General features: G+C 64.6%; 51 protein-coding genes (1 of these 51 running past the window's edge). 37 read left to right on the top strand and 14 right to left on the bottom strand.

Annotation, left to right across the window (positions count from 1 at the left end):
* The first annotated feature begins 70 nt into the window (after window positions 1-70).
* The 6 genes from dnaX (at window position 71) to KVP10_RS18210 (ending at window position 6,470) form a co-directional block, all read left to right on the top strand.
* Window positions 71-2,428, top strand: coding sequence for a DNA polymerase III subunit gamma/tau (gene dnaX / locus KVP10_RS18235; protein ID WP_217966160.1), 2,358 nt, complete (start codon window positions 71-73; stop codon window positions 2,426-2,428).
* Between the two features lie 130 nt (window positions 2,429-2,558).
* Window positions 2,559-2,885, top strand: coding sequence for a YbaB/EbfC family nucleoid-associated protein (locus KVP10_RS18230; RefSeq protein ID WP_217966159.1), 327 nt, complete (start codon window positions 2,559-2,561; stop codon window positions 2,883-2,885).
* Window positions 2,885-3,493, top strand: coding sequence for a recombination mediator RecR (gene recR, locus KVP10_RS18225; RefSeq protein WP_217966158.1), 609 nt, complete (start codon window positions 2,885-2,887; stop codon window positions 3,491-3,493). Before KVP10_RS18230 ends, recR begins: the two co-directional genes overlap by 1 nt.
* Window positions 3,494-3,830: 337 nt before the next feature.
* On the top strand, window positions 3,831-4,871 hold the full coding sequence (locus KVP10_RS18220) for an ABC transporter substrate-binding protein (RefSeq protein ID WP_217966157.1): 1,041 nt from the start codon (window positions 3,831-3,833) through the stop codon (window positions 4,869-4,871).
* On the top strand, window positions 4,864-5,670 hold the full coding sequence (locus KVP10_RS18215) for an ABC transporter ATP-binding protein (protein WP_217966156.1): 807 nt from the start codon (window positions 4,864-4,866) through the stop codon (window positions 5,668-5,670). The genes KVP10_RS18220 and KVP10_RS18215 overlap by 8 nt, the downstream gene beginning before the upstream one ends.
* Window positions 5,671-5,675: 5 nt before the next feature.
* Window positions 5,676-6,470: an ABC transporter permease gene (locus tag KVP10_RS18210; RefSeq protein ID WP_217966155.1), complete on the top strand. Its 795-nt coding sequence runs from the start codon at window positions 5,676-5,678 to the stop codon at window positions 6,468-6,470.
* 230 nt (window positions 6,471-6,700) lie between these two features.
* On the opposite strand, the gene tal is transcribed toward KVP10_RS18210, so the two are convergent.
* Window positions 6,701-7,660 (bottom strand): transaldolase, encoded by a 960-nt coding sequence (tal, locus tag KVP10_RS18205; protein ID WP_217966154.1) that lies wholly within the window; start codon window positions 7,658-7,660, stop codon window positions 6,701-6,703.
* A gap of 160 nt (window positions 7,661-7,820) precedes the next feature.
* Here tal and carA point away from each other — a divergent pair, with 160 nt between their 5' ends.
* From carA to KVP10_RS18190, 3 genes are all read left to right on the top strand, one after another.
* Window positions 7,821-8,978, top strand: a complete 1,158-nt coding sequence (gene carA / locus KVP10_RS18200; RefSeq protein WP_376810974.1) for a glutamine-hydrolyzing carbamoyl-phosphate synthase small subunit — start codon at window positions 7,821-7,823, stop codon at window positions 8,976-8,978.
* 11 nt (window positions 8,979-8,989) lie between these two features.
* The gene (gene carB, locus KVP10_RS18195; protein ID WP_217966152.1) at window positions 8,990-12,235 is read left to right on the top strand and encodes a carbamoyl-phosphate synthase large subunit; all 3,246 of its coding nucleotides are present in this window, start codon (window positions 8,990-8,992) and stop codon (window positions 12,233-12,235) included.
* A gap of 84 nt (window positions 12,236-12,319) precedes the next feature.
* Window positions 12,320-13,126, top strand: a complete 807-nt coding sequence (locus KVP10_RS18190) for an SDR family oxidoreductase (protein WP_217966151.1) — start codon at window positions 12,320-12,322, stop codon at window positions 13,124-13,126.
* 62 nt (window positions 13,127-13,188) lie between these two features.
* Here KVP10_RS18190 and KVP10_RS18185 read toward each other — a convergent pair whose 3' ends face one another.
* The gene (locus KVP10_RS18185; protein ID WP_217966150.1) at window positions 13,189-14,034 is read right to left on the bottom strand and encodes a GntR family transcriptional regulator; all 846 of its coding nucleotides are present in this window, start codon (window positions 14,032-14,034) and stop codon (window positions 13,189-13,191) included.
* Window positions 14,035-14,159: 125 nt separating this feature from the next.
* Here KVP10_RS18185 and KVP10_RS18180 point away from each other — a divergent pair, with 125 nt between their 5' ends.
* From KVP10_RS18180 to greA, 12 genes are all read left to right on the top strand, one after another.
* Window positions 14,160-15,029 carry a DODA-type extradiol aromatic ring-opening family dioxygenase gene (locus tag KVP10_RS18180; protein ID WP_217966149.1) on the top strand — a complete coding sequence of 290 codons (870 nt, stop codon included), beginning with the start codon at window positions 14,160-14,162 and terminating at the stop codon, window positions 15,027-15,029.
* The gene (locus KVP10_RS18175; RefSeq protein ID WP_217966148.1) at window positions 15,026-15,346 is read left to right on the top strand and encodes a hypothetical protein; all 321 of its coding nucleotides are present in this window, start codon (window positions 15,026-15,028) and stop codon (window positions 15,344-15,346) included. The genes KVP10_RS18180 and KVP10_RS18175 overlap by 4 nt, the downstream gene beginning before the upstream one ends.
* Entirely contained in the window at window positions 15,346-16,170 is an 825-nt protein-coding gene (locus KVP10_RS18170) for a cyclase family protein (protein ID WP_246600824.1), read from the top strand. Before KVP10_RS18175 ends, KVP10_RS18170 begins: the two co-directional genes overlap by 1 nt.
* A 54-nt stretch (window positions 16,171-16,224) precedes the next feature.
* A complete protein-coding gene (locus KVP10_RS18165; RefSeq protein ID WP_217966146.1) occupies window positions 16,225-17,487 on the top strand; it encodes an ABC transporter substrate-binding protein in 1,263 nt (420 codons plus the stop codon).
* Between the two features lie 20 nt (window positions 17,488-17,507).
* A complete protein-coding gene (locus KVP10_RS18160; protein ID WP_217966145.1) occupies window positions 17,508-18,458 on the top strand; it encodes an acetamidase/formamidase family protein in 951 nt (316 codons plus the stop codon).
* On the top strand, window positions 18,458-19,279 hold the full coding sequence (locus KVP10_RS18155; RefSeq protein WP_246600819.1) for an ABC transporter ATP-binding protein: 822 nt from the start codon (window positions 18,458-18,460) through the stop codon (window positions 19,277-19,279). Before KVP10_RS18160 ends, KVP10_RS18155 begins: the two co-directional genes overlap by 1 nt.
* Window positions 19,276-19,989: an ABC transporter ATP-binding protein gene (locus KVP10_RS18150; RefSeq protein WP_217966144.1), complete on the top strand. Its 714-nt coding sequence runs from the start codon at window positions 19,276-19,278 to the stop codon at window positions 19,987-19,989. The genes KVP10_RS18155 and KVP10_RS18150 overlap by 4 nt, the downstream gene beginning before the upstream one ends.
* A gap of 31 nt (window positions 19,990-20,020) precedes the next feature.
* Window positions 20,021-20,902 carry a branched-chain amino acid ABC transporter permease gene (locus tag KVP10_RS18145; RefSeq protein WP_217966143.1) on the top strand — a complete coding sequence of 294 codons (882 nt, stop codon included), beginning with the start codon at window positions 20,021-20,023 and terminating at the stop codon, window positions 20,900-20,902.
* Window positions 20,903-20,916: 14 nt separating this feature from the next.
* A complete protein-coding gene (locus KVP10_RS18140; protein ID WP_217966142.1) occupies window positions 20,917-21,957 on the top strand; it encodes a branched-chain amino acid ABC transporter permease in 1,041 nt (346 codons plus the stop codon).
* Entirely contained in the window at window positions 21,954-22,898 is a 945-nt protein-coding gene (locus tag KVP10_RS18135) for an alpha/beta hydrolase (protein WP_217966141.1), read from the top strand. The genes KVP10_RS18140 and KVP10_RS18135 overlap by 4 nt, the downstream gene beginning before the upstream one ends.
* A gap of 254 nt (window positions 22,899-23,152) precedes the next feature.
* A complete protein-coding gene (locus tag KVP10_RS18130; RefSeq protein WP_217966140.1) occupies window positions 23,153-24,484 on the top strand; it encodes a solute carrier family 23 protein in 1,332 nt (443 codons plus the stop codon).
* 568 nt (window positions 24,485-25,052) lie between these two features.
* Complete coding sequence (gene greA / locus KVP10_RS18125) at window positions 25,053-25,529, top strand: transcription elongation factor GreA (protein WP_217966139.1); 477 nt, start codon at window positions 25,053-25,055, stop codon at window positions 25,527-25,529.
* A gap of 155 nt (window positions 25,530-25,684) precedes the next feature.
* Here the strand turns inward: greA and KVP10_RS18120 are convergent, their stop codons facing one another.
* Complete coding sequence (locus KVP10_RS18120; RefSeq protein WP_217966138.1) at window positions 25,685-26,266, bottom strand: YhbY family RNA-binding protein; 582 nt, start codon at window positions 26,264-26,266, stop codon at window positions 25,685-25,687.
* Between the two features lie 19 nt (window positions 26,267-26,285).
* Here KVP10_RS18120 and KVP10_RS18115 point away from each other — a divergent pair, with 19 nt between their 5' ends.
* The 5 genes from KVP10_RS18115 (at window position 26,286) to KVP10_RS18095 (ending at window position 32,133) form a co-directional block, all read left to right on the top strand.
* Complete coding sequence (locus tag KVP10_RS18115) at window positions 26,286-26,939, top strand: RlmE family RNA methyltransferase (protein WP_217966137.1); 654 nt, start codon at window positions 26,286-26,288, stop codon at window positions 26,937-26,939.
* Between the two features lie 221 nt (window positions 26,940-27,160).
* Window positions 27,161-29,065, top strand: a complete 1,905-nt coding sequence (gene ftsH, locus KVP10_RS18110; protein ID WP_217966136.1) for an ATP-dependent zinc metalloprotease FtsH — start codon at window positions 27,161-27,163, stop codon at window positions 29,063-29,065.
* A 10-nt stretch (window positions 29,066-29,075) separates the two neighbouring features.
* Window positions 29,076-29,915, top strand: coding sequence for a dihydropteroate synthase (folP, locus tag KVP10_RS18105; RefSeq protein ID WP_376810973.1), 840 nt, complete (start codon window positions 29,076-29,078; stop codon window positions 29,913-29,915).
* The gene (glmM, locus tag KVP10_RS18100; RefSeq protein ID WP_217966135.1) at window positions 29,912-31,264 is read left to right on the top strand and encodes a phosphoglucosamine mutase; all 1,353 of its coding nucleotides are present in this window, start codon (window positions 29,912-29,914) and stop codon (window positions 31,262-31,264) included. The genes folP and glmM overlap by 4 nt, the downstream gene beginning before the upstream one ends.
* Before the next feature lie 65 nt (window positions 31,265-31,329).
* Window positions 31,330-32,133, top strand: coding sequence for a GNAT family N-acetyltransferase (locus KVP10_RS18095; protein ID WP_217966134.1), 804 nt, complete (start codon window positions 31,330-31,332; stop codon window positions 32,131-32,133).
* 121 nt (window positions 32,134-32,254) lie between these two features.
* Here KVP10_RS18095 and ppx read toward each other — a convergent pair whose 3' ends face one another.
* Window positions 32,255-33,742, bottom strand: coding sequence for an exopolyphosphatase (ppx, locus tag KVP10_RS18090; RefSeq protein WP_217966133.1), 1,488 nt, complete (start codon window positions 33,740-33,742; stop codon window positions 32,255-32,257).
* Window positions 33,743-33,964: 222 nt separating this feature from the next.
* On the opposite strand from ppx, the gene ppk1 reads away from it, so the two are divergent.
* The 5 genes from ppk1 (at window position 33,965) to pstB (ending at window position 39,940) form a co-directional block, all read left to right on the top strand.
* Window positions 33,965-36,043, top strand: a complete 2,079-nt coding sequence (gene ppk1 / locus KVP10_RS18085) for a polyphosphate kinase 1 (protein ID WP_217966132.1) — start codon at window positions 33,965-33,967, stop codon at window positions 36,041-36,043.
* 121 nt (window positions 36,044-36,164) lie between these two features.
* Entirely contained in the window at window positions 36,165-37,181 is a 1,017-nt protein-coding gene (gene pstS / locus KVP10_RS18080; RefSeq protein WP_217966131.1) for a phosphate ABC transporter substrate-binding protein PstS, read from the top strand.
* A gap of 71 nt (window positions 37,182-37,252) precedes the next feature.
* Window positions 37,253-38,260 carry a phosphate ABC transporter permease subunit PstC gene (pstC, locus tag KVP10_RS18075; protein ID WP_246600818.1) on the top strand — a complete coding sequence of 336 codons (1,008 nt, stop codon included), beginning with the start codon at window positions 37,253-37,255 and terminating at the stop codon, window positions 38,258-38,260.
* Window positions 38,260-39,129, top strand: a complete 870-nt coding sequence (gene pstA, locus KVP10_RS18070) for a phosphate ABC transporter permease PstA (protein ID WP_217966130.1) — start codon at window positions 38,260-38,262, stop codon at window positions 39,127-39,129. The genes pstC and pstA overlap by 1 nt, the downstream gene beginning before the upstream one ends.
* Complete coding sequence (gene pstB / locus KVP10_RS18065) at window positions 39,122-39,940, top strand: phosphate ABC transporter ATP-binding protein PstB (protein WP_217966129.1); 819 nt, start codon at window positions 39,122-39,124, stop codon at window positions 39,938-39,940. The genes pstA and pstB overlap by 8 nt, the downstream gene beginning before the upstream one ends.
* 221 nt (window positions 39,941-40,161) lie before the next feature.
* Here pstB and KVP10_RS18060 read toward each other — a convergent pair whose 3' ends face one another.
* Entirely contained in the window at window positions 40,162-40,572 is a 411-nt protein-coding gene (locus tag KVP10_RS18060; RefSeq protein WP_217966128.1) for a DoxX family protein, read from the bottom strand.
* A gap of 276 nt (window positions 40,573-40,848) precedes the next feature.
* On the opposite strand from KVP10_RS18060, the gene KVP10_RS18055 reads away from it, so the two are divergent.
* Entirely contained in the window at window positions 40,849-42,189 is a 1,341-nt protein-coding gene (locus KVP10_RS18055) for an MmgE/PrpD family protein (protein WP_217966172.1), read from the top strand.
* An 80-nt stretch (window positions 42,190-42,269) separates the two neighbouring features.
* On the top strand, window positions 42,270-44,393 hold the full coding sequence (locus KVP10_RS18050) for an acetate--CoA ligase family protein (RefSeq protein WP_217966127.1): 2,124 nt from the start codon (window positions 42,270-42,272) through the stop codon (window positions 44,391-44,393).
* 5 nt (window positions 44,394-44,398) lie between these two features.
* On the opposite strand, the gene KVP10_RS18045 is transcribed toward KVP10_RS18050, so the two are convergent.
* The 4 genes from KVP10_RS18045 to KVP10_RS18030 form a co-directional block, all read right to left on the bottom strand.
* On the bottom strand, window positions 44,399-45,295 hold the full coding sequence (locus KVP10_RS18045; RefSeq protein ID WP_217966126.1) for a LysR family transcriptional regulator: 897 nt from the start codon (window positions 45,293-45,295) through the stop codon (window positions 44,399-44,401).
* Between the two features lie 234 nt (window positions 45,296-45,529).
* On the bottom strand, window positions 45,530-46,525 hold the full coding sequence (locus KVP10_RS18040) for a Bug family tripartite tricarboxylate transporter substrate binding protein (RefSeq protein WP_217966125.1): 996 nt from the start codon (window positions 46,523-46,525) through the stop codon (window positions 45,530-45,532).
* A 226-nt stretch (window positions 46,526-46,751) separates the two neighbouring features.
* Complete coding sequence (lon, locus tag KVP10_RS18035) at window positions 46,752-49,163, bottom strand: endopeptidase La (protein ID WP_217966124.1); 2,412 nt, start codon at window positions 49,161-49,163, stop codon at window positions 46,752-46,754.
* A 20-nt stretch (window positions 49,164-49,183) separates the two neighbouring features.
* Entirely contained in the window at window positions 49,184-49,588 is a 405-nt protein-coding gene (locus KVP10_RS18030) for an Hsp20/alpha crystallin family protein (protein WP_217966123.1), read from the bottom strand.
* 340 nt (window positions 49,589-49,928) lie between these two features.
* Here KVP10_RS18030 and KVP10_RS18025 point away from each other — a divergent pair, with 340 nt between their 5' ends.
* Window positions 49,929-50,213, top strand: a complete 285-nt coding sequence (locus tag KVP10_RS18025) for a toxin-antitoxin system TumE family protein (protein WP_217966122.1) — start codon at window positions 49,929-49,931, stop codon at window positions 50,211-50,213.
* Complete coding sequence (locus KVP10_RS18020; protein ID WP_217966121.1) at window positions 50,203-50,583, top strand: HVO_A0114 family putative DNA-binding protein; 381 nt, start codon at window positions 50,203-50,205, stop codon at window positions 50,581-50,583. Before KVP10_RS18025 ends, KVP10_RS18020 begins: the two co-directional genes overlap by 11 nt.
* A gap of 79 nt (window positions 50,584-50,662) precedes the next feature.
* Here the strand turns inward: KVP10_RS18020 and KVP10_RS18015 are convergent, their stop codons facing one another.
* From KVP10_RS18015 to KVP10_RS18005, 3 genes are read right to left on the bottom strand one after another with little or no spacing between them, the layout of a single operon-like run.
* Entirely contained in the window at window positions 50,663-51,457 is a 795-nt protein-coding gene (locus KVP10_RS18015) for an amino acid ABC transporter ATP-binding protein (protein WP_217966120.1), read from the bottom strand.
* A gap of 6 nt (window positions 51,458-51,463) precedes the next feature.
* Window positions 51,464-52,198, bottom strand: coding sequence for an amino acid ABC transporter permease (locus KVP10_RS18010; RefSeq protein ID WP_217966119.1), 735 nt, complete (start codon window positions 52,196-52,198; stop codon window positions 51,464-51,466).
* A gap of 46 nt (window positions 52,199-52,244) precedes the next feature.
* Entirely contained in the window at window positions 52,245-53,069 is an 825-nt protein-coding gene (locus KVP10_RS18005; RefSeq protein ID WP_217966118.1) for an ABC transporter substrate-binding protein, read from the bottom strand.
* 259 nt (window positions 53,070-53,328) lie between these two features.
* Between KVP10_RS18005 and KVP10_RS18000 the strand changes: the two genes are divergently transcribed.
* On the top strand, window positions 53,329-54,279 hold the full coding sequence (locus KVP10_RS18000) for a LysR family transcriptional regulator (RefSeq protein WP_217966117.1): 951 nt from the start codon (window positions 53,329-53,331) through the stop codon (window positions 54,277-54,279).
* Here KVP10_RS18000 and KVP10_RS17995 read toward each other — a convergent pair.
* Window positions 54,266-55,609 carry a lyase family protein gene (locus KVP10_RS17995; protein WP_217966116.1) on the bottom strand — a complete coding sequence of 448 codons (1,344 nt, stop codon included), beginning with the start codon at window positions 55,607-55,609 and terminating at the stop codon, window positions 54,266-54,268. The genes KVP10_RS18000 and KVP10_RS17995 overlap by 14 nt on opposite strands.
* A gap of 227 nt (window positions 55,610-55,836) precedes the next feature.
* Entirely contained in the window at window positions 55,837-56,724 is an 888-nt protein-coding gene (locus tag KVP10_RS17990; protein ID WP_217966171.1) for a LysR family transcriptional regulator, read from the bottom strand.
* Window positions 56,725-57,010: 286 nt separating this feature from the next.
* Here KVP10_RS17990 and KVP10_RS17985 point away from each other — a divergent pair, with 286 nt between their 5' ends.
* Window positions 57,011-57,166, top strand: the 5' portion of a protein-coding gene (locus KVP10_RS17985; RefSeq protein ID WP_217966115.1) for an isocitrate lyase/PEP mutase family protein. 726 nt of this gene lie beyond the right edge of the window; the window shows 156 of its 882 coding nt (coding positions 1-156); the start codon lies at window positions 57,011-57,013; the stop codon falls past the right edge of the window.

Below are 57,166 nucleotides of genomic sequence, written 5' to 3'. Positions count from 1 at the left end.
TGCCCCGGCTTCCTGTCGAATCCGGTAAACTTTTCGTTTATCCTCCAGGTTTTTGGGCAAAAACTCCGGCATGACTTATCTGGTATTGGCGCGCAAGTGGCGTCCCCGCTCGTTCGACACCCTGGTCGGCCAAGACCACGTGGTGCGCGCGCTGACGCACGCCCTGGCGACCCAGCGCCTGCATCACGCGTGGCTCTTCACCGGCACGCGCGGCGTGGGCAAGACCACCTTGTCGCGCATCCTGGCCAAGTCCCTGAACTGCGAGACCGGCATCACGCCTACCCCTTGCGGCACTTGCCGGGCCTGCACGGAAATCGATGCCGGCCGCTACGTCGACTACCTCGAACTGGATGCCGCCTCCAATCGTGGCGTCGAGGAAATGACGCAATTGCTCGAACAGGCGGTGTACGCGCCCAGCGCCGGCCGCTTCAAGGTCTACATGATCGACGAAGTGCACATGCTCACCGGGCATGCCTTCAACGCCATGCTCAAGACGCTGGAAGAGCCGCCGCCGCACGTCAAGTTTATACTGGCCACCACCGATCCGCAGAAGATCCCCGTCACGGTGCTGTCGCGTTGCCTGCAGTTCAATCTCAAGCAGATGGCCGCCGAATCCATCGTCACGCACCTGCATGGCGTGCTGGAACAAGAAGGCATAGAGTCCGAGACGCCGGCGCTGCGCCTGCTGGCCCAGGCCGCCGCGGGCTCCATGCGCGATGCCTTGTCGCTGACCGACCAGGCCATCGCCTACAGCGCCGGGCGCATCACCGCCGAGGCGGTGCAAGGCATGCTGGGCACCATAGACCAGCGCCATCTGCTGCGGCTGCTGCAGGCCCTGGCCGATTCCAGCGCGCGCGAAGTGCTGGACGTAGCCGACGAACTGGCCGCGCGCGGACTGTCGTATTCGGGGGCGCTGGCCGACCTGGCCGTGATGCTGTCGCGCGTTGCGATCGAACAGCGCGTCGGCGCCGTGCTGCCCGACGACGATCCACTGGCCGGCGACCTGCGCGCCCTGGCGGGGCATCTGCATCCCGACCTGGTCCAGCTTTTCTATTCGATCGCCGTGCACAGCCGCCAGGAATTGGCCTTGGCTCCCGACGAATACGCAGGCTTCGTCATGGCCTGCCTGCGCATGCTGGCGGTGGCGCCGCCGGCGCCTGAAGACGGGGCGCGTGCCTCGCTGCCGCCTGCGGCCGAAGCCCGGGGCGCGACAGCGCCGGCCGTGTCTGCCGCGGCCGCTGCGCCCGCGCCTGCCGCACAGGGTTCCGCCGAGCCGGCCTCCGGGCCCGCGGGTTCCACGGCATCGGCCGTGTCGGGCATGGCCGATGCCCGCGATGCACATTCCACGCGCGAGGCTGGCCCGGGGGTGTCCGCGGCTGAATCTGCCGTCGATTCTGCAAGCCCCGCGCCAGCCGCCCCAGTGCAAATTGCCGCTGTGCAAGCGGCAGCCGCTCAGGCGACGCCGGCATCAACTCCGCCGGTGTCGATGCCGGCGCCAGTAGCGTCCGCACAAACAGCGTCCACACAAACGGCACCTGCACAAACGGCGCCGCAGGCCTCTGTCGCGCAAGCCGCGGCGGCCGCGCCGGCACCCGAGGCGGACAGGCCCGATGGCCCGGCCGCGGCGCCGCAGCCCAGCCCGGCGGTGGCGGCCATACTCGCGGCGCGTTCCCGGGGCGCCGCCACGAAACTCGATGCTGCGGCGGCCGATGCCGCGGCGGGCAGCCAGGTGCGGGCCGGCAGCGTGCCCGATGCCCATGCGCACGAAGATTCAGCGCCGGCCGATGCTGCGTTCGAAGACAGCGCGCCGCAAGATGGTGCGATGGATGCTTCAGCATCCGACGAGCCCCCGGACTACGGCGACGATATCCCCGCCTGGGAAGACGGGCCGATGGCCGATGCTTCGGGCTATACCGATATCGACGATGCCTCCTACGAGCGGGACGACATGCCGCTGGACCAGGCCATGGGCGACGCCGGCGCGATGTTTGCGCAGCAAGCGCCGCGCGCCGACATGCCCCGCCTGGCCGACATGAGCGCCGGCGCCTGGCCTGAACTGGCCGCGAAGCTGCCGCTGACGGGGCTGGCCGCGGAACTCGCTCGCCAGAGCGAGTGGCTCGGCTCGCAAGGCGCCCGGGTGCGCCTGCGGGTCGCCGTGCGATCCCTGGCCGAAAGCCCGGGCAAGTCGCGCCTGCGCACGGTGTTGTCGGAACATTTCGGCACCGTGGTCGAGCTCGACGTGGAATACGGCCGCACAGGCGAAGACACCGCGCACGCCGTAGAGCAGGCGCGCCGCGCGGCACGCCAGAAAGAAGCCGAGCAGGCGGTGCAGGACGATCCGCTGGTGCGAACCTTGATCGACGATTTCGGGGCGACGGTGGTGGCCGGGTCCGTGCGGGCCGAGAGCACCGAGCCCAAGGCGGCTTAGCGCCGACACCAACAGGCCCTGGCATGCCCGCGCCGAAGTGGCTAGCCGTTCCGGCGTGTGCAGGTTCCGGGGCCGTTCGGATATTTTGCGATTTTTATTCAGACAGTTTATTCAGACAGGATAGTTCATCATGATGAAAGGCCAGATTGCCGGCTTGATGCGGCAAGCCCAGCAAATGCAGGAAAACATGAAGAAGGCCCAGGAAGCGCTGGCCGATATCGTGGTCGAGGGCGCCTCGGGCGGCGGCCTGGTCAAGGTGTCCATGACCTGCCGCCACGATGTGCGGCGCGTGTCCATCGACCCCAGCCTGCTGGGCGACGACAAGGACATGCTCGAAGACCTGGTGGCCGCGGCCTTCAATGACGCGCTGCGCAAGGCCGAGGCCGCGTCCCAGGAGAAAATGGCGTCGGTCACGGCCGGCATGCCCCTGCCTCCGGGAATGAAACTGCCCTTCTGATGGACGAGCTGCTGCCCGAGCCCGAGCCGCTGCGAGCGCTGATCGAGGCCCTGCGCCATTTGCCGGGCGTCGGCGCCCGCTCGGCGCGGCGCATGGCGTACCACCTGCTGCAGCGCGACCCGGCCGGCGCCGACTCGCTCAGCCGCGCCTTGTCCAGCGCCGTGCACGGCCTGCGCCATTGCGCGCGCTGCAACAGCTTCACCGAGGACGAGGTCTGCGCGACCTGCCTCAATCCCAAGCGCGACGCCGGCGTGCTGTGCGTAGTGGAAACGCCGGCCGACCAGAACATGATCGAGTCGAGCCACGGCTACCGCGGCCTGTACTACGTGTTGATGGGCCGCCTCGCGCCGCTGGAGGGCGTGGGGCCCGGCGACCTGCAGTTCGATCGCCTGTTGCAGCGGGCCTGCGACGGCGTGGTGCGCGAGGTGATTCTGGCCACCAATTTCACCGCCGAAGGCGAGACCACGGCGCATTATTTGTCCGAGCTGCTGCACGCCCGCGGGCTCGCGGTGACGCGGCTGGCGCGCGGCGTGCCTGCCGGCAGCGAACTCGAATACGTGGATGCCGGCACCATCGCCTGGGCGCTGATGGAACGGCGCAGCACCTGAAGCGCCGCACCGCCGCCCGAAAATGAACGCAAGCTGAACGCGGCGTGCCCAGGCCCGGCGCGCGGCGCCGCTTGCGCGCCCTGTGTGGCGCCGAGTGGCGCCGCGATCGCAGTCCGCGAGGCCAGCCATGCCGATGCGGCAGTTCATCATAGTGCAATACCTGATTAAGCCGGGGCCGGGTTCTCGGGTATTATCGGGAGGCTTCATACAGGCCGCAGTGGCCGGGCGCGCCAGAACCGGGATCCGGATCGTGCGCGCGGCTGCTGCGGCCTGAGATATGTAGACGCTCGCTCGCGTTCCAAATAAACACACAGATAACCGACTCAGGAGGTCGAGTATGTCTTTATCCCGTCGTGAACTTATCAAGCTCGCCGGCATGGCCGGCGCCGCTACGGTCTTCCCCCGTCTGGCCGGCGCCCAGGGTATCGAGAAAAAAGATGTCAAGATCGCGGTGGGCGGTCAGGCGCTCATCTATTACCTGCCCCTGACCATCGCGCAGCGCCGCGGCTACTTCAAGGACGAAGGGCTGGATGCCAGCGTCGTCGATTTCGCCGGCGGTTCCAAGGCCCTGCAGGCCGTGGTGGGCGGCAGTGCCGACGTGGTCTCGGGCGCCTTCGAACATACCATCATGCTGCAGTCCAAGGGCCAGTTCTACCGTACCTTCGCGCAACAGGGCCAGGCGCCGATGATGGTGCTGGGCGTGTCGACCAAGACCATGGCCGGCTACAAGAGCCCGGCCGATCTCAAGGGCAAGAAGGTCGGCGTGACCGCGCCGGGTTCGTCCACCAACATGATGGTCAGCTTCTTCCTGACCAAGCACGGCCTGAAGCCGACCGATGTCTCCATCATCGGCGTGGGCGCGGGCGCCGGCGCCATCACCGCCATACGCAGCGGCCAGATCGATGCCATGTGCAACGTGGACCCGGTCGTCAGCACCCTGGTGCATTCCAAGGACTTCCACGTCATCTCCGATACGCGCACGCTCAAGGACACCCACGAAGTCTTCGGCGGCAACATGCCCTCGGGCTGCCTGTATGCCTCGCAGGCCTTCCTCGACAAGAATCCGAATACCGCGCAGGCCCTGGCCAACGCCATCGTGCGCGCCGACAAGTGGATCCATTCGGCATCCCTGGACGACATCGCCAAGACGGTGCCCGAATCCTATCTGCTGGGCGACCCGGCCCTGTACAAGCTGGCCCTGCAGGGCAATATGGAAGCCATCTCGCCCGACGGCATGGTGGCGGCCGACGGCCCGGCAACGGCCCTGAAGGCGCAGGCGGCCTATATTCCCAACTTCGACGCCGGCAAGATCGACATCTCCAAGATCTGGACCAACCAGTTCGTGATCAAGGCCAACAAGAAATACCCCCATGCCTGAAGCCGCACTATTGCTGGAAAACATCACGTGCCGCTTTGCGGCGCGTGACGGCGGCCAGGGCTATACGGCGGTGCGCGATGCGACCCTGTCCATCGCGCCCGGCGAGTTCGTCTCGGTGGTGGGGCCCACGGGCTGCGGCAAGTCGACGCTGCTGAACGTGGGCGCCGGGCTGCTTGCCCCGTCCTCGGGCCAGGTCCGGGTATTCGGCCAGGAGCTCTCGGGCATCAACGAGCGGGCCGGCTACATGTTCCAGGGCGAGGCGCTCATGCCGTGGCGCAATGCCCTGGACAATGTCGTGGCCGGCCTCGAATTCGCCCACATGCCGCGCGCCCAGGCGCGCGAGCTGGGGCTGCAGTGGCTCAAGCGCGTAGGGCTGGGCGGTTTCGAGACGCGCTATCCGCACCAGATGTCCGGCGGCATGCGCAAGCGCGTGATGCTCGCCCAGACGCTGATACGCGACCCGGACATCATCCTGATGGACGAGCCGTTCTCCGCGCTCGATATCCAGACGCGCCAGCTCATGGAAAACGAGGTCCTCGAACTCTGGATGGCCAAGCGCAAGGCCGTGCTCTTCATCACGCACGACCTCGACGAGGCCATTGCCATGAGCGACCGCGTGGTGGTGCTGTCGGCCGGGCCGGCCACGCATCCCATCGGGCAGTTCGAGATCGACATCCCGCGTCCGCGCGACGTGGCCGAGGTGCGCACGCACCCGCGCTTCGTCGAACTGCACCAGGCGATCTGGGATGTCTTGCGCGAAGAAGTATTGAAGGGCTATGCCCAACAGAAACGGGCCTGAATAATATGTCCAAGTCCTCAATGTTTACGCCGCGCATGTTGCGGTTCTGGCAGGTGTTGCTGCTGTTGTTGATCCTGGTCGGATGGTACCTGGGGGCGCGCAATGTGAATTTCGCGTTCTTCTTCGGCCAGCCGATCTCGGTGGCCAAGGTGATCTGGGCCTGGTTCATCGGCAACGGCGACATCTATCCCCATCTGTGGGTGACGCTCGTCGAGACGGTGCTCGCTTTCGTGATCGGCACGGTCACCGGCCTGGCCATGGGCCTGTGGCTGGGCTTGTCGCGCACGGCCAGCGCGCTGCTCGACCCCTACATCACCGCGGCCAATTCCATGCCTCGCGTGATCCTGGCGCCGATCTTCGGCATGTGGTTCGGGCTGGGCATCTGGTCCAAGGTGGCGCTGGCGGTCACGCTGGTGTTCTTCATCGTCTTCTTCAACGTCTACCAAGGCGTGCGCGAAGTCAGCACCACGCTGCTGGACAACGCCCGCATGCTGGGCGCCAGCCAGCGCCAGTTGCTGCGCCACGTCTATATCCCGTCGGCGACCAGCTGGGTGTTTTCCAGCCTGCACACTTCGGTGGGCCTGGCCTTCGTGGGCGCGGTGGTGGGCGAATACCTGGGCTCGGCCAGCGGCGTCGGCTACCTGATACTGCAGGCCGAAGGCACGCTGGACGTCAACACGGTGTTCGCCGGGATCGTGGTGCTGACGGTGTTCGCGCTGCTGCTGGACGGCCTGGTGGCCCTGATCGAACGCCGCCTGCTGGTCTGGAAACCCAAGGCGGGGGAAACCGAGAAACTCTGATCCGCCGAGCATTCGGCGGCCGGGGTCATCTGTCCCGTTCCTGTCCATAAATGAAACTGGCGCCCCGAGGGGCGCCAGTTTCATTTATGGGCTACGGCGGCCTGCCATCCATGGCCCGTCCTCCGCCCCGGGGGCTGCCTGAACCCGGCGTGGCTGGGCTTACCCGTACAGGCAGGGCAAAGCCGCGCCGCCATTATTTTGAGGGCGGGCCCTTGTGCTGCGGCCCCGTATCATGCCGCGCGGGCCTGGTCGATCAAGGCTTCCAGCTTGACGGCATCGGCGACGAACACCCGTATGCCCTCGGCCAGCTTCTCGGTGGCCATGGCGTCCTGGTTGAGCTGGCTGCGGAAAGAAACCTCGTCGCAGGGCAGGGTGTCGCCCGCGGACTGCGCGGCGCGGGCCGGGTCCAGGCGGCGCTCGACCGGGGCGTCGCCGGCGGCCAGTTCGCCCAGCAGCTCGGGGCTGATGGTCAGAAGGTCGCAACCGGCCAGGGCCAGGATCTGCCCCTTGTTGCGGAAGCTCGCGCCCATGATCTCGGTCTGGATGCCGCGCGCCTTGTAGTAGTCGTAGATACGGGTCACGGACTGCACACCCGGGTCTTGCGCACCGGCCTGGGCGGCCTCGTCCCATTGCGCGCCCGCCGCTTTCTTGTACCAGTCGTAGATGCGGCCCACAAAAGGCGAGATGAGCTGTACGCCGGCATCGGCGCAGGCCACGGCCTGCGGCAGCGAAAACAGCAGCGTCAGGTTGCAGCGTATGCCTTCGCGCTGCAATACCCGCGCCGCCTGTATCCCTTCCCAGGTGGAGGCGATCTTTATCAATATGCGCTCGCGGCCTATGCCTGCAAGCCGGTACAGTTCCACCAGCCGCCGTGCGCGCTCGATGGTGGCCTGCGTGTCGAAGCTCAGGCGGGCGTCGACTTCGGTGGATACGCGGCCGGGCACGATGCCGAGGATTTCCAGGCCGAAGGCCACCAGCAGGCGCTCGGCCAGTTCCGCCGTCGGGGCGCCGGCGTGGTCGGCGAGCAGCTTGTCCAATAGCGGGCGGTAGGCGGGCTTCTGGACGGCCTTCAGTATCAGGGATGGATTGGTGGTGGCGTCGGTGGGACGGTGCGCGCGCATGGACTCGAAGTCGCCCGTATCGGCGACGACGGTGGTGTACTGGCGCAAGGCATCGAGCTGGTTGGGCATGGTGGCAGGCTGGAACGCGAAACTGAGGAGCCGCCATTATGGCAGCGAACCGCACGGCGGCACATGATTACGGCCCGGCCGGGGGGCCAGCAAGGCCGGAATAATGTCTCAAGGTATAATCCCAAGGTTTACTTACTGTCATTGAAAGCCGGGGTTTACTTTGCTGCCGTCAATTTTCCCAGAGAGAGCCGATGGGCTTTCTCCTGCAATTCTAGCTTTGGCGGACGGTACCATCTTCAAGGGTGTCTCTATCGGCGCCGATGGTTATTCCGTCGCCGAGGTCGTCTTCAATACCGCCATGACGGGCTATCAGGAAATCCTGACCGACCCGAGCTACAACGGCCAGATCGTTACCCTGACCTACCCCCACATCGGCAACACCGGAGTCAACGTCGAAGACGTCGAGTCGGCGCGCGTGCATGCCGCCGGCCTGGTGGTGCGCGATTGCCCGCTGCGCGTCTCGAACTTCCGCGCCACCCAGTCGCTGCCCGAATACCTGAAGGCGCAGGGCGTGGTCGGCATCGCCGGAATCGATACCCGCAAGCTCACTCGCATCCTGCGTGAGGGCGGCGCCCAGGGCGCCTGCATCCTGGCCGGCTCGGAAGATGCGCAGCGCGCCGTCGAGCTCGCGCGTGGCTTCCCGGGCATGTCGGGCCAGGATCTCGCCAAGGTGGTGTCCATCACCGAGCGCCAGGAATGGCGGCAGGGCACCTGGACCCTCGGCGAGGGCTACTCGCAAAAGCAGGACGGCGAGTATCACGTGGTGGCCTACGATTTCGGCGTCAAGTTCAATATCTTGCGCCTGCTGGCCGAGCGCGGCTGCCGCGTCACCCTGGTGCCGGCGCAGACGCCGGTGGCCGATGCGCTGGCGCTCAAGCCCGATGGCATCTTCCTGTCCAACGGGCCCGGCGACCCCGAGCCTTGCGACTACGCCGTGGCCACCGCACAGGCCGCCATCGAGCGCAAGATCCCCCTGTTCGGCATTTGCCTGGGCCAGCAGATCATGGGCCTGGCGCTCGGCGGGCGCACCATCAAGATGAAGGCCGGCCACCATGGCGCCAATCATCCGGTGCACGACCTCGCCAGCGGCCGCGTCTTCATTACCAGCCAGAATCACGGCTTTGCTGTCGATGCCGCGACGCTGCCCGCCAACGCCCGGACCACCCATGTGTCGCTGTTCGACGGCACGCTGCAGGGCTTCGAGCTCACCGACGCTCCGGCCTTCTGCTTCCAGGGGCACCCCGAGGCCAGCCCGGGGCCGCACGACATCCTGGTGTTATTCGACAAATTCATCAGCCTCATGGCCGGCCAGCACTGAAATCCCGCATCATGCCCAAGCGTACAGACATAAAAAGCATACTCATCATCGGCGCAGGGCCGATCATCATCGGCCAGGCCTGCGAATTCGACTATTCCGGGGCCCAGGCCTGCAAGGCCCTGAAGGCCGAAGGCTTCCACACCATCCTGGTCAACAGCAATCCGGCCACCATCATGACCGACCCGGAGACGGCCGATGTCACGTACATCGAGCCCATCAACTGGCAGGCGCTGGAAAAAATCATCGAGCGCGAACGGCCCGATGCGCTGCTGCCCACCATGGGCGGCCAGACCGCGCTCAATTGCGCGCTGGATCTCGCGCACCACGGCGTGCTGGAAAAATACGGCGTCGAGCTCATAGGCGCCAACGAGCACGCCATCGAGAAGGCCGAGGACCGGCAGAAATTCAAGGTGGCCATGACCGCCATCGGCCTGGAATCCGCCAAGTCCGGCGTGGCGCACACCATGGACGAAGCCTGGGACGTGCAGCGGCGCATCGCCGAGCAGATCTCGGGCTCCGGTTTCCCGGTGGTGATACGTCCCAGCTTCACGCTCGGCGGCACCGGCGGCGGCATTGCCTACAACCCGGAAGAATTCGAAGCCATCTGCCGCCGCGGCCTGGATGCCTCGCCCACCAACGAGCTGCTGATCGAAGAGTCGCTGCTTGGCTGGAAAGAATACGAGATGGAGGTCGTGCGCGACCGCGCCGACAACTGCATCATCGTCTGCTCCATCGAGAACCTCGATCCGATGGGCGTGCACACGGGCGACTCGATCACGGTGGCGCCGGCGCAGACGCTGACCGACAAGGAATACCAGATCATGCGCGACGCCTCGATCGCGGTGCTGCGCGAGATCGGCGTCGACACCGGCGGCTCGAACGTGCAGTTCGCGGTCAATCCGCAGAACGGGCGCATGATCGTCATTGAAATGAACCCGCGCGTTTCGCGCTCCTCGGCGCTGGCCTCCAAGGCCACGGGCTTTCCCATCGCCAAGGTGGCGGCCAAGCTGGCCGTGGGCTATACGCTGGACGAACTGCGCAACGAGATCACCGGCGGGGCCACTCCGGCCTCGTTCGAACCCACCATCGACTACGTGGTCACCAAGGTGCCGCGTTTCGCCTTCGAGAAATTCCCGCAGGCCGATTCGCGCCTGACCACGCAGATGAAGTCCGTGGGCGAAGTCATGGCCATCGGCCGTACCTTCCAGGAATCCTTCCAGAAGGCGCTGCGCGGCCTGGAGGTCGGCGTCGACGGCCTGAACCAGAAGACCACCGACCGCGAGAAGCTGCAGGTCGAGCTGGGCGAGCCCGGGCCGGAACGCATCTGGTACGTGGGCGACGCCTTTGCCCAGGGCTTTACCCTGGACGAGGTGCATGCCCTGACGCGCATCGACCCCTGGTTCCTGGCGCAGATCAAGGAAATCGTCGACATCGAGCTGGCCCTGGAACAAAAGACGCTGGCCGATCTCGACCGCGACACCGTATGGCAGCTCAAGCGCCGCGGTTTTTCCGATCGGCGCCTGGCCTTCCTGCTGGACACGTCCGAAGCCGAGGTGCGCAAGCTGCGCCACCAGCTCGATGTGCGTCCGGTGTACAAGCGGGTCGACACCTGCGCGGCCGAATTCGCCACGCGCACGGCCTATATGTATTCCACCTATGAAGAGGAATGCGAGGCCGCGCCCACCGACCGCAAGAAGATCATCGTGCTGGGCGGCGGGCCGAACCGCATCGGCCAGGGCATCGAATTCGACTACTGCTGCGTGCATGCGGCGCTGGCCCTGCGCGAAGACGGTTTCGAGACCATCATGGTCAACTGCAACCCCGAGACCGTGTCCACCGACTACGACACGTCCGACCGTCTGTACTTCGAGCCCTTGACGCTGGAAGACGTGCTCGAGATCGTGCACAAGGAAAACCCGGTCGGCATGATCGTGCAGTACGGCGGCCAGACGCCGCTGAAGCTGGCGCGCGCGCTCGAGGCCAATGGCGTGCCCATCATCGGCACCAGTCCCGAATCCATCGACGTCGCGGAAGACCGCGAGCGCTTCCAGAAGCTCTTGAACAAGCTGGGCCTGCGCCAGCCGCCCAACCGCACCGCGCGCACCGAGGGCGAGGCCCTGGCGCACGCCGCCGAGATCGGCTACCCGCTGGTGGTGCGTCCCAGCTACGTGCTGGGCGGGCGCGCCATGGAAATCGTGCACGAGCAGCAAGACCTCGAACGCTACATGCGCGAGGCGGTCAAGGTCAGCAACGACTCGCCGGTGCTGCTCGACCACTTCCTGAACAACGCCACCGAAGTCGACGTGGATTGCCTGGCCGACGATGACCAAGTCTTCATCGGCGGTGTCATGGAACACATCGAGCAGGCCGGCGTGCACTCGGGCGATTCGGCCTGCAGCCTGCCGCCGTATTCCCTGTCGCCGGAAGTTGTCACCGAAATCAAGCGCCAGACCTCGCTGATGGCGCGCGCCCTGCAGGTCAAGGGCCTGATGAATGTGCAGTTCGCCATCCAGGACGGCGACGTCTACGTGCTGGAAGTCAATCCGCGCGCTTCGCGCACCGTGCCTTTCGTGTCCAAGGTCACCGGGCTGCAACTGGCCAAGATCGCCGCACGCGTCATGGCCGGCCGCACGCTGGCCGATCAGGGCGTGGGCGCCGAGGTCCGGCTGCCGTATTTCGCGGTCAAGGAAGCGGTCTTCCCCTTCGTCAAGTTCCCGGGGGTCGACACCATCCTCGGGCCCGAGATGAAATCCACGGGCGAAGTCATGGGCGTGGGCGAGAGCTTCGGCGAGGCCTTCGTCAAGTCGCAGCTCGCCGCCGGCGTGCAACTGCCCGAGTCGGGCGTGGCCTTCATCAGCGTCAAGCCGCAGGACAAGCCGCGCGCAGTCGAAGTGGCCCGCGGCCTGGTAGAGCTCGGCTTCAAGGTGGTGGCCACCCGCGGCACCGCCGCGGCGATCGAGGCCGCCGGCTTGCCGGTGCAGGTGGTCAACAAGGTTACCGAGGGCCGTCCGCACATCGTCGACATGATCAAGAGCGGCGAGATCTCGCTGGTCATCAATACCGTCGAGGAACGCCGCAACGCGATCGCCGACTCGCGCCTGATCCGTACCCATGCGCTGGCATCCCGGGTCACCTTCTTCACCACTATTGCCGGCGCCAGCGCCGCTGTCGAGGGCATGCAGTACCTGCGCCACGGCGGCGGCCTGAAAGTGTATCCGCTGCAGGAGCTGCACGCGTCCCTGCGGCGGGCGCACTAGCCCGCCGCAACTTGGGAATGGCAGGTATCGGCCCTTTCGGTGTGCTGGCGGACCCGGCCCACGGCCGGCGTCCGGGCCTCGAGCATGGCCGCCGCTGATGCCGCCTGCGCTGTGCCGTCCGGCGGTGCGCCGCGCGCGGGCCGCGTCTTCATCACGGGCGCCAGCAGCGGCATAGGGGCCGCGCTGGCCGCCGTGTACGCGCGCCGCGGCGCGGAGCTCGGCCTGCTGGGCCGGCGCCGCCCGGCGCTCGAAGCACTGGCCCGGTCGCTGCCGGGGAACCACCGCGTCTATGCCGTCGACGTGCGCTACCGCGCCGCGCTGCACGCCGTTGCTGCCGACTTTCTTGCGGGCGGCCCGGTCGACGTGGTCATCGCCAGCGCCGGCATCAGCGTCGGCACCGTGACCGAAGAGCCCGAAGACTTCGACGTCTTCGAGGCCATCATCGACACCAATCTGAACGCCACCGTGGCGACCTTCGAGCCCTTCATGGCTGCCATGAAGGCGCGCGGCGCCGGCAGGCTGGTGGGCATCGCCAGCGTGGCAGCCGTGCGCGGCCTGCCGGGCGCGGGCGCCTACTGCGCCTCCAAGGCGGCGGTGCGCAATTACTGCGAAAGCCTGCGGGTCGAGCTGCACGGCAGCGGCGTGGGCGTCGTGACCCTGGCGCCGGGCTTCATCCGTACGCCCATGACGGCGCGCAATCCCTACAAGATGCCTTTCCTGATGCCGGTGGAGCGCTTCGCCGAACTGGCCGTGCGGGCCATAGACCGCAACGTCCCGTACATCGTGCTGCCCTGGCAAATGGCCTGGGTGGCGCGCCTGCTGCGCCTGGTGCCCAACCGCCTGTACGACCACTACGCCGCGCAGCGCGGCCGCAAGCCGCGGCAGTCCTGAGGCCTATCTTCGCGGCGATCCGCAACCACAACCCGTAACCCTGCAACGGTATCGGCGGCTATTCAGCGCGGCGAGTTTCGCTTGCTCTGGGTCGGCGACGCAGGAGTGACCGTGAGATCTGCCTGCTCGCGGAAGTGCTCGGCCAGGAGTTCCACCGCCCGGTCGGCGTCCCGGGCAAGCGCGGCTTCCTTGATTTGCTCATGCTGCGCGTGAGCCCCTCGAGCACGCTCTTCGTAGCGCCAGAAGTGGCGGCGATACCGTTCCAATTGGTCGTAAAGCGCATCGAAGAAGTGCAGCAGCCAAGGCGAGCCGCAGGCACTGCACAGAGCGTAATGAAAGTCCCGGTGGCGGTGTTCCCATTCGTCTTCGGCGAGTATCAGCTCATCGCCTACGGCCCCTTCCAGGCGCGTCTCCGCCTTGGTCAGGCGATGCTCTGCGGTCAGCACGCTGGTTTCCCAATCGTCTCCGCCGTTTTCGATGGACCTGCGTATGGCGTTCATTTCGAGGTACGCCCGCAGCGATGAAACATCCCGCATCTCGTCGAAGTTCAAGGGCGCCACGATGAAGCCCTTGTGATCTTCGACTCTGACGAGCCCGTCGCCTGCGACCTGGAACAACGCCTCGCGCAAGGGGCTGGTGCCTACGCCGTAGCTGCGCATCAATTTTTCTATGGTGAGCCGTTCGCCGGGATGCAGGCGGTTGCGAATGATGTCTTGACGAAGACGCTCCGCCGCCTGGCCGGCCAGAGTGCGAGGCTTTTGATCGCGAGGCGTTCCGGCGCGGGGGCCCCACGGCGGCGAGGCGCTCAGGGCGGAAACGCCTGTCGTCTCCGTTCCCATGCCGGACCCGTCTCCGGCTTCGCTGCTCGTCCCGGCTTCGTCTCTGCGCAATTTTGCTGGTTTAGTCATGGGTCAATTATATTCATTCATTGTGATTTTGTATAACAAAACAAACATTCCAAAATCTTGACAACAATCTTTTATGTTGTTTTAATTCGTTTCATTAAAACCAACTGTAGAGAGACTGTAGACAAATGGGTCAGATAGTTTTTGCCGCCGGCGCCCCGCATGCGCCGGGACTGGTCGGGCTTCTGGATACAGCGCCTCGGGATTCGCAGTGGGCGGTGCACTCGATGTACCTGCATCTGTCCGAGGCCCTGCGAGCGGCGCAACCCGATGTGTTGATCGTGTTTGCCAACGATCATCTGGCCAATAGCCGGGTCAGCAACTATCCCGATTTTCTCGTCGGCGCCGCCGCGCAGCATCGCGGTCCCTACGAATGGTTCAAGGAATGGATCAAGTGCCGCGACTATTGCGTCGAGGGGCATCCCGAAGTTGCAAGCGCGCTCATCAATGGCCTGGCCAAGCGCGGCATACGCACTACGTGGAACGCTGAGAACCTCAAGTTCGACGACAACATTTCGGTGCCGGTGGTATTGACCCAGCTGGATACCCTGGGCATTCCCTTGGTGCCGGTCCTGCAAAACTGTATCGTGCCGCCCGTGCCCGACCAGCGTCGCTGCTATGAGGTCGGGCAGGCCCTGGCGGCTTTCATCAAAGAGGATCTACCTGAGGACATGCGTGTCGGCTTGTTGGGCTCGGGAGGGCTCAGCCATGAGCCTGGGGGAGCGCGCTACTACTTCATAGACGAAGAGTTCGATCGGCGTTTTCTGGATCTGTGCGCCAGCGGAGATCACGAGGCGCTGCTGAATGAAATGACCATAGAGCGCATGGAACAGTCCGGCCGTGGCGGCACTTGCGAGTTGCTCGCCTGGTTCGTGGTTCTCGGGGCCATCGGAAAGTGTCCTGGCGTATGCCTGGGCTACACCGTACATACCGAATTCAAATGCGGAATCGGCGCCGTCCAGTGGAACGTCCAGGCCGGGGAGGAGGTTGCGAAATGACATTCAAGTTCGATCCGACCCTGGCGATACACGACCTTATACAGGATCTCAAATGGGACCCTGCATTGCGCAAGGAGTTCGCTGCCGACGAGGCCGCGGTGCTCGACCGCTATCCCTTGCGCAAGGACGAACGGACGGCAATAGAGCGGCGGGACTTTCATGCGCTGTATACCATGGGCCTGCATGCCTATCTGGGAGGCCAGTTCGCGCGCCTGATCTATGGCAACGAAGCCGGCAAGGGCGCCAAGGAAGCCGTCGACGCCCTGGTGCGGTCGCTGACCGGCGGGCCTGTGTCCGGCCGCGGAAAGGCGCTGTGATGGAGGCTCGCGCGTCAACCAATGCCAAGTCTGTCCTGGACGCGGTCGTGCACCACGGCGAGATGATCGATCTGTCTCATGCGCTCGATGCGGGCATGCCGGTATATCCGCAGCATGCGCCTTACACCTTGTCCTTGCACCGTCGCCACGGCGATCCACATGCGAAGCCCCGCATTGCCGATTCCAGCTTCGCCAACGAGATTATCGTCATGTCGGCGCACACCTCGACGCACATAGATGCGCTGGGCCATTTCTCGCGCTGCGGCCATGTGCATGGCGGCGAGCCCGCTTCCGACATCGAGACCGCAAAAGGGCTTGCGCGCCTGGACGTCACCGACATCGGACCGATCTGGCGGCCCGCCACGCTGTTCGATATCGCCGGATGGAGAGGGGTCGACGCGCTGCGCCCCGGCGAAGAGATTACCGCCGCCGACTTCGAAGGCTGTGCCGCGCGTAATGCACTTGATTTGCGACCTGGCGACATCGCGCTGGTCCGTACGGGATGGGCTCGCCACTGGCGCGATTCCTCGCTGTTCAATGGCAGCCAGGGCGGCCTGCCCGGCCCCGGCAGAGATGGGGCGCAATGGCTGATCGACCGCGGCGTATCGATGGTGGGTTCCGATACGCCGGCATTCGAAGTAATTCCCTCTGTTGGCGATTCGGTGCACGCCATGCTGCTGGTGGATAAAGCAATCCACATCATAGAAAACCTCAACCTGGAGTCGCTGGCGGAACGCGAGGCACGCCGCTTCCTGTTTGTCGGCTTGCCGTTGCGCATGGTGGGAGCGACCGGCTCGCCGCTAAGGCCGATTGCCGTTCTGTAAGGCGGGTGGGCGATTTTCCAGTTGCCCCAGCAATAATTTCAAAGGAGAAGACCAGTGAAATCGTTCAGATCGAAAGCGCTCGTGCTGGCCGGCAGCACACTGATCGCGCTTGCGTCTTGCTTGCCGGCACACGCGGATACCGGCTTCACGGATGACCAGGTCACGATAGGCGGCACCTGCGCGACCTCGGGGCCGTTGGCCTCGTTCGGCACCATCTGCGCCATGGAGGAGGCCTACTTCAAGTACATCAATCAGACGCAGGGCGGCGTCAAGATGGGCGACGGCAAGACGCGCAAGATCAAGTACATCTGGTACAACGACGAATATTCGCCGCCGCGCACGGTAGAGCAGGTCAAGCGGCTGGTGGAGCGCGACAAGGTAGCGGCGGTAGTCAATATTCTCGGCACGGCCACTAATCTCGCCGTCTGGGACTATCTGAACCGCCGTGGCGTGCCGCAGCTCTACGTGGGCAGCGGCGCCACCATATTCGGGTCCGATATCGGCAAGCATCCCTGGACCATGGCCTGGCAGGTGCCATACTCGACCGAGGCCGCCATTTATGCCGAATTCGTCAAGTCGAAATGGCCCAATGCCAAGGTTGCCATTTTGTACCAGAAGGACGATTTCGGCGAAGACCTGAGTGGCTCTTTCAAGCGGGCTATCGAAGGGTCCGGCGTAAAGGTCGTGGCCCAGGAAGCCTACGATCCCAGTTCCCCGACAATCGATTCGCAGATACTGAATCTGGCCGCCTCGAAGGCCGATGTGTTCCTGAACTTCAGTATCCCTCGCTTTGCCGCGCAGGCCATCCGCAAGGCCAACGAGATTGGCTGGAAGCCGGCACAGATAGTGGTCAACATCAGCGCTTCCGTGGCCGCGGTATTCAAGCCCGCAGGCATCGAGGCTTCGCAAGGCGTCTATTCCGGCATCGACGTCATCGATCCGCAGGATCCGCGCTTTGCGAACGATCCCGGCCTCAAGCTGTACCGGGAGATCGCAGCCAAGTACGCGAGCAAGCTGGTCAATCCCGACGACCCCACCACCATGTGGGGGTTCATCAACGGGCAAATGGTCGTGGCGACCTTGCAGAGAACCATGGCGCCGACGCGCAAGGCCATGATGGCGGCGGCTCGCAAGCAATGTGGCGTGGCCATACAGGGCCTGCTGCCGGGCATCACGCTTTGCACCGACGGGCAGAAAGATCCGTTCCCGATCGAGTCCATGCAGATGTCGCAATTCAAGGGCACCCATTTCGAGCCGGTAGGCCCGATCATTAAAAAGTTCGAAGGCAATGCCCTAGCCCTCGCCCATGTGCATTAAGCAGCCGCATACCTGATCTCATGTCCATACATCATCTAAGCGCAAGCAAGAATACGGTCAGGGTCGGCTTGATCGACCGCAGCTATCCGCCCTTGTTGAGCATCGAATCGGGCGACGAGCTTCATTTGTCGACATGGAGCTTGTGGGCGGGCGAGGTCGAGTACGGCGCATCGTTCGATGACATCATGCAGGTTCGCCAACGCTACGCGGGGCGGGGGCCGCATACGCTGACCGGCCCGGTGGCGGTCCGCGGCGCCAAGGCGGGCCAGGTGCTGCGGGTGGACATCCTGCAACTGGAGGTGGGGGCAACGGGTTTCAACATCATGACCCCGGGGCAGCTAAGCCGTGGCTTGCTGGCTCCCGACTTTCCGCAAGGCACGGTTCGCCACTTCAAGATCGATCGCGCAACCATGACGGCGGACTTCTGCGGAGGCATTCGCATCCCGGTGCGTCCTTTTCTTGGCATCCTGGGCGTGGCTCCCGAGGCCGCCGGAGGACATACCTCGTCGGTACCGGGTCCGTTCGGCGGCAACATCGATTGCGCCGAACTCGTCGCCGGCACGACCCTGTATCTGCCGATCTGGGTCGACGAGGCGCTGTTCTATGCGGGCGACGCGCATGCCGTGCAGGGACACGGGGAGGTCAATGGCACCGCCCTCGAGACCTCGATGGATCTGGTCCGGTTGCGGCTTTCCGTGGAGCCCGGGATGAAGCTTGGCGCGCCTCGCGCCGAGACTCCCACGCACTGGATCACCATGGATTTCGATCCCGATCTCAGAACGGCCGCGCGCCGTGCGCTGGAGGCGATGGTGGCGCTGATCAAGACCTTGACGGGGCTTGCCCTGGATGAGGCATACCGGCTGTGTTCGCTGGCTGCCGACCTGATCATCACTCAGGTCGTCAATGGCCACCAGGGTGTCCATGTAAGGCTGCCCAAAAGCCTGTTCGCGTCGCACAAGGATCAAGTGTAATGGCCGCAATAGCCATGGTCTCCGAGCCGGGCGCGAGCCTCGCCCGCCCGCAAGCCCAGCCGCTGCTGGACGTACAGGCGGTCGATGCGCGTTTCGGCGGAGTGCAGGCACTCAAAGGGGCGTCTCTCCGGGTCGCGCCGAATGAAATATGCGCCCTTATCGGCCCGAACGGCGCCGGCAAGACCACGCTGTTCAACTGCATCAGTCGCGTGTACACGGTGACGGCGGGCTCGATTCATTATCGCGGCATCGATATTACTCGGGTGCCGCGCCATGCGATCGCGGGGCTGGGCATCGCCAGGACCTTCCAGAATCTCGGCCTCGTGCCGGGTCTGAGCGTGCTGGACAACGTGCTTCTGGGGGCGCACTCGCGAATCCGGCCGAGCTTCTGGCGGCCATTGTTGCCCGTGGCGGCGCAGCGATCGCGCGAGGCGCTCGCCCGGCGTGAATCCCTGGAAATCCTGGATTGGCTGGGTCTTGCCGACCATGCTTCGCGCTTGACCGGCGAGCTCGCGTTCGGCACGTTGAAGCGCGTGGAGCTGGCCCGGGCCTTGGTGGCCAGGCCCAGTCTCGTCATGCTCGACGAGCCGGCGAACGGCCTGGCGCATGGCGAGGTCGACGCGCTTGCAGAACTCATCCTGGATATGCGCAAACGCTTCGGCGTGGCCGTGTTGCTGGTCGAGCACCATATGCAGATGGTGTTGCGCATATCCGACCGGGTCGCAGTACTGGAATTGGGCAGCCTGATCGCGCACGGCACGCCCGACGAAATACGGAAGAATCCACGCGTCATCGAGGCGTACCTGGGGGCGAGCGTATGAATCCTCTGTTGACGATCGATGGGCTGACCGCGGGGTATGGCGCTCTTGCCGTCCTGCACGGCATCGCATTTTCCATCGACCCGGGGCAAACTACGGTGCTTCTCGGGGCCAATGGTGCGGGCAAGACGACTACTTTGCGCGCTATTTGCGGCATGACCTGGCGCCGCGGCCGCATCGTGTTCGACGGCCGCGACTTGGCGGCGTCGAGAACCGAGAAGATCGCGGGGGCAGGTATTGCCCATGTGCCGCAGGGCCGCGGGACTTTCTCGGACTTCAGCGTCGAGGAAAACCTCGCGCTTGGCGCCTATCTCAGAAACGACAAAGCCAGTATCCAGGAAGACATCCAGCGCTGGTACGAACTTTTTCCGAGACTGGCGGAACGACGTAGCCAGGCGGCGGGAAGCCTCAGCGGGGGAGAGCAGCAGATGCTCGCGATAGCGCGCGCGCTGATGTCGCGGCCGCGCCTGTTGCTGCTGGACGAACCGTCGCTGGGGCTTGCGCCGCTGGTTACCAAGGAATTGTTCGCGTGCCTGAGCCGGTTGCGCGAGGAGCTTGCGCTGACCATGCTGATAGTAGAACAGAACGCCAACCTCGCGCTGGAGTTTGCGGACCAGTGCCATGTGCTGGAGCGGGGCCGTCTGGTGACCTCCGGGCGGGCCGCCGACATGCGTGCGAACGATGAGGTGCGCCGCGCGTACCTCGGTTATTGACACATGACACCCGAACTTGGGGCTTGAGAAAATGCTGCTTTTTCTACAACAACTGAGCGACGGTTTGGCCAGCGGCGCCATATATGCGTCGCTGGCTCTGGCTCTGGTCTTCAGCTTCCGCTCCACCAATGTAGTCAATTTCGCCCAGGGCGAGATGGCAATGCTGTCGACATTCTTCGCCTGGCAGTTGATCAAGTGGGGCCTGCCCGTGTACGCCGCGATGATAGTGTCGATCTTGGCTTCGTTCATCGCGGGCGCCGTGCTCTATGTCATTTTCGTGAAGCCCATTGCGCGGGCGCCGGCCCTGACCGTCGTTACCGTGTTGATCGGCCTGTTCCTGGCGCTCAACAGCCTGGCGGGCTTCATCTGGGGCTATCTCAATCACGCGTTTCCGAGCCCATTCGAAGCGTGGCGTATCCAGTTGGGCGGATTGAGGCTGAGCGGCGAAGTCATAGGCGTGGTCGTAGTATTGCTCGCTACGCTCTTGATATTGTTCCTGGTCTTCGAGCATACCAAGCTGGGCCTGGCGATGCGGGCTGCCGCGGCGGCTCCGGAGCAAAGCAGGCTCGTCGGCATTCCGGTCGAAAGAATGCTGATGGCCGGCTGGGGCGTGGCTTCATCGCTGGGCGCGATCGCCGGCGTACTGGTTGCCCCGCGTTTGTTCGTCAGTCCGGGAATGATGCTGGGTGTGGTGATCTATGCCTTTGCGGCGGCCACTCTGGGCGGCTTCGACAGCGTGCTGGGTGCGGTGGTAGGGGGGCTCGTGGTGGGCGTCGCGGAGAATCTGGCGGCCACCTATGTCCCATGGATAGGCGCGGACTTGAAGATAGTCGTTGCCCTGCTGGTAATTTTCGCGACGTTGCTTATACGTCCCAGCGGTTTGTTCGGGCGCAAAAGCGTCGCCCGGGTTTGAACGGGAAGATCCTGATGCTCTCGACACCTTTGCCGCGAATAGTCTTGTGGGCCGCTGCCCTGTTGCTGCTTGTCGCAGTAATGCCTTTCGGGTTTGCCTCGTATAGCCTGGACCAGGTTACGCTGGTATTCATATATTCCCTGGCGATTCTCGGGCTGAATATAGTGTCCGGGTTTGCGGGCGCGATTTCGCTTGGCCATGGCGCGTTTTTTGCGGTTGGTGCATATACCGAGGCGATCCTGGTGAGCCGTTACGGCTTCAACCCCTATGCGGCCATTCCCTGTGCAGCCCTGGTGGCATGGGTGGTTGGATTGGGTTTCGGTTTTCCGGCGCTGCGGCTGCGTGGACTGTATCTGGCGCTGGGCACACTGGCGTTGGCCATGAGCGTCCCTCCGCTACTGCGCAATTTCGAGAGTTTCACCGGAGGCCATAGCGGCATCGTGGTCGACACGTTGACTGCTCCCCGCTGGAGTCATCTGAGCGACAGCCAATGGACTTATTTCGTCGTGCTCTGCATAGCGGCGCTGTTGTTCGCGGCGGCGTGGCGGCTGCTGGGCGGGGCGCTGGGGCGGGCATTGATGGCCACGCGCGACCAGGAAATCGTCGCGCAGGTCATGGGCGTGAATCCGACCAGTTATCTGACTCTGACGTTCGCCTTGAGCAGCCTTTATGCGGGCTGTGCCGGGGCTTTATACACTCTGGCCATCGGCTATGTATCGCCTGATTCTTTTACTCTCATGCTGGGACTGGGCTTCTTCGTCGGCGGCGTGGTCGGGGGCCTGACCTCGGTGGGCGGCGCAATATTCGGCGGCATATTCCTGCAATATGTGCCGGTCTGGGCTTCAGACATCAATAAGGCGCTTGGTGGCTTCCTGTATGGCGCAATATTGATCGCCAGCATGCTGCTGATGCCGCAAGGCATTGCCGGAGCGCTGCGCCGCTTGGTCGCCGGCAGGCCCTCGTTCGGGACCTGGCCTGGACGTTCGCGCGCTATCGCGGAAAATAAGCCGGGCTCCGGCCGGACCCGATCATCGAGCAAGCAAGGCACTGTATGAATATCGATCCATCACTGATCCCGGTCGTCGAGCGCTATCGGGCCCAATGGCCGGTGCCCGGCCACGAACTGCCTTTGGAAGAGTGGCGCGATCGCTACGAGAGGTCCGTGGCGGCCGCCAGGCCGCAGCCTGCGGAGGGCCAGATAAAAGGCGTCGATTTGACTGTTGGGGCCATGAACGTCTCGATCCGGATCTACCGGCCGCCACAGGCCGCAAGCCGCGGCGGCCTCGTTTATTTCCATGGCGGCGGCTGGGTGATCGGCAGCGTCGAGAGCCATGACGATATCACCGCGGACATCGCTCGAGACAGCGGCTGCGTGGTGGCCAGTGTCGAGTATTCGCGCGCGCCCGAGCAGCGCTTCCCTACGGCCTTCAACGAAGGGATGGACGTGCTGGAATGGTTTGGGCGCCACGCTGCGGAGCTGGGCGTGGACCCGCAGCGGCTGCTTGTGGCGGGTGACAGCGCGGGGGGCAACCTTTCGGCTGCACTGGCGCTGGCCTGTCGCGAACGCGAAATCTCCCTGGCTGGGCAAGTGCTGCTTTATCCCTGTCTGGATGTGGACTTCACGCGTGCCTCATACCTGAACGGCCGCACCGCACCCTTCCTCACCAGCGACCAGATGGAGTGGTTCTGGGACCAATATGCGCCGTCGCCAGCGGCCAGAGCCGACCGGCATGCCGTGCCCATGCGCGCATGCGACACCCACTTGTCGGGATTGGCCCCCGCGTTCGTCACTACCGCCCAGTACGATCCGCTGTATGACGAAGGCGCGCAGTACGCTGCCCGATTGAAGGCTGCGGGTGTCGATGTCCGATACGAGCCCGGGCCTGGCCTGGTTCACGGCTATATCCGATTACGTCATGTTGCTCCCGGGCCCGGCCGCATTTACAGGGAGATGTGCGATTGGCTCCGTGAGCGCGTGACCCCTGCGGATAAATAGGCTCCCGAGGGGAGCAAACGACCGTGCGCCACGCGCATGGTTCATCTTCGCCTGCGGCTTGTTGGCGATGCCGGGCTGTTCATGCGCGGCCGGAGTCTTCGGCAGGTCGGCGGCCGGTATCCGCCTCTTGATAGAGCGATCGCGCAAATCTTCTTGCCCGCCCCCCTGGGCAAAACGTACACTTTCGCCTCAGCGGACCCCGGGCCTTCCGGGGCCTCCAGTTCGCAACACACTCATAACAACAAGGCGGCGATATGTCGAACACCTATTTTTCCGGCTGGCGCCGGGTGCAGGGCGGGGGAGCGGGGCTGGTGGTGCAGCCCGACGAATGCCTGTCGTGGCCGCAGAACATTGCCATGGGCGCGCAGCACGTGGTGGCCATGTTCGGCTCCACCATCCTGGCGCCGCTGCTGATGGGCTTCGATACCAATGTCGCCATCCTGATGTCGGGCATCGGCACCCTGATCTTTTTCCTGTTCGTGGGCGGGCGCGTGCCCAGCTACCTGGGGTCCAGCTTCGCCTTCATCGGCGGGGTGATTGCCGTCACCGGCTACACGGGGGCGGGGCACAACGCCAATATTCCCTTGGCCCTGGGCGCCATCATCGTCTGCGGGCTGGTCTACGCAGTGATCGGCTGCGTGGTCTGGTGGGTCAATTCGCGCTCGGGCGACGCGGCCGGCTGGATCGACGCCTGGATGCCGCCGGTGGTTACCGGGGCCATCGTCGCCGTGATCGGCCTGAACCTGGCTCCCATCGCCGCCAAGGGCGCCATGGGCGGCAGCACCTTCGACGCCGTGATGGCGCTGATGACGGTGCTGTGTGTGGGCGGCGTCGCGGTCTATACGCGCGGCACGACGCAGCGCCTGCTGATCCTCATTGGCCTGTTGCTGGCCTGCGTCTTGTACGCCGTGTGCGCCAATGGGCTGGGCCTGGGCCGGCCGATGAATTTCGCCGCGATCGCCGCGGCGCCCTGGCTGGGGTTGCCGCGCTTCGAGGCGCCGGTGTTCAGCGGCCACGCGATCGGCCTGATTGCGCCGGTGGCGGTGATCTTGGTGGCCGAGAACCTCGGGCACATCAAGGCGGTCAGCGCCATGACCGGCCGCAACCTCGACGTCTACCTGGGGCGGGCCTTCCTGGGCGACGCCGTGGCGACCATGATCTCGGGCTCGGTCGGGGGCACGGGGGTGACGACTTATGCCGAGAACATCGGCGTCATGACGGTCACGCGCATCTATTCGACCCTGGTTTTCGTGATCGCTGGCCTGATCGCCATATTGCTGGGTTTTTCCCCGAAATTCGGCGCCCTGATCCAGACCATCCCGGCGCCGGTGCTGGGCGGCATGTCGATCGTGGTTTTCGGCCTGATCGCCGTGGCGGGCGCCCGCATCTGGGTGGTCAACCAGGTGGATTTCGGCGATAACCGCAACCTGATCGTGGCTGCGGTCACGCTGATCCTGGGGGCGGGCAATTTCTCGCTGCAATTCGGCTCCTTCAAGTTGGACGGCATAGGCACGGCGACTTTCGGGTCGATCATCCTGTACGCCCTGCTGGGGCTGGGCCGTCGCGCAGCGCGCGCGCCGCGTTGACCGGTCGGTAGTTCAGTTGCCCGTCAGCCGGGCTGCTCGACGGCTCGTCTGCTCGATTGCTCGACAGGGTGACAGGGCGACAGGGCGACAGGGCGACAGGGCGACAGGGCGACGGGACGACGGGACGACGGGACGACGGGACGACGGGACGACGGTTCGGCATGCGGCGAAGCCAGGCAGCCGGGTGGCCGGCAAGCCCGGCTCGCGGGCCGGCCTCGGCCCTGTTTGCAGCCTCGCTGCCCGCCCGCGGCGGGCGGCCCGGAACGGCCAAGTACCAAAAAATTTGTTTTTTTTCAAAAACTTAAATATAATAAGGGAAAACCCTAATCAAGCCTGATGCAGGCTTGCAATTTGTGCAAACTTTGCCGACAATAGGCTTAAACCCCGGGTCTGACCGAGCCGGGGATTTATTTTGAACGAAACAAAATCAGTCCTGCAAGACTGAACTAAACCCACCGTTCGTTCCGTTCGTATACCGAAATCGGGTTGCGCATGCCGCAACCCATCTCATGCAGCTCACCAGGCGCTTCTGTGGGAAGCGTCTTTTTACTTTTGAATCAGGAATGCTATGTCTGCGATCCCCTTGACCGCACGCGGCGCTGAGCGTCTGCAAGCCGAACTACACCGTTTGAAAACCATCGAGCGTCCCGAGGTCATCAACGCTATAGCCGAGGCCCGTGCCCAGGGCGATCTGTCCGAGAACGCCGAGTACGATGCCGCGCGCGAGCGCCAGGGCTTCATCGAGGGCCGCATCCAGGAACTGGAAAGCACCCTGTCCAATGCCCAGATCATCGATCCTCGGGCGCTGGACACCCAGGGCAAGGCGGTTTTCGGCGCCACGGTCGAAATCGAAGATCTCGAATCGGGCGAGCGCGTCACCTACCAGATCGTGGGCGATGTCGAGGCCGATATCCGCTCCAACCAGATTTCCGTGTCCAGCCCGGTGGCCCGGGCGCTCATCGGCAAGGGCGAGGGCGATGTGGTCGAGGTCAAGGCCCCGGCGGGCGTGCGCGAATACGAAGTGCTGGGGGTCAGCTATATCTGAACCCGAATCCGCGACTGCACGGCGGGGCGCACGGGCGCGCCGCCGTAAAGAAAAAGGGCCGGTGCGGATAGCGCCGGCCCTGGTCGTATGGATGCCTGAAATTGCCGCTTTCCAGTAAAACGAATCAATGCCCGCCGGGCGGCGGACAGGGCGTATCAGCGCTTGGGGCCGCTGCGGCTCAGGTTGCGGCGGGCGCCGGCTCGCAGCGACAGGGCGCTGCCGGGGCGACGAGGAATGCCGTGGGACGGCGTTTGCGCGGCGGCACGGCGTGCCTTGGGCGGCGCGGCTGTGGTGTCGGCGCGGCTGGCCTTGCGGGCGGCGCGCTCGGCTTTTTCGGCGCTGCGCGTGCGTGTTTGCCCGGCGGCGGCCTGTTTCTTGGGCGTGTGGGGCTGCGTAGGCTTGCGCTGGGCGCGCGTGGCCGGTTCGGGCGCAGCGGCCTTGGCGGGTACGGCTTGCGCCCCGGGTTCGGGCCGGTAGACGATCAGGGTCTTGCCCAGGTGATGCACCGGTGCGCAGGACAGCGCGTCGCAGATCGCCTCGAGCATGGCGTCGCGCGCGTCGCGGTCTTCGCCGCCGGCCCGTATCTTGATAAGCTGGTGCGCTGTCAGGTTGCGGTCGATTTCTTTCAGGACCGAGTCCGACAGGCCGCGGTCGCCGATCAGGACTACCGGACGCAGAGGGTGGGCAGCCGCACGCAAGGCGCTGCGTTCCCGGGATGTAATGTCGAGTTTTGCCATATATAGAGATTGTACGGGAATGGCCAAGAAAAAATTCTCGAAAGAGTGGATCCAGCAGCATATCAACGACCCTTACGTCAAAATGGCGCAACAGAAGGGCTATCGGGCGCGCGCGGCCTTCAAGCTGATCGAGATCCTCGATACGGAAAAGCTCATGCGCCGCGGCGATGTCGTCGTCGACCTCGGGGCCGCCCCGGGCAGCTGGTCGCAGGTGGCCCGCGAGCGCCTGGTGGGCCCGGGCGGGCAACTGGACGGGCGCATCATCGCGCTGGATCTGCTGCCCATGGAGCCCATCGCCGGGGTCGAGTTCATCCAGGGCGACTTCCGCGAGGACGAAGTGCTGGGCGAACTGCATGACCGCCTGGGCGGCCAGCAGGTCGACCTTGTGATTTCCGACATGGCCCCCAACTTATCCGGTGTGGGTTCGGCCGATGCGGCACGCATCCAGCACGTCTGCGAATTGGCGCTGGAATTTGCCTGCCAGCATCTCGGTCCGCAGGGGGCGCTGGTGGTGAAAGCGTTTCATGGCAGCGGCTTTTCCCAGGTGGTAGAAACCTTCAAGCAGCATTTCCAGCGAGTGGTCGAGCGCAAGCCCAAGGCATCGCGCGACAAGTCGGCGGAAACCTTTCTGGTGGGGCGGCGGCTCAAGCTCCATGCGGCGAACAAGATTTAGTCTATCGGGTTAGAATGGGTCATTGATCATGGGCAAAAGCGTCCGTTGTACGCGGCGTGGCACCAGGGCGGATTGCGCCCGATCGGTCCTGGCGTTGCAAGAATATTTCTGGCGCGGCGCCGAGGCGCCGTTCCTGCCGCCGTCGTCCGGTATGGCGCATGCCGCACTGCCACATGGGCGCAAGGCGCCCGGTGGGTCGCAGTTTATGTAGGAGGTTGGCTTTGAACAACTCATTTTCCAAGGTCGCGATCTGGATGGTGATCGCCCTGGTGCTGTTTACGGTCTTCAAGCAGTTCGACGGCCACCCCACCACGACGGATACCGTCACGTACACCCAGTTCATGAGCGACGCCAAGGATGGCCGCATCAACAAGGTCGACATCCAGGGCGACACCATATATGTCACCCCCGACGCCGGCAGGCCCTACAGCCTCACCTCTCCGGGCGACCTCTGGATGGTGCCGGAACTGGTCAAGTACGGCGTGCAGGTCTCGGGCAAGGCGCGCGAAGAGCCTTCCTTCCTGACCAGCCTGTTCATTTCCTGGTTCCCGATGCTGTTGCTGATCGGCGTGTGGATCTTCTTCATGCGCCAGATGCAGGGCGGCGGCAAGGGCGGGGCGTTCAGCTTCGGCAAATCGCGCGCCCGCATGCTCGACGAGAACACCAACCACATCACCTTCGCCGACGTCGCCGGCTGCGACGAAGCCAAGGAAGACGTGCAGGAGCTCGTCGATTTCCTGCGCGACCCCACCAAGTTCCAGCGCCTGGGCGGCCGTATTCCGCGCGGCGTGCTGATGGTGGGTTCGCCCGGCACCGGCAAGACGCTGCTGGCCAAGGCCATCGCCGGCGAGGCCAAGGTGCCGTTCTTCAGCATCTCGGGCTCCGATTTCGTCGAAATGTTCGTCGGCGTGGGCGCGGCGCGCGTGCGCGACATGTTCGAGAATGCCAAGAAGCAGTCCCCTTGCATCATCTTCATCGATGAAATCGATGCGGTCGGCCGCCAGCGCGGTGCAGGCCTGGGCGGCGGCAACGACGAACGCGAGCAGACCCTGAACCAGATGCTGGTGGAAATGGACGGCTTCGAATCCGGCCAGGGCGTCATCGTCATCGCCGCCACCAACCGCCCCGACGTGCTCGACCCGGCGCTGCTGCGCCCGGGCCGTTTCGACCGCCAGGTGGTGGTGAGCCTGCCCGACATACGCGGCCGCGAGCAGATTCTCAAGGTGCACATGCGCAAGGTGCCGCTGGCGACCAATGTCGACGCCATGGTGCTGGCGCGCGGCACGCCCGGCTTTTCGGGCGCCGACCTGGCCAACCTGGTCAACGAGGCCGCCTTGTTCGCGGCGCGGCGTAACGGCCGCACCGTCGACATGAGCGACTTCGAAAAGGCCAAGGACAAGATCATCATGGGCGCGGAACGCCGTTCCATCGTCATGCCCGAAGAAGAGCGCAAGAACACCGCCTACCACGAGTCCGGCCACGCGCTGGTGGCGCGCATGCTGCCCAAGACCGACCCAGTGCACAAGGTCACCATCATCCCGCGCGGCCGCGCGCTGGGCGTGACGATGCAATTGCCCGAGAGCGACCGCTACAGCATGGACAAAGAGCGCCTGCTCAACACCATTGCCGTGCTGTTCGGCGGGCGCATCGCCGAAGAGGTCTTCATGCACCAGATGACCACCGGCGCTTCGAACGACTTCGAGCGCGCCACGGCCATCGCGCGCGACATCGTCACCCGCTACGGCATGACCGACTCGCTCGGCCCCATGGTGTATGCCGAGAACGAGAACGAGGTCTTCCTGGGCCGCAGCGTCACCAAGACCACGCATGTGTCCGAGGCGACCATGCAGAAGGTCGACCACGAAATCCGCAGCATCATCGACGGACAGTACGCCGTGGCGCGCAAGATCATCGAAGACAACCGCGACAAGATGGAAGCCATGGCTGCCGCCTTGCTCGAGTGGGAAACCATCGATGCCGACCAGATCCAGGACATCATGGACGGCCGGCCTCCGCGCCCGCCCAAGGTCCCGCAGTCCTCGTCCGACGCGTCCGACAGCGCCACTCCCCCCACCGGCGTGTCTTCGGCGGGCGGCAACAGCAGCACGGCGGCCAATCCCGTATAAGGACATATCCTTGGGGAACCGCTTGCTGTGCGGGCGCTTCGAGCTGCGGCTCGAGCGCCCTCTGGTCATGGGGATCGTCAACCTGACCCCCGATTCCTTTTCCGACGGTTCGCTCTACCTGGAGACGGACGCCGCGATCGCCCATGCGCGCGCGCTGGCCGCCGAGGGCGCAGACCTGCTCGACCTGGGCGCCGAGTCCACCCGGCCCGGCGCGCAGCCGGTGTCCGCCGAGCACGAGCTGCAACGCCTGCTGCCCGTGCTGGAGGCCTTGCGCGACGTGGGCGTGCCGCTGTCCGTGGATACCTTCAAGCCCGAAGTCATGCGGCAGGTGCTGGATGCCGGCGCCGACATGATCAATGACATTTACGGTTTCCGCCAGCCCGGCGCCCTGCAGGCCGTGGCCGGGTCGCGTTGCGGCCTGTGCGCCATGCACATGCAGGGCGAGCCGCGCACCATGCAGCAGGCTCCGCAATACGCCGACGTGGTGGCCGAGGTCCGCGGCTTTCTGCAAGAACGCCTGGACGCTCTGCTTGCCGCAGGCGTAGAGCCCGGCCGCATCGTGCTCGATCCGGGCTTCGGCTTCGGCAAGACCGCGGCCCAGAACTACCTGCTGCTGAACCGGCTGGCCGATCTGCGCATCGAGCCATATCCCCTGTTGCTGGGCCTATCCCGCAAATCCATGCTGGGCCACGTGATCGGCCGCGAGCCCGCCGAGCGGCTGGCCGGCAGCATCGCGGCAGCGCTGGCCGGCGTGGCCCGCGGCGCCGAAATTCTGCGGGTGCACGACGTGGCGGCCACGGTCGATGCCGTCAAAATCTGGAAAGCTATAGATCTGGGAGTTTCATCATGAGCCAGCGTAAATATTTCGGCACCGACGGCGTGCGCGGCGAAGTCGGCGGCGCGACCATCAACGCCGAATTCGCTTTGCGCCTGGGCTATGCCGCAGGGCGCGTGCTGTCCAGGCTGAGCCCGCCGGGGCGCGGCCGGCCCACGGTCCTCATAGGCAAGGACACGCGCATTTCCGGCTATATGCTGGAATCGGCCCTGGAAGCGGGCCTGTCGGCGGCCGGCATAGACGTGCTGCTGGCGGGGCCCATACCTACCCCCGCGGTCGCCTACCTGACGCGCGCGCTGCGCCTGGTGGCCGGCATCGTCATCAGCGCCTCGCACAATCCCTACCAGGACAACGGCATCAAGTTCTTCTCGGCGCAGGGCATGAAGCTGCCCGACGAGATCGAAGAGCAGATCGAGGCGGCCATCGACGAGCCCCTGGGCTGCGTCGGCTCCGAGGCGCTGGGCCGGGCCCGGCGCGTGGACGACGCCGCGGGCCGCTACATCGAATTCTGCAAGAGCACTTTTCCCAACGAGCTCGACCTGTCGGGCATGAAGATCGTCGTGGACGCGGCGCACGGCGCCGCCTACAACGTGGCGCCGCACGTGTTCCGCGAACTGGGTGCCGATGTCTATGCCATAGGCTGCCGGCCCGACGGCTTCAACATCAACGAGGGCGTGGGGGCCTTGCATCCCGAGGCGCTGGTCGCCGAGGTGCAGGCCCGCGGCGCCGACATAGGCATCGCCCTGGACGGCGACGCCGACCGCCTGCAGATGATCGACGGCGCGGGGCGGCTCTACAATGGCGATGAACTGCTGTATGCCATCGTGCGCGGCCGCATGGACGGCGGCGATCCGGTCGCTGGCGTGGTCGGCACGCTGATGACCAACTTCGGCTTCGAGAAGCGCATGAACGACCTGGGCATAGGCTTCGAGCGCGCCAAGGTGGGCGACCGCTACGTGCTGGAGGCCATGCTGGAGCGCGGCTGGCTATATGGCGGGGAAAGCTCGGGGCACCTGATATGCCTGGATTGCCACACGACGGGCGACGGCATTATCGCCGCCCTGCAGGTGCTGACGGCGCTGCGGCGCAGTGGCCGCACGCTGGCCGAGCAGGTGGCCGAACTGAAGATGTATCCGCAGAAAATGGTGAACGTGCCATTGGCGCCGGGCCTGCAGTGGGAACGCCACCCCGGGCTGGCGCAGGCGCGCGAGGCGGTCGAAGAGCAACTGGCCGGCCGCGGCCGTGTGCTGATCCGTGCCTCGGGCACCGAGCCCAAGCTGCGGCTCATGGTGGAAGCCGAAGACGCGGACCTGGCCGAACGGGGCGTGCGGCGGCTGGTTGCGGTGGATTTGGCGAAAGGGTAAGGTGTTCAACGATGGCTTGTAATATCTGACGAACAAAATGGTGCAATGTTGTCGGAGTGATTCCTATGCTTGAACTTGCACGTATACCGCAGAAAGCCGACACCGGCGCGGCGTGGTCCGCGCCCGGCCCGGGGGGGCTTGCCATGGGCCTGGCCCGCACCGCTCGAGAACTCGAGGCGATCCAGAGGCTGCGCTACAACATCTTCACCGAAGAAATGGCCGCGGTCTTTCCGGATTCCGTCGACGGGCTGGATTGCGACCGCTACGATGCCTGGTGCGAACATCTCATGGTCAAGGAACTCTCCACCGGCAGGGTGGTGGGCACCTACCGAATGCTGACTCCGGCCAACGCCCGCAAGGCCGGCGGCTATTATTCCGAGTCCGAATTCGACATCGGCGGCCTGGCGCGCATGCGCGGCACGCTGGCCGAGGTCGGCCGTTCCTGCATCCACGCCGATTATCGCAATGGCGCCGTCATCATGCTGCTGTGGTCGGGCATCACCAGGCTGATGCGCGATGTGGGGGCTCGTTATGTGTTGGGTTGCGCCAGCGTCAGCCTGCGCGACGACGGCGTGACGGCCGCGGAAGTCTGGCGCGCCGCCAACAAGATCTTGCAGGACGATCCGGCGCTGCGGCTGGTGGCGCCGCATTGCCGCTATCCGGTCGAACGCCTGGACAGCGTGCTGCCCGCGCGCATCCCGCCGCTCATCAAGGGCTACCTGAAGCTCGGGGCTTCCATATGCGGCGAGCCGGCCTGGGACCCTGACTTCAATACCGCCGACTTCCCCGTGCTGCTCGATATGGGCCGCATGGACGCGCGCTATCGTCGCCATTTCGGCCTCGACGTCCGGCAGGCCGTGGCGGCCTGAGCCCGGCTGCGCGGTCCTGCTCGCGCGAGGCGATCGGGCCGCCATCAGGGGCAGCCGCGGCGCGGCGCCACGCGCCTGCAAGCGCGTATGCTGCCTTCAAGCCTTCAAGCTTCTTGCGTCTTCAGGCTTCCTGCAGTTCCATCTCGAATCCGGCCTTGTTCCATTGCGCCACTTCGCCGCGCAGCGTGTAGGCCGAGAGCGGGTGTTCGGCCAGCCAGGAGCCGTTTACCCGTATGCGTATGGTCCGCGCATCGGCCGCGATGGCCAGCGGCGGCTTTTCCAGGTCTTCGCGCCGCCGCGACAGCAGCACCGCCAGGCGCAGGCATAGAAGAGTCAGCCATTGCGCATGCGTGGACTCGTGCGCGCGCAGCTTGTTCAGCTTGCCCTGGTGGCCCAGCGCGAGCCACGCCAGCAAAGCCTGCCCGTCATTCGAAAAGCCCGGCATGTCGGCATGCCCGAGTATGTAGGCGCTGTGCTTGTGATAGTCGGCATGGGCGATCGACAGCCCCGTCTCGTGCAGGTCGGCGGCCCAGTTCAGGGCGCGCGCCAGGTCGGGGCGTTCTTCCTCGGGCAGGTCGAGCTGCTCGAAGAAATGTAGGGCCAGCTTGCGTACGCGGTCGGCCTGCAGCATGTCGATGTGGTAGCGCTTGATGAATTGATGGACGGTCTGTTCGCGCTTGTCGTGGTCGGAATCCCGGCCCAGCAGGTCGTACAGCACGCCCACGCGCAGCGCGCCATCGCCGGGCCGCATCAGCTTGATGTGCAGTTCGTCGAACGCGGCCAGCATGATGGCCAGGCCCGGGGCCAGCACCGGCGCGCGGTCCGGCTTGAGCCCCGGCAGCTCGTCTATGATCACGCGGCCGTCGCGTATCAGCTTGGCGCGCAGCTTTTCCAGCCCTTGCTGCGTGATGCCTTTGCTCGACATGCCGCCCTCGGTAAGCACGGCATACAGGCCCTTGGCCGTGCCCGAAGAGCCGTACGCCTCCTGCCAGCCGGTCTTGCGATAAGGCCAGGAGATCGTCTCGAATTCGCGTCTTGCGGCCAGTTGGGCCTGTTCCATGCGCGCGGCGGTAATGCGCCCGTCCGGGAAAAAGGCCTGGCCATAGCTGACACAGCCCATGTACAGCGAGGCCATGCGTAAGGGCTCGTAGCCGCGGCCGATGATCACTTCGGTGGAGCCGCCGCCTATATCGATCACCAGCCTCTTGTTGGGCGAGGGCGGCAGCTCGTTGGCGACGCCGGAAAAAATCAGGCGCGCTTCTTCCTGTCCCGAGATGACTTCGATGGGAAAGCCCAGGGCCGCCTCGGCGCGCGGCAGCAACTGCGCTGCGTTGCGCGCCACGCGGAAGGTATTGGTGGCCACCGCGCGCACGCGGTTGGGGTGGAAGCCCGCAATACGCTCGCCGAAGCGCTTGAGCACGGTGATGGCGCGGTCCATGGCTTCTTCGCTGAGCATCTTGTCCGGCCCCAGGCCGGCGGCAAGGCGCACCGACTCCTTGAGGCGGTCGATGGCATAGATCTGCGCGCCGCCGTCGTGTTGCACGACCCGGCCTATGGACAGGCGGAAGCTGTTCGAGCCGAGGTCGACCGCGGCGAGTAATTGATCCATGCTGGCGGGGTCCGGTGGCGAAGATGCCGCAATTATAAGGACCCATGGCCGCCACGCCGACGGTGTGGACTCGCCGGCACGGGAAATAGCGGCTTTTGCGCCGATAGTGTGCGGAAAGTGGGCAGAAACCCCGTAATCTCTTAGACTGTCACAATATTGAAGAAAATACGGCGTAGAAGGGAAAATTTCGAAGATGGCGCAATACGCCAAGGAATAAGCCGCATGCCTCCGGAAGTATCTGAACCGACCCTGCTCAACCGCGAGCTGTCCCTGCTGAAATTCAACGAAAGGGTGCTCGCCCAGGCCGAAAGCGCCACGACACCGCTGCTCGAGCGCCTGCGCTATGTGTGCATAGTCAGTTCCAACCTGGACGAGTTCTTCGAGATTCGCATTTCCAGCCTGAAAGAGCAGCAGCGCCAGAATTCGACGCTGGTCGGGGGCGACGGCTACACGCCCAACGAGGCCTTCGAACAGGTGCAGCGCGCCGCGCACGAACTGGTAGCGCGCCAGAACCAATTGCTGATGGGACAGATCCTGCCGTGCCTGATGGCGCAGGGCATAGGGCTGCTCGAACCCTCCGGCTGGACCGATGCCTTGCGCGACTGGGCGCACCGGACCTTCGAGCAGGACGTGATGCCCATGCTCACGCCCATAGGCCTGGACCCGGCGCATCCGTTTCCGCGCGTCTACAACAAAAGCCTGAATTTCATCGTCTCGCTGTCGGGGCAGGACGCGTTCGGGCGCCGCGCCTCGATCGCCGTGGTGCAGGCGCCGCGGGCGCTGCCGCGCCTGATCCGCGTGCCGCCCGAGGTCGCCGGCATCCCCGACGGTTATGTGCTGCTGACGGCTCTCATCGGCGCCTTTGTCGGCGAACTGTTTCCGGGCCTGGAGATCCGGGGCTGCCATCAGTGGCGGGTCACGCGCAACAGCGACCTGTTCGTCGACGAAGAAGAAATCACCAACCTGCGGCAGGCCTTGCAGGGCGAGCTGTCGCAGCGCAACTTCGGCGCCGCGGTGCGTCTCGAGATCGATCACCTGATGCCCGAGGATCTCGAAAATTTCCTGCAGCACGAGTTCTCGCTCGAGGCGCGCGACACCTATCGGGTCACCGGGCCGGTGAACCTGTCGCGGCTGGTGCAACTGTGCAGCGCCGTGAAGCGGCCCGACCTGCTGTTCCCGGAATACCGGCCCAAGGTGCCGGCGCCTTTCGACAGCCTGGGTTTGCCGCCCGACCCGACCGCGCTGTTCGCCATCATCGCGCAGCGCGACCGCCTGCTGCATCATCCGTATCAATCGTTCCAGCCCGTGCTCAGCTTCCTGACCGCGGCCGCGCACGACCCCGATGTCGTCGCCATCAAGCAGACGATCTACCGCACCGGCGAAGACTCCGAGCTCATGCACCTGCTGCTGAACGCGGCCAAGGCCGGCAAGGAGGTCACGGTGGTGGTGGAGCTCATGGCGCGCTTCGACGAGCAGACCAATATCAATTGGGCGGCCAAGCTCGAGGCGGTGGGCGCCCATGTCAGTTACGGCGTGGTGGCGCACAAGACGCACGCCAAGATGGCGCTGGTGCTGCGGCGCGAGCAGGGGCGCATCCGGCGCTACGGGCACCTGGGTACCGGCAACTATCATTTGCGCACCAGCACGCTGTATACCGATTTCGGCCTGCTGACCGCCAACCCCAAGATCTGCGAGGACATGGACAAGGTCTTTTCGCTGCTGACGGGCCTGGGCGCGCGCAGGCCGCTGAAGACCCTGCTGCAATCGCCCTTTACCCTGCATGAAACCATCGTCGCCCTGATCCGCGCCGAGGCGATCAATGCCAAGGCGGGCAAGAAGGCGCGCATCATGGCCAAGATGAACTCGCTGCTCGAACCCGTGGTCATCGGCGAGCTCTACAAGGCCAGCCAGGCGGGCGTCGGCATCGACCTGATCGTGCGTGGCGCCTGCGCGCTGCGTGCCGGCGTGCCGGGGCTGTCGGAAAACATCCGCGTGCGTTCTATCATCGGGCGGTTCCTCGAGCATTCCCGCGCGTTCTACTTCTATGCCGACGGCCGCGAGCAGGTGTATCTCGCCTCGGCCGACTGGATGGACCGCAATTTCTTCCGCCGCGTCGAAGTAGGCTTCCCGGTACTCGACCCCGATCTCAAGAAGCGCGTCATCAACGAGGCCTTCCGCTATCCGCTGCGCGACAACCAGCTCGCCTGGCGCGCAGAACCCGACGGCAGCTACGTGCGCGTGCGCAGCCGCGGCGCGGCTTTCAACCTGCACAAATACCTGATGGGCGCGCTCGGATCCTGATTTCGCGCCATGCGGCCGCGGATTGTGCGCTTGTCACAAGCATGTCATATGGGACGTCTAGGATGGCGTCTGTGCGAGGCCTGGAGCCCGCCAGACAGTCCACCAGATCAAAGGATCCTCGATGTCCAAATACGTATTCACGCAAGTCCTGGCCGCCGTCGCCCTGGGTTGCTCCGCCATGGCGCATGCCACCGACATTACCGGCGCCGGTTCGAGCTTCGTGTACCCGGTGATTTCCAAGTGGTCGGCCAGCTACGCCGAAAAAACAGGCAATCGCGTCAACTACCAGTCCATAGGCTCGGGCGGCGGGATTGCGCAAATCAAGGCCGGCACGGTCGATTTCGGCGCTTCCGACATGCCGCTGGACGAGGCCACGCTGGGCAAGTTCGGCCTGGGACAGTTTCCCGACGTGATCGGCGGCATCGTGCCCGCCTTCAACGTGCAGGGCGTAGAACCGGGCCAGATGGTGCTGGACGGCCCGACGCTGGCCGACATCTACCTGGGCAAGATCACCAGCTGGGACGACCCGGCCATCCGCAAGCTCAATCCGGACCTGAAGCTGCCGGCCGCGAAGATCACCGTGGTGCACCGTTCCGACGGTTCCGGTACGACCTATAACTTCACCAACTACCTGTCCAAGGTCAGCCCCGAGTGGAAGTCCAAGGTCGGCGAGAACACCGCGGTTAAATGGCCGTCGGGCATAGGCGGCAAGGGCAACGAAGGCGTGTCGGCCTATATCAAGCAGATGCCGAATTCGCTGGGCTACGTCGAGTACGCCTACGCCCTGCAGAACCATATCGGCTACGCGGTGATGAAGAACGCCGCGGGCAAGGTGGTCAAGCCCATGACCTCCAGCTTCCAGGCTGCCGCGGCCACCGCCGACTGGGCGCACGCCAAGAACTTCAACCTGCTCATGACCAACGCCCCCGGGGACGATGCCTGGCCCATTACGGCCACGTCCTGGGTGATCATGTACAAGCAGCCCAAGAACCAGGAAAAGTCCAAGGTTGCCTTCGACTTCTTCAAGTGGGCCTACGAGCATGGCCAGGACCAGGCCCGCTCGCTCGACTACGTGCCCCTGCCGGCCAGCCTGGTCGGGCAGATCGAGGCCTACTGGAAGGCCGAGTACAAGCAGTAATCACGGCGAATCCCGCCGGCCCGGGGCCGGCGGGACATCGCGCGCAAGCATCCACAACTTTCGAATAAAGCATGCAAGCTGCAAGAGCCGATATACTCGACAGCCCCATAGCCGGGCGCCCGCAAGCCGGCATGCCCGGCGGCGGCGAAGACCGTTCGCGCGCCGATGCGCGGCATGATGCACTGTTCCGGCGGCTGTTGCGTTGCTGCGCACTGCTGGTGCTGGCGGCCCTGCTGGGCGCCGCATTGTCCACGCTGTGGGGCGGGCGCGAGGTGCTGTTCGGGCAGGGCCTGCAATTTTTGACCAGCAGTGCCTGGAATCCGGTGTCCGACGACTATGGGGCGCTGGCCCCGGTGTTCGGCACACTGGTGACATCTCTCATCGCCCTGGTGTTGGCGGTGCCGACGAGCTTCGGCATCGCCTTGTTCCTTACCGAGATCGCGCCGGCCTGGCTACGCGGTCCTGTGGCCACGGCCATCGAACTGCTGGCCAGCATCCCTTCGATCATCTACGGCATGTGGGGGCTGTTCGTCTTCGTGCCTTTCATGTCGCGCATCGAGCCGGCGCTCAGCGCCACGCTGGGGCGCCTGCCGCTGGTAGGGGGCCTGTTCCAGGGGCCGCCGCTGGGCCTGGGCCTGCTTACCGCGGGCATCGTGCTGGCGGTCATGATCCTGCCCTTCATATGTTCGGTCATGCGCGAAGTGTTCCAGACGGTGCCGGCGCGGCTGAAGGAATCGTCCTACGCACTGGGTTCGACCACCTGGGAAGTCGTGTGGGACATTGTGCTGCCGTACACCCGCTCGGCCGTGATAGGCGGAGTTTTCCTGGGGCTGGGCCGGGCCTTGGGCGAAACCATGGCGGTCACTTTCGTGCTCGGCAATTCCTACGACATTACCTCGTCGCTGCTGATGCCGGGCACCTCGATTTCGTCGAGCATCGCCAATGAATTCAACGAGGCGGTGGGCGTTCATCGCTCGGCGCTGATCGCGCTGGGTTTCCTGCTGTTCGTCGTGACCTTCGTGGTGCTGCTGGCGGCGCGCCTGATGTTGCGGCAACTGTCGAAACGGGAGGGCAACTGATGAGCGCAAGCGTCTATCTGCGGCGCCGCTGCATCAATCTGGCGGCGCTGGTCCTGAGCGGCTGCGCGACTGCGCTGGGCCTGGCATTCCTGGCCTGGATCCTGTGGGTGACACTGAAGAACGGCCTGGGGGCGATCGGCCCGCGGCTGTTCACCAAGATCACGGCCTACGGCGAGCAGGGCGGCCTGGCCAATGCGATCATCGGCAGCCTCATCATGGATGCGATGGCCTTGCTGATCTGCGCCCCGATAGGCATACTCGCGGGCACCTATCTGGCCGAGTATGCGCATCGCTCCAGGCTGGGGGCGACGATCCGGTTCCTGAACGACATCCTGCTGTCGGCTCCGTCCATCGTGCTGGGCCTGTTCGTGTACGTGATAGTGGTGCTGCCGATGTCGAACCTGACCGGCGGCGCGTATTCGTTCTCGGGCGTGGCCGGTGCGGTGGCGCTGGCGCTGATAGGGCTGCCGGTGATCGTGCGCACCACCGACGAAATGCTGCAACTGGTGCCGACCACGCTGCGCGAGGCGACGCTGTCGCTGGGCATACCGCAGTGGAAGATGACCGTGCAGGTACTGATGCGCGCCGCGGCCTCGGGCATCGTCACCGGCGTGCTGCTGGCGCTGGCCCGGCTGGCGGGCGAGACCGCGCCGCTGCTGTTCACGGCCTTCGGCAACAATTTCATGACCCTGCATCCCTTGGACAAGATGGAAAGCCTGCCGGTCGCCATCTACCAATACACCAACGATCCCAATCCGTCTTTGCACGCGATTGCCTGGGCCGGGGCGCTGCTGATTGCTCTGTTCGTGCTGTTGTTGAGCCTGGCGACCCGCATGCTGTTTTCGCGCAATAAGGTACATCATGATTGACTACGTCGCCGCGCATGCGGCAGGCGCCGGCCCGGCCAGCGCGCCGCGCGCCGAGGCGCGCACCAAGATTTCGGTGCGCGACCTGAACTTCTACTACAACGGCTATCATGCCTTGCGCGGCATAGGCATGGACATTCCCGAAAAGCAGGTTACCGCCATCATCGGCCCCTCGGGCTGCGGCAAGTCCACGCTGTTGCGCATCTTCAACCGCATCTACGCGATCTACCCGAAGCTCAACGCCACCGGCTCGGTGATGCTGGACGGCGAGGACATACTGGATCCGTCCTATTCCCTGAACCGCTTGCGCAGCAAAGTAGGGATGGTGTTTCAGAAGCCGGTGCCGTTTCCGATGACGATCTTCGAAAATGTCGCCTACGGCATACGCCACCACGAGCGGCTGTCGAAGGCCGATATGGCGATCCGCGTGGAGCAGGCGCTGCGCGGGGCGGCCTTGTGGGACGAGGTCAAGGACAAGCTGGGGCGCAGCGCGCTGGGCCTGTCGGGCGGCCAGCAGCAGCGCCTGTGCATAGCGCGCGGCATCGCCCTCAAGCCCGAGGTGCTGCTGCTGGACGAGCCGACCTCGGCGCTGGATCCGATCGCCACCACCCGCATCGAGCAGTTGGTGGAGGAACTCAAGCACCAGTACACGATAGTCATCGTCACCCACAATATGCAGCAGGCGGCGCGCTGCTCGGACTACACGGCCTATATGTACCTGGGCGAACTCATCGAGTTCGGCCTGACCGACCGGATCTTCATGAAGCCTGCGCGCAAGGAAACCGAGGACTATATTACCGGCCGCTTCGGCTGATCCCAGCCCCGGGGCGCGGCGGCCCGGACGGGGCTTGCGGCAGGCGGCCTAGCGCATTTTCGGTTCAGATGTTTACAGTCTTCGAAGCACTGTATGTGGCGGGTGCTGCAAGAAGGTGGTAAACATTTGCGCCGAACTTGCTCTAGCCCGGCCTGAGGGTCAGGCCGGATGAACCGGGTTCAATGAACCGCGCCGGGCGAAGCCGCCGCAGCTCGCCGGATTCAATTCCACTTGCCGCCGCTGCCGCCCACGCTGTAGCGCCCTGCGCCCAGCAGCGCGACGGACAAACCGCAGAACAAGTAGAAATATTGCAGCTCGAGCTGCACGCCACCGTTGCCGCCCAGGTGCCAGAGCTGAGCCGAATGCACCAGGGCCAGGGCCACCAGCATGTTGATGACCGCGAGCAGTCCGCCCAGCCGCGCATAGATGCCCAATATCATGAGGATGGGGGCGAGGACTTCCCCGAGGTATACGGCCCAGCCGAAGAAGTGCGGCAGGCCGTGGGCCGCCACCATGCCGTCGATGCCGCCGACCCCGTGCACTATCTTTGAAATGCCATGGAACAGCAGCAATATGCCTACGGTCAGGCGCAGCACCAGTTTACCCAGATCGTCTTGCGAACTTGCGGACATTGCTTGATTCTCCATAGTGAATACAGGGGCCTGCCCTCGGCAGGCCGCTCATTATATAGAGGAGCATGGGGCCGGACCAATTCGGAATGTATGCAACTGTACGGGGCGCCGCGGCGTGCGCCGGACCCACGAGCTTGCTCTATGTTTCAAGGATGATGTCGCAATAATTCAAGCATGCGCCCGCGGACCTGTGGAATGATGTCGTCTTCGAGTCCTGGCAGGCCGGTCGGCCGCGCCGGGCGGGCCGACCGGCCCAATAATCTTCGAGGGATACCCATGCTGCTGGAAGAAATCGCGCGCTATGGCGCCTGGCAAAGCCGCGAGACGCTGCCTCCTGAGGTCTTGCATCACGCCAAGCGGGCCGTGCTGGACTGGTTGTCGGCCCTGTATCCGGGCACTCGGGTCAACCCGGCGCTGCAACTGGTGCAGTCTTGCGTAGAAGAACTGGGCAGCGGCCGTTCCCGGCTGCCGGGGCAGGGCACCACGGTCTTTGCCGCCACCGCCGCCTGGATCAACGGCAGCGCCTCGCATACTGTGGAATTCGACGATATTTTCAAGGACGCCGTCTATCATCCGGGATGCCCGGTGATTTCGGCGGCCCTGGCCGTGGCCGACCAGCTCGGTTCCAGCGGCGAAGACCTGCTGCGCGCGATCGTGGCGGGCTATGAAATCTCCACGCGCATTGGCGCGGCAGTCCAGCCTTCGCATTACCGCTACTTCCATACCACCGGCACGGTAGGCTGCCTGGGGGCCGCGGCGGCCGTGGCGGCGCTGTGCGCGCCCGGCGATGCCGCGGTGATGGGGCACGCCATCGCCACCTCCGCTACTTTTGCCTCCGGCCTGCAACAGGCTTTCAGGTCGGAATCCATGACCAAGGCGCTGCATGCGGGCCATGCTGCCGAAGTGGGCGTGCGGGCCGGGCTTGCCGCTCGGGCCGGGGTCACCGGGGCGCCCGACATCCTGGAAGGCGCGGCGGGCTTCGGCGCCGCCCTGTCGGATGGGGCCGACTGGAACCGGGCGCTGGAAGGCCTGGGCAAGGACTACAACATTACCCGCATCACCCAGAAGAACTATGCCTGCTGCGGCCACACCTTCGCCGCCATCGACGCGGCCCTGGCGGTGCGCGACGCGCACGGCCTGGCGCCGCGCGACATGCGCAAGATCCGGGTGGACACCTATCAGGTGGCCCTGGACGTCACCGGCAATTTCTCGCCGTCCACGGTATTCGAGGCCAAGTTCAGCCTGCCCTACGTGGTGGCGCACGGCCTGCTGCACGGCTCGGTGCGGCTGGACGCCTTCGGGCCGGATCGCCTGGGCGACGCGGCCCTGCGCGAACTGATGGGCCGTATCGAGCTGCACGCCGATCCCGCCTTGACGGCGGCATTCCCGGCCGGGCGCGGCGCGCGCGTCAGCATCGAGACCACGTCGGGCGACGAGCACGAGCAATTGTTCCCGTATCGCAAGGGGGATCCGCAATGTCCCTTGAGCGATGCTGAGCTCGACGCCAAGTACAGCGAACTGGTTGTGCCGGTGCTGGGTGCCGAGGCCGCGCAGCGCCTCAATGAGCAGGTGCGCATGCTGGAACGGCTGCCTGTGCGCGAACTGGCGCTGGGCTGATCGCGCCGCGCGCATGCGCCCTGCGCGCCGCCGCGTTGCTCGATCACAGATATATTCACCGAACAGTATTGGATGGTTTCATGCTTAGTCCCAGTGTATCGGCGGCCCTGCTGTCGCCGCGTTCCGTCGCGCTCATAGGCGCTTCCACCGATCTCAGCAAGAACAGCGCCAGGCCCTTGCGTTTCATGCGCAAGCACGGATTCCAGGGCCGGGTATATCTGGTCAATGCCCGGGGCGGCAGCGCCGGCGGGGAAACCGTGTACCAATCCGTCCTGGATATTCCCGAGCCTGTGGATCATGCCTTCGTCATGACGGCCGCGCGGCACGTGCCGCAGGTGCTGGCCGAATGCGCCCGCAAGGGCGTGCCGGTGGCTTCGATCTATTCGGACGGTTTTGCCGAAATAGGGCAGGCGGGCGCGCAGGCCCAGCGCGAACTGATAGAACAGGCCCGCCGCGACGGCCTGCGCGTGCTCGGCCCCAACAGCATAGGCACGGCCAATGCGCATACCGGCGGGGTCGTGTCGGTCAATGCCGTGTTCGAGATGGACGTGCTGCCGCGCGGCGACATCAGCCTGGTCTCGCAGAGCGGTTCCATGATGGGCTCGCTGCTGTCGCGCGCCGCGGCGCGCGGCTTCGGTTTCGCCAAGTCGGTGTCGGTGGGCAACGAAAGCGATATTTCCGTGGGCGAAGTGGTGGACAGCCTGGTGGACGACCGGGACACTCGCGTGATCCTGTTGTTTCTCGAGACCTTGCGCGATGCGCAGACGCTCGGCGCGGCGCTGGACCGGGCGCGCGCGGCCGGCAAGCCGGTAATCGCCTACAAGCTTGGGCGTTCCGAGCAGGGCGACGCGCTGTCGCAATCGCATACCGGCGCCATGGCGGGCAACGACGCGGCGATCGGCGCATTTTTCGCCGCTCATGGCGTGATGCGCGTCAGCGTGCTGGAGGCATTGCTGGAACTGGCGCCTCTGGCGCGCGCCTATGCTGGCGCGCGCCCCGCGCGCGGGGCGGCGAATCAGCGGCGCATCGCAGTCATCACCACCACCGGCGGCGGTGCCGCGACAGTGGTCGACAACCTGGGCCTGCGCGGTTTTACCGCGGTAGCGCCGCCCGCGGAATTCGTCGCGCATATGGCGGGCCGGGGCCTGACCATACGCAGCACGCCGGTCATCGACCTGACCTTGGCCGCCAGCAGCGCGCAATACCTGGACTTGCTCGAGCAATTGCTGCAGGCCGACTGGTGCGACGCCGTATTGAGCGTGGTGGGCTCGTCGGCGCAGTTTCATCCGCAACTGGCAGTACGCCCCATCATCGAATGCGCCAAGCCGTCCGATCGGCCGCTGGCGGCGTTCCTCGCCCCCGAGGCCGGCGAGTCGCTGTCCATCCTGCTGGGCCATGGCATCGCGGCGTTCCGCACGCCCGAGTCTTGCGCCGATGCGCTTGCGGCGTTTTTCGAGCCGCCCGGCGAGTTGGTTTCCTGCGCAGGGCAGTCCACTCCGTCGCTGCCCGACGACTTGCCGCGGCATGGCCCGCTGAACGAGGCCGAGGCGGGCCGGCTGTTCGGCGCGCTGGGCATGCCCATGGCCGATTCGCAATGGCTGCGCAGCGCGGACGAAGCACATGCCCAGTCTTATCCTGTGGTCTTGAAAGTGGTGTCGCGCGACATACTTCACAAGACGGATGCCGGCGGCGTGCGCACCGGCCTGGCGGATCGCGAAGCGCTGTCCGCGGCCATGGCCCGCATGTCCGAAGATGTGGCCCGGGCTTGTCCCGAGGCGCGCCTCGAGGGCTTCCTGGTGCAGCCCATGGAACGGGGCCTGATCGAACTGATACTGGGTTATCGCCACGATCCCTTGGTGGGGCCGACCGTCCTGCTGGGCGCCGGCGGCGTCGCCGCCGAGCTGATCCCCGATTATTCGCTGCGCCTGGCGCCGGTCAGCCGCGAGCAGGCCATGGAAATGATCGAAGAGGTGCGCCACATACGGCTGGTGCGAGGCTACCGCGGCCTGCCGCAGGCCGACCTGGGCCCCCTGGCCGATGCCGTGGCGGCGTTTTCCCGCCTGGCCTGCCTGGAAGGCCAACCCGTGGCCGAGGCCGAGATCAACCCGCTGTTCGTGCAGAAAGACGCGGTCGTGGCTGTGGATGCGGTGGCAGTGTGGCGCGAAGGGGGTGGCCCCGACGCGGGCGCTGCACACCGGACATAAGACCCTTATTCCCGCAATTCACGCAGCAGATGTTCCAGCAGTTCTGCCGCGTGGCCGTTGCTGCCGTCCGTGGGCGAGATGCAGATATAGAACTGGCGCTCGGCCCAGTCGTCCAGCAAGTGGATCAAGGTCAGCCCCATGGGGCCGAGATAGTTGGCTGCGATTCGTTCCGGCACCACCGCTATTCCCAGGCCTTCGCGCACCATATTGCAGCGGGTCTCGAAATTGGCTACTTGCAGCTTGACGTTGGGCGGCCGGGAAAGGCCGGGCCCGATATAGGACAGGAACTGGTCCAGCGAGTGGCGCGGAAAGTAGCCCAGCAGGTCATAGTCCAGCGCGTCCTCGAAGTGGATCTGGTCGTGGCGGCTGAGCGGATGGCCATTGGGCACCACCAGCCCCACACGGTCTTTCTTGTATTGGTATGAAATGACGCCGGTGGCGGGCTGTTCGGCGTGATAGATGCCGATGTCGCCATGGCCCGAAGCGATCAGGCGGGGGATGTCGTAGCTATGGCTTTCGAGCAGGTCGATGCTGGTGTTGCGCCGTCCCGCGAGAAAGGTAGCTATGGGGCCCGGCAGGAACTGCAGGTTGGTGGACGGGTTGGCCAGCAGGCGGATGCGCGGCGTGCCGTCGCTGGCATAGGCGGCCACGGCTTCTTCGGTCTGGTGCAGGTTGCGCAGGATGAGCTTGGCGCGCTGATACAGCATGTCGCCCACCGCGGTGGGCTCCACGCCGCGGCCGTGGCGTTGCAGCAGGCGCTTGCCGAGATGTTTTTCCAGGTCGCTGATGCGCTTGCTGATGGCCGAGGTGACGAGATTCTCGCGCTCGCCTGCCTTGGACAAGCTTTGCTCTTCGACGGCGGCGACGAAAATCTCGAGCGCGGCGGTATCCAGTTTCTTCATGGGGATTGCATGGCGCCGGCCGTCGGGGCCCGGCAGGCTGAATGTGAATCCCATAAGTATAAGCAGTGTGGAGTATGGCTGCCCGAACTCCCGCCCGTATGGCGCCGGTATCCTCGCCCATGAAAAAAAGGGCAATCCTGTCCGGAATGCCCTCTGCGCCGCCGCCGCGTACCTATACAGCGGCCCGGGTTCGAGCCGGCCCCGGCCGTCGGCCGGGCGCGCGGCTGGCAAGTGTCAGCTCGGTTCTATGCCCAGATGCTTGATGAGCTTGCCGCTTTCCACGATGTCCTCTTGGTATACCTTGTTGTACTCTTCGGGCGTCAGTCGCGTGGGTGTGGCGCCCATGCTGGCGAGCTGTTCGACCCCTTCTTTTGAGTTCATGACCTGGGTAATGGTCTTGTTCAGCTTGTCGACGATCGCAGCCGGTGTGCCCTTGGGAGCGAGTACCCCGTACCAGGCGGCCGGAGCGAAGTCCTTGACGCCAAGTTGTTCGAAGGTCGGCACGCCGGGCAACAGCGGGTAGGGCTTCTCGCTGCCCACCGCGAAGGCGCGTACCTGGCCTTTTTGCAACTGGCCCTGCACCGTGCCCAGCGTGGCAAAGGAACAATCGACGCGGCCGGCTATCATGTCCAGCAGGCCAGCGGCGCCGCCCTTGTAAGGCACATGCAGCATCTTGTAGCCGGTTTTTTCCATGAATTCTTCCACGGCCAGATGGGGATCGGACCCGATGCCGGAAGAAAATGCGGTGTACTTGCCGGGCGCTGCCTTGACTTGCTGCATGAATTCGGCATAGTCCTTGGCCTTGACCGAAGGGCCCACCACCAGCACGTTGGGCATCTTCAGCAGCATTGCGACGGGCACCAGGTCCTTGGCCGTATCGTAAGGCACTTTTTTGTGCAGATAAGGAATATTGACCATACTTTGTGTGCCCAGCAGCAGGGTATAGCCGTCGGGGGCCGCATGCGCCACATTGCTGTTGGCGATCGTGCCGTTGGCGCCGCCCTGGTTCATGACGATGAACTTGGCCTGGGGCCAGGCCTGCTGCAAGAGCTTGGTCATGATGCGGGCCGCATGGTCGGATGGCCCGCCCGCGGGAAAGCCCACCAATACATTGATGGGGCGCGATGTCGGGTAGTCCGCGGCTTGGCTGGCTGCGGGCAAGGCCACGCCGGTCACGGCCACCAGGCCGGCCAGCAATACATTCTTGATACCGGGCATGGAAATTCGCATGCTGTCTGTCTCCAGTGTTTTTCGGAAGGATTTCGAAAAGGTCTACTAGTCTAGGATGTCCTACAGGCCTGGGATTTCGAAAAAGCTGAAGCTATGGTTTCCGAATACAGAAAACGGAGAGCAAGCGCCTTGCACTTGCGGCTGCGGCGGCGCGCAAGCATCCGCGCGCCGGGTAAATAGTCACGGGCCAAAGAGGGGATTGCGCGCGATGGGCTCGCGCTTGCGATCAGTCGGCCGCGCGCTCGAACACCACGGCAATCGCGTCGGCCACTTTCTCGAGCCAGACGAATTGCAGCGAGGCACGCGCTTGTTCCGGGATGTCTTCGAGGTCTTTGCGATTGCGCGCCGGCAGCAGCACGGTCTTGATGCCGGCCTGCATGGCGGCCAGCACTTTTTCCTTGATGCCGCCTACGGGCAGCACCAGCCCGCGCAGGCTGATCTCGCCGGTCATGGCACAATCGTGGCGTACAGGCTGGTTCCTGGCCATGGACGCCAGCGCCACGAACATCGCCACGCCCGCGCTGGGGCCGTCCTTGGGCACCGCGCCGGCCGGAACGTGCACGTGTATGTCGCTGTGTTCGAATATCTGCGGATCGACCTGGAATTCGGCGGCGTGCGCCTTGAGCAGCGTAAGCGCAGCCTGGGCGCTTTCCTTCATGACGTCGCCCAGTTGGCCGGTGAGCATCAGCCTGCCGTTGCCCGGCGTGCGGCTGGCCTCGATGAAGAGTATGTCGCCGCCCACGGGCGTCCAGGCCAGGCCCGTGGCCACGCCCGGCATGCTGGTACGCATCGCCAGTTCGCTTTCGTACCTGTCGGGGCCGAGGATGGTTTGCAGGTCGCCGGCGTCGATGCGCACATGTTGCGCCGAACCTTCGGCGATGCGCATCGCCGCATGGCGCATGGCGCTGCCGATTTCGCGTTCGAGATTGCGTACGCCCGCTTCGCGCGTATACCCATGGATGATGGCCTGTATCGCGGCATCGGTGATCTCGCACTGCTGCGCCGTGAGCCCGTTGGCCTCGAGCTGGCGCCCGACCAGGTAGCGCCGGGCTATCTGTTGTTTTTCTTCTTCGGTATAGCCCGTCAGCGCGATGATTTCCATGCGGTCGCGCAGCGGCCCGGGTATGGTGTCCAGCACATTGGCGGTGCAGATGAAGAACACCTGCGACAGGTCGAAGGGCACGCCCAGGTAATTGTCGCGGAAGCTGGAGTTCTGTTCAGGGTCCAGCACCTCGAGCAGCGCCGAGGCCGGGTCGCCTTGTATGCCGGAACCCAGTTTGTCGACTTCGTCTAGCATCATGACGCAGTTGCGCGCGCCGGCCTTGTGCAGGGCCTGGATGATGTTGCCGGGCAGGGCGCCGATGTAAGTGCGGCGGTGGCCGCGGATCTCGGCCTCGTCGTGCACGCCGCCCAGGCTGACGCGGGCGAACTTGCGCCCCGTCGCGCGCGCGATGCTCTGGCCCAGCGAGGTCTTGCCCACCCCCGGCGGCCCCACAAAGCACAGTATGGGGCTCTTGCCCTTGGGGTTGAGCTTGCGCACCGCCAGGTATTCGAGAATACGCCGCTTGATTTTTTCCAGGCCGTAGTGGTCTTCGTCCAGGATGGCGCGGGCGCGGGCGATGTCTATGCTGTCTTCGGTTTGCACCGACCACGGCAGTTCCGTGAGCCAGTCCAGGTAGGTGCGCAGCATGGAGTATTCGGCCGAGCCGTCGGACATATGCTGCAGCCGCTTCAGTTCCTTGCGCGCATGGGTTTCTACTTCCGGCGGCATGCCGGCCTTGGCGATGTGCTCTTCGACTTCGGCGATCTCGGCGCCATTGCCCTCGCTTTCGCCCAACTGGTTCTGTATGGTCTTGAGCTGCTCGCGCAGCAGCACTTCGCGCTGCCGGTCTTCGAAGCGTTCTTTGGTGCGCTGGTCGATGTCGTGGCTGATGCGCAGCACTTCGAGGAAGTGGGCCACCTGTTCGAGCACACGGTCCAGGCGCGGCAGCAGATCGAAGGTTTCGAGTATCTTCTGCTTGTCTTCGGGCTTGAGGTCCATCAGCCCGGCGACGAAATCGGCCAACTGGGCGGGAGAACTGATGTTTTGCAGCGCGGTTCCCAGTTCTGCCGGCGCCTGCGGCAGCAACTGCAGCGCTTCGACCGCGCGCGCCTTGAGCTGCAGCATGCGGGCTTCGATGTCGGGGCTGCTGCCTTGCGGTTCGGGGTGGCGTTCCACTTGAGCCAGCATATAGGGATAGCCTTCGAGAAATTCGGTGACGCGGAAGCGCTGCTCGCCCTGGCAGATGATGTGATGCGTGCCGTCCGGCGTGGTGACGTAGCGCAATATATTGGCCACCGTACCCACCCGGTACAGGTCGTCGACTACGGGAGCCTCGTCCTGCGCATTCTTTTGCAGCAATACGCCCACCTGCCGTCCGGTGCGCGCGGCTTCCTGGGCCGCCAGCATGGTGGCCTCTTGCGTGATCGCGATCGGCGCGGCCAGGCCCGGGAACAGCACGAGGCCGCGCACCGGGATGATGATGAGCGCGCCCGCGGGCAGCGACAGCGCCTCGGCCTGTTGCGGCTTGTCGCCTTCGACGGCGGGGGTGGCTGGTAATTCGGAACGGGATTCGGCTTCAGGTGTTTGGCGGTCCATGGCTGTTTATCCCTTCTGCTTCAGTTCAGTCTCAGCAGGCCCAGTTGCAGGCAGCCGTTGGCCAGTTGCGATTCCTTGATTTCGAACTGGCCGGCGGGCAGGCCTATGCGCCGCTCGAACCGCCCGTAGGGAATTTCAATGCGGCGGATGCGCGACCCCGGAGCGGCGGGAAGAGGGCGTTCGCCTACGACCAGCAGGGAGTCGCCGTCGATCACGACCTTGACATGCGCGGGGTCGACGCCGGGCAGGGCCACCTGCACATACAGATGGCGGCCGGTCTCGAATACGTCTATGGGAGGTTCCCAGGCGGGGCCCGAAACCGGGTCGGGGCGTAGATGGAAGAACTGGCGATGCAGGCGGTCGGCCCGTTCCAGCAGGGTGACGGCATCGACCCACATCGTGTCGGATGGCTTGCGAAAATTCATGAATCGCGTCCTCGGTTCCGAGCTTGTGCGATTCATTATACGCGTCGCTTGCGGGCGGGGCGGCCGCGGATATTTGCCTCTGTTTGGGAGGATTGCGCCGGGTTCCCGGCTCTTGGCCGGTCACTGCGGAGTCGGGGCGGCCGAGATCATCGGCATGAAAGAAGAAGAGGCTTGTGCGTTTTCTCGAGCCCGTAGTTTTGTCGTGTCGGGGCGTTGGAATTCGAATTCGCGACCCTCTGCTTCCAAAGCAGATGCGCTATCAAGCTATGCTACGCCACGGAAAGCGGCGTAGCTGCTATGGTGGTTGACACCATATCTAATATATGGTGTTATACACCATATGAAAGCGACTCTTCTGCACCGCAGCCGCACTATTTACAAGCGCGGCATTATAGAAGCCGTGGTGTGGCAGGTGCCTTGGCCCGTTCCGCCATCGGACCATCCTTACAAATACCGTCTTGTATATGTGATAGATGGACAGAGGGTCGTGGGCTATGACAATGAGCGCGGCAAGGGTGACCACAAGCACCTCCGGGGCGTGGAGTCATCCTATGAATTCAAGGGGCCGCGGCAATTGATGGTCGATTTCATGGCTGATGTTGAAGGAGCCGACTATGACAAATGATCAAACTCTCCATGTGGTTGTGGGCGGCGGGCCCGGGCGTGCCCTGAAACATGCCGCCGACGCGATGAGCGCCCTGGAGCAGGGCAGGCAGCCCGCGCCGCACTTCGAGGTAGGATTTGATGACGTGAGCCAGATGCTCGCTGTTTTCACGCCGCGCCGCTGGGAACTGATCGCTGCGTTGCGCGAGACGGGGCTAACGTCGATTTCAGCCTTGGCTAAGCTGCTGGGCCGTGACTACAAGAACGTGCATGGCGACGTGACTGCGCTGATGGAATGGATGGCCATAGAGAAGGATGAGCAGGGCCTGATCCACGCACCCTTCGCAGACATCGCGGTGGACGTGCATCTGCCGCGACGGCGGGCGGCCTGACTCATCGCGCCCATTCACTCCGTGGGCGGGCAGGCGGGCAGTACTGTATTTTTCCTGGCTGGACAGCCCGGCCAGCCGCTTACAACACCCGCTTCAAGAACAACTGCAGTCTCTCGCTGCGCGGGTTTTCGAAGAATTCTTCGGGCGGGGCGATTTCCAGCAGATGCCCGTGGTCGAGGAACACCACGCGGCTGGCTACTTCTTTCGCGAAGCGCATCTGATGCGTGACGACGACCATGGTCATGCCTTGTTTGGCGAGGTCGCGCATGACGTCGAGCACTTCGCCGACCAGTTCGGGGTCGAGCGCCGACGTGGCTTCGTCGAACAGCATGACCTCGGGGTTCATCGCCAGGGCGCGCGCTATGGCCACCCTTTGCTGCTGTCCGCCCGACAACTGTGCGGGGCGGCGATCGCGCAGGTGATCGAGGCCGACCAGCTCGAGCTTCGAACGCGCGATGGCAACGGCTTCTTCGCGGCGCTTGTTGTGCACGGCCCGCAGGGCCATGGTCACGTTTTCCAGGACGCTGCAATGGGGAAAGAGATTGAATCTCTGGAAGACCATGCCGACCCGGGTCCGGATGCCGTCGACATCGGCGCCCTTGTCGGTAATGACTTGCCCGTGGATGCTGATCTGGCCGCGATCGGGCACTTCGAGCAGGTTGGTGCAACGCAGTAGCGTCGATTTTCCGGACCCCGAGGGCCCGAGCAGGCAGATGGTTTCCGCCGTGTCCACGCTCAGGTCGATGTCTTCCAGGACCACGGTACGCCCGAATCGCTTGCCGACGTGCGAATACACGATCGCGGGCTGCGGGTGGCCGACGGACGATGGCGTCGAGAGGGTTTTGTCGGCAACAACGGTGCTTGTAGTGGACATGGTCGCTCAGCCTTCTTCGGACGCTTCGAGTCGGATCTTGGGGCCGTTATGCAGCCGCCGTTCCCAGGCGTTCACGATATAGGTCAGGGGAACGGTGATCATCAGGTAGACGATGCCGGAGGCCACCAGCGGCGAGAAGTTGGCGCTGTTGATCGTACCGTCGTGGCCGATGGAGAACAGTTCACGCTGGCCTATGGTCAGGCCCAGCAGATATACCAGCGCGGTGCTGCGGATGATGATGATGGACTGGCCGGTAAGCGCCGGAAGCACCGTCCGGATTCCGATGGGGATGACGATCAGGCGCGTGGTCTTCCAGAGCGAAATCCCCAGGCTGCGCGCGGCTTCGACCACGCCTTTATCGACGTCCTGGAACCCGGAACGGAAGATTTCCGCCATATAGGCGCCTTCCACCACACCCACGGCCAGGCCGGCGTATCCGTAGGTCCAGTGGCCGAAGACCATCAGGCCCGCCATGGGCAAGCCGGCGCCGATCAGGAAGATGCTCAATATGTGGGGCGCACCGCGGAAGATATCGACATAGATGCGAAACGGCAGGCGCACCAGGAACTTCTTCGACATCAGGCCGAACGAGAAGAACAGCCCGATGATGCACGAAAAGAACGTGCCTATCACCGACAATATCAGCGTGTTCGGCAGACCCACCCGCAGCAGGTCGGGCAAGGTATCCGCGATGAGATGAACATCGAAAAAAGTTGCGAGCACATTGTTCAGCCCTTCCATGGCCACCTCGCCCAAATGCTATAGAGTGTTCGTGAGAAATCGGGAACTACTTCTTGAAATTCGGGTATTCCTGCGCCATGCCGGCAGGCTCGCCCTCGCCGGGATACCACTTGCTGTAGAGCTTCATGTAGGTGCCGTCGGCAATGATGTCCCCAAGAGCAGTGTTCATGGCTTTCAGCAGTGCCGGCCGGTCTTTCGCGACGGGCAGCGCGCCTTTGCCGCTCATGACCGACTCGCTGGCCATGAAATCGGGGTTCCTCTTCAGCAGGCCCGAAGAGGCCTCAAAGCCGGTGAACAGGCCGCTGACTTGCCCGGTCTTGAGCGCGGCGGTGCTGGCTGCGATGTTCGGGAACGTCCTGACACTGATGGTGGGCTCGAGCTTTTGCAGCACCGGTATCAATGCGCTGCCCACGGTAATGGCCACAGTCTTGCCGCCTGCGTTCTTGACGGTCTGCAGCGGAGCCTTCTTCAGCGACACCAGCCGTGCCTGGGCGAAGTTCACGGGGGTCGTGAAGTTCACCACTTTCTCGCGCGGCGGCGTCACCAGCACGGCGAAGGCGGCGGAGTCATAGCGGTGGCTGCTGATGGAAGGCACCATGCTGGAGAAATCGGTGGCGACATACTCCGGCTTCAGATTGATTCTTTTGGCGATCTCGGTGGTCAGGTCCACCATGAAGCCGGCCGGCTTGTCGTCCTTGATAAAGGAGACCGGCTTGTCGTCCGCACGGAAGGCATAGAGAATCTGACCTTTTTCAACGGTATGCAGTTCGGCGGCATTCGTGCCGGCAGCGCTTGCGGCGCTACCGAACGACACGGCGAGCGTCGACAGAAATCCCATGGCCAGGAATTTGCTATAGCGTGAGAATGACATGGCGAGTCTCCTTTATTGTCGAAATAGTGAAGTTTGGGCGCGAATCGGCGCTTTCCCAAGGGTCGAAGAAATCGTATCATCGGCATGATGCGCGTTTATTAGAATAAACCTATATTTCCTTCGAAAAAATGCAACAATTGCAGAGCCAGAGCCAGAGCCAGAGCCAGAGCCAGAGCCAGAGCCAGAGCCAGAGCCAGAGCCAGAGCCGGTATCCGTCGCAGGACGAGGCGCTGCCCGTCGGCCGGCGCGGGAGCGGGACATGAATCTGAAAGCGCTGCGCGTATTCCGCTCCATCGTGCTGCAGGGGTCGCTGGCCGCCGCAGCCGAACGCATGCACATGAGCCAGTCGGCCGCCAGCCGGCTCGTCGGCCTGCTCGAGGCCGAACTGAAGATCACCTTGTTCAGCCGCAGCCGGCGCAAGCTGGTGCTGACGTTGGAAGGCGAAATGTTCTACCAGGAAGTGGAACAGGTGTTGGGCGGTATCGATGAAATGCAGCAAATCGCCGCGGACATACGGCATCGCACCACCGAGAAATTCACTTTCGTGACCTCGCCTCCGCTGGGGGCGAGCCTGGCCGTTCCGGCCATCACCCGCATGCGCCGCGCCCATTCGGGCTTCGAGTGCCGCATTCACGTCGAAGGGCGCTTCGACATCGAGAACAAGGTGGCGCGCCGGCGTTTCAGCCTGGGGCTGATCTCGCTGCCGGTCACCAACGCGATCATGGAACTCGATGTCGAGCCGGTGTTCCAGGCGCGTGTCGGGGTGCTGTTGCCGCGCGCCCATGCGCTGGCCGAAGAAAGCAGCATCACCGCTGCCCAGCTTGCGCAGGAGCCCGTGGTAACCCTGCAGGGCAACCAGCTATGGCGCCGGCGGCTGGACGAGGTCTATGCTTCGGCCGGCATCACGCCACACATTGCGATCGAGTCGACATCCACGATACTGGTGCAGCAACTGGTGCGCGAGGGCAACGGGATTTCTCTGATAGACCGAGGCTGTCTGTACCCGGTGCCGGATGCCGAGCTGGTGTTGCGCCCGCTGGTGCCCGAGCGCTGGGTTACCTACGGCTGTATCTATCCGGTGGACAACAGGCCGCCCCTGGCCGACTTGTTCCTGAAGTGCCTGCGCGAGCACTTGCGCGCGCTCGCACGCGCCGGCGCCAAAGGCGACCTGCGCATACTCAAGCCGGGAACGGCGCTTAACGAGATATAGCCGCGAGGGCGGCGGCTTCCCGCCGGGCCTGGTCAGCAGCGGCCAGGGCGATCTCGGCGCTCAGTCCCGTGTAGTGCGTGGGGTCCATGGCGCGCCGCAATTGCCCGGCGTCGTAGCGGTTTGCTACGGCAGGGTGTTCCAGCAACAGCTCCAGCACAGGGGTGCTGGTCTGCTTGTGGCGTGCTATCAGTTCATGCACCAGGTCGTGCGCGGCCTGGCGCCCCATGCCCTGCGCCAGCAGCAGCATCAGGTTCTCGGAGGCCACCACATTGGCCGAAATCCCCAGGTTGCGCTGCATATGGTCCGGCTTCAGGCGCAGATTGCGCAGCAGCCAGTCCAGCCGCCGCGCCAGGTCGTAGGCCGAGATGGCCGACTGGTCGACGAGTTCGGCGATCAGCTGATTGCTGGCTGCGTCGCCTTCATGGCTGGGCTGCCCGGCTTCCAGCGCGGGGGCGGCCATGGCCCGCAGGCGCGCCGCGCGGGCCAGCAGGGCGACGACGTGCTTGGGGTTGTTCTTCTGCGGCATCGTGCTGCTGCCGATCACGCCCGGCCCCAGGTCCTCTTCGACCTCGTCGATCTCTTCGGTCATGAGGATGTAGAGCTCCTTGCCGATACGCGAGCAGGCCATGCCGAACAGCGCCAGGGCCAGCACGTATTCGCTCATGGAGTCCAGGGTATTGCGTGCGTGCACGAGCGAGTCGCGCAGCCCGAGCCTGGCGGCCAGGGCCTTGGTCAGGGCCGGGCCTTGCGCGCCGAAGGACTGCATGGCGCCTATGGCGCCGCCGAACACCAGGCGGAAAGTGCGTGCCTCGACTTCGCGCAGGCGTTGTACGCAGCGTAGTATTTCGTCGATCCAGGATGCCGCCTTGAAGCCGAAGGTAATGGGCAGCGCATGCTTGCGATTGGTGCGCCCCACCGTCACCTGCCCGGCGTTGTCCGAGGCCAGGGCCGCCAGCGCGTCCAGGACTCGGGCCAGGCGCCCAAGCAGCAGCGCGTGTGCCTTGCGCAGTTGCAGCAGGCGGCCGGCCATGATGACGTTCTGCGTGGTGGCGCCCCAGTGCACATAGCCGCCGGCCTCTGCGCCGCACAGGTCGGCCAGCGCGTGCGTTAGCGACAGTACCGGCGCCATGGTGAGGGCGATGTCGGCCTTGAGCGCCGGCAGATCGAAGCCCGACAACTGGCACTGTTCTGCGATGCGGGTCGCGCAATGCGCCGGTATCATGCCCAGCTCGCCTTGCGTCAGGGCCAGCGCCGCCTCGACGTCCAGCCACGATTGCCACAGGCTTTCGGGCGTGAACAGCCCGTCGATGTTTTCCGGCAAATCGCGCACCTCTAGCCTCCTGGCAGATCGTTCATGGAGGCATCGTAACTTGCGCGATTGTTCCGAGGATTAGAAAGAGATCAACAACTATTGTGTTTTTTCGAAGGGTGGATGGGCGAGGGCCGGCGAGGCGCGGCGGGCGCCATTGCGATGCGCCGGCCACGGGCCGCCTGTCGTGCCTGGGCGCTTCGGCGCAGCCCATTTCGAGCCTGGCATGAGGTGTGGCGGCCTGCTCGTCAATCTTGCGGAACTTGCCTGTCCCGCAAGACGGCGTCCATGGTCTGCCTGAGCACGTTCAATGTTCTCTTGTCCGCGTCGCCGGCGCGCACGACCAGTGCGAACCTCAATGTAGGCGGGGGCGGGACGGGGTGCAGCACGCGGACGGGATAGGTCAGGCAAATGCTGGGTTCGGCCAATTGCACCATGGAAATACCCAGGCCGGCGCTGACCATTGCGACCACCGCCCGCACCTCGTCCAGTTCGACCTGGCTGTGGCGCGCACCGCCCTGGGTCTTGAAATAGCGCGCCGACATGCGTCCGACCACGGTCTTGCGGTCGTAGCGTATCCATTCGTAGCGTTTGAGCAGCGCCTTGACGGAGGTTTCGCGCTCGAGCGGCGGGACGATCAGCGCCAGCTCCCGGACCAGCAAGGTGTGCCATCGCAGCCGCGCCGACCCGCCGGATTCGGGCTGCCCGACCACGGCTGCATCCAGTTCGCCGGCCTTTACCGCGTCGACCAGCGTGGCGCTCTTGCCGCGGCTCGGGTGCACATGCAAAGCGGGGTAATGGTCGCGCAGTTCCCGCAGGATGCCCGGCAGGAGTATCGGCTGCATGGAATCGATGACGCCCAGGCGTATGGTGCCTTCGACCTGGATGTGCCGCTGGTGGCGCAAGGCCTCGAGGCTTTGCAGCGCCTGCCGCATGGCGCCAGCCACTTCGTGGGCCGCGGGCAAAGGCCTGGCCTGCAGGCCAGAACGGTCGAACAGCGGCTGCCCCAGGTAAGCCTCGATCTGCTTGATCTGCATGCTGACGGCGCTGGGCGTCATGTTCATTTCTTTCGAGGCGGCCGCCATGGTGCCCGAGCGCAGCACGGCTTCCAGCGTGATAAAGGCTTCGATCTTCATCAAGAAATTTGAATTTTCGTTTCAACAAAAGTTGATTTGTTTTTCACATGGTACGAAATAAACTGAATTGTCGCTAGCATCCGGGCTCATGGACGCCGCAGTTCGGCGTCGCCCATCGCGCTTGCGCCGCAGCGCCGCTGGAGCATCATCCGGCGAGCCGAGCCGAGCCGAGCCGAGCCGCGTTTGCGGATGCGGATGCGGATGCGGGCCGGGCCACTTTCCTTGCCCTGGGCCTTATGGCCCGTGGGCAATGCATAGCATCGAGATACAAGGAGCCGTACACGCAATGAGCGCAACTTCCGCCGCCAATCCGTCCCGTCTCAAGGAGCGCCTGCAGCGCGGCCCGGCAGTGCTTGCCCCCGGAGTCTGCGACGCGCTGACCGCGCTGACCGCCGCGCAAGCGGGCTTCGAGGCGCTTTATCTCTCGGGCGGAGCGGTTGCG

The sequence above is a fragment of the Candidimonas humi genome, assembly GCF_019166065.1.
GTDB lineage: Bacteria > Pseudomonadota > Gammaproteobacteria > Burkholderiales > Burkholderiaceae_B > Candidimonas > Candidimonas humi.
This window is presented reverse-complemented; position numbering and strand designations above follow the sequence as displayed.

Coding starts and splice junctions, on each gene's coding strand:
- dnaX (WP_217966160.1), top strand. CDS start 71: ATGACTTATCTGGTATTGGCGCGCAAGTGGCGTCCCCGCTCGTTCGAC.
- KVP10_RS18230 (WP_217966159.1), top strand. CDS start 2,559: ATGATGAAAGGCCAGATTGCCGGCTTGATGCGGCAAGCCCAGCAAATG.
- recR (WP_217966158.1), top strand. CDS start 2,885: ATGGACGAGCTGCTGCCCGAGCCCGAGCCGCTGCGAGCGCTGATCGAG.
- KVP10_RS18220 (WP_217966157.1), top strand. CDS start 3,831: ATGTCTTTATCCCGTCGTGAACTTATCAAGCTCGCCGGCATGGCCGGC.
- KVP10_RS18215 (WP_217966156.1), top strand. CDS start 4,864: ATGCCTGAAGCCGCACTATTGCTGGAAAACATCACGTGCCGCTTTGCG.
- KVP10_RS18210 (WP_217966155.1), top strand. CDS start 5,676: ATGTCCAAGTCCTCAATGTTTACGCCGCGCATGTTGCGGTTCTGGCAG.
- tal (WP_217966154.1), bottom strand. CDS start 7,660: ATGCCCAACCAGCTCGATGCCTTGCGCCAGTACACCACCGTCGTCGCC.
- carB (WP_217966152.1), top strand. CDS start 8,990: ATGCCCAAGCGTACAGACATAAAAAGCATACTCATCATCGGCGCAGGG.
- KVP10_RS18190 (WP_217966151.1), top strand. CDS start 12,320: ATGGCCGCCGCTGATGCCGCCTGCGCTGTGCCGTCCGGCGGTGCGCCG.
- KVP10_RS18185 (WP_217966150.1), bottom strand. CDS start 14,034: ATGACTAAACCAGCAAAATTGCGCAGAGACGAAGCCGGGACGAGCAGC.
- KVP10_RS18180 (WP_217966149.1), top strand. CDS start 14,160: ATGGGTCAGATAGTTTTTGCCGCCGGCGCCCCGCATGCGCCGGGACTG.
- KVP10_RS18175 (WP_217966148.1), top strand. CDS start 15,026: ATGACATTCAAGTTCGATCCGACCCTGGCGATACACGACCTTATACAG.
- KVP10_RS18170 (WP_246600824.1), top strand. CDS start 15,346: ATGGAGGCTCGCGCGTCAACCAATGCCAAGTCTGTCCTGGACGCGGTC.
- KVP10_RS18160 (WP_217966145.1), top strand. CDS start 17,508: ATGTCCATACATCATCTAAGCGCAAGCAAGAATACGGTCAGGGTCGGC.
- KVP10_RS18155 (WP_246600819.1), top strand. CDS start 18,458: ATGGCCGCAATAGCCATGGTCTCCGAGCCGGGCGCGAGCCTCGCCCGC.
- KVP10_RS18150 (WP_217966144.1), top strand. CDS start 19,276: ATGAATCCTCTGTTGACGATCGATGGGCTGACCGCGGGGTATGGCGCT.
- KVP10_RS18145 (WP_217966143.1), top strand. CDS start 20,021: ATGCTGCTTTTTCTACAACAACTGAGCGACGGTTTGGCCAGCGGCGCC.
- KVP10_RS18140 (WP_217966142.1), top strand. CDS start 20,917: ATGCTCTCGACACCTTTGCCGCGAATAGTCTTGTGGGCCGCTGCCCTG.
- KVP10_RS18135 (WP_217966141.1), top strand. CDS start 21,954: ATGAATATCGATCCATCACTGATCCCGGTCGTCGAGCGCTATCGGGCC.
- KVP10_RS18130 (WP_217966140.1), top strand. CDS start 23,153: ATGTCGAACACCTATTTTTCCGGCTGGCGCCGGGTGCAGGGCGGGGGA.
- greA (WP_217966139.1), top strand. CDS start 25,053: ATGTCTGCGATCCCCTTGACCGCACGCGGCGCTGAGCGTCTGCAAGCC.
- KVP10_RS18120 (WP_217966138.1), bottom strand. CDS start 26,266: ATGGCAAAACTCGACATTACATCCCGGGAACGCAGCGCCTTGCGTGCG.
- KVP10_RS18115 (WP_217966137.1), top strand. CDS start 26,286: ATGGCCAAGAAAAAATTCTCGAAAGAGTGGATCCAGCAGCATATCAAC.
- glmM (WP_217966135.1), top strand. CDS start 29,912: ATGAGCCAGCGTAAATATTTCGGCACCGACGGCGTGCGCGGCGAAGTC.
- KVP10_RS18095 (WP_217966134.1), top strand. CDS start 31,330: ATGCTTGAACTTGCACGTATACCGCAGAAAGCCGACACCGGCGCGGCG.
- ppx (WP_217966133.1), bottom strand. CDS start 33,742: ATGGATCAATTACTCGCCGCGGTCGACCTCGGCTCGAACAGCTTCCGC.
- ppk1 (WP_217966132.1), top strand. CDS start 33,965: ATGCCTCCGGAAGTATCTGAACCGACCCTGCTCAACCGCGAGCTGTCC.
- pstS (WP_217966131.1), top strand. CDS start 36,165: ATGTCCAAATACGTATTCACGCAAGTCCTGGCCGCCGTCGCCCTGGGT.
- pstC (WP_246600818.1), top strand. CDS start 37,253: ATGCAAGCTGCAAGAGCCGATATACTCGACAGCCCCATAGCCGGGCGC.
- pstA (WP_217966130.1), top strand. CDS start 38,260: ATGAGCGCAAGCGTCTATCTGCGGCGCCGCTGCATCAATCTGGCGGCG.
- pstB (WP_217966129.1), top strand. CDS start 39,122: ATGATTGACTACGTCGCCGCGCATGCGGCAGGCGCCGGCCCGGCCAGC.
- KVP10_RS18060 (WP_217966128.1), bottom strand. CDS start 40,572: ATGTCCGCAAGTTCGCAAGACGATCTGGGTAAACTGGTGCTGCGCCTG.
- KVP10_RS18055 (WP_217966172.1), top strand. CDS start 40,849: ATGCTGCTGGAAGAAATCGCGCGCTATGGCGCCTGGCAAAGCCGCGAG.
- KVP10_RS18050 (WP_217966127.1), top strand. CDS start 42,270: ATGCTTAGTCCCAGTGTATCGGCGGCCCTGCTGTCGCCGCGTTCCGTC.
- KVP10_RS18045 (WP_217966126.1), bottom strand. CDS start 45,295: ATGAAGAAACTGGATACCGCCGCGCTCGAGATTTTCGTCGCCGCCGTC.
- KVP10_RS18040 (WP_217966125.1), bottom strand. CDS start 46,525: ATGCGAATTTCCATGCCCGGTATCAAGAATGTATTGCTGGCCGGCCTG.
- lon (WP_217966124.1), bottom strand. CDS start 49,163: ATGGACCGCCAAACACCTGAAGCCGAATCCCGTTCCGAATTACCAGCC.
- KVP10_RS18030 (WP_217966123.1), bottom strand. CDS start 49,588: ATGAATTTTCGCAAGCCATCCGACACGATGTGGGTCGATGCCGTCACC.
- KVP10_RS18025 (WP_217966122.1), top strand. CDS start 49,929: ATGAAAGCGACTCTTCTGCACCGCAGCCGCACTATTTACAAGCGCGGC.
- KVP10_RS18020 (WP_217966121.1), top strand. CDS start 50,203: ATGACAAATGATCAAACTCTCCATGTGGTTGTGGGCGGCGGGCCCGGG.
- KVP10_RS18015 (WP_217966120.1), bottom strand. CDS start 51,457: ATGTCCACTACAAGCACCGTTGTTGCCGACAAAACCCTCTCGACGCCA.
- KVP10_RS18010 (WP_217966119.1), bottom strand. CDS start 52,198: ATGGAAGGGCTGAACAATGTGCTCGCAACTTTTTTCGATGTTCATCTC.
- KVP10_RS18005 (WP_217966118.1), bottom strand. CDS start 53,069: ATGTCATTCTCACGCTATAGCAAATTCCTGGCCATGGGATTTCTGTCG.
- KVP10_RS18000 (WP_217966117.1), top strand. CDS start 53,329: ATGAATCTGAAAGCGCTGCGCGTATTCCGCTCCATCGTGCTGCAGGGG.
- KVP10_RS17990 (WP_217966171.1), bottom strand. CDS start 56,724: ATGAAGATCGAAGCCTTTATCACGCTGGAAGCCGTGCTGCGCTCGGGC.